The 57,671-nt window shown below is 64.3% G+C and carries 47 protein-coding genes, 2 pseudogenes and 1 riboswitch (1 of these 50 running past the window's edge); of the genes and pseudogenes, 28 read left to right on the top strand and 21 right to left on the bottom strand.

All coding sequences use genetic code 11. The features are described from left to right. From QMX78_RS01500 to prpB, 5 genes are all read right to left on the bottom strand, one after another. Positions 1-943, bottom strand: partial view of an alpha-2-macroglobulin gene (locus QMX78_RS01500; RefSeq protein WP_282265881.1) — the 5' end (the start) only. 3,965 nt of this gene lie to the left of the window's left edge; the window shows 943 of its 4,908 coding nt (coding positions 1-943); the start codon lies at positions 941-943; its stop codon lies beyond the left edge, outside the window. A 226-nt stretch (positions 944-1,169) separates the two neighbouring features. After that, positions 1,170-2,363, bottom strand: coding sequence for a 2-methylaconitate cis-trans isomerase PrpF (gene prpF / locus QMX78_RS01495; RefSeq protein WP_282265855.1), 1,194 nt, complete (start codon positions 2,361-2,363; stop codon positions 1,170-1,172). Positions 2,364-2,469: 106 nt separating this feature from the next. After that, positions 2,470-5,085, bottom strand: a complete 2,616-nt coding sequence (gene acnD / locus QMX78_RS01490; protein WP_282265853.1) for a Fe/S-dependent 2-methylisocitrate dehydratase AcnD — start codon at positions 5,083-5,085, stop codon at positions 2,470-2,472. Between the two features lie 311 nt (positions 5,086-5,396). Beyond that, entirely contained in the window at positions 5,397-6,554 is a 1,158-nt protein-coding gene (gene prpC, locus QMX78_RS01485) for a 2-methylcitrate synthase (protein WP_282265851.1), read from the bottom strand. A 149-nt stretch (positions 6,555-6,703) separates the two neighbouring features. Then, positions 6,704-7,588 (bottom strand): methylisocitrate lyase, encoded by an 885-nt coding sequence (gene prpB / locus QMX78_RS01480; protein WP_282265849.1) that lies wholly within the window; start codon positions 7,586-7,588, stop codon positions 6,704-6,706. Between the two features lie 122 nt (positions 7,589-7,710). Between prpB and QMX78_RS01475 the strand changes: the two genes are divergently transcribed. After that, entirely contained in the window at positions 7,711-8,934 is a 1,224-nt protein-coding gene (locus QMX78_RS01475; protein WP_282265847.1) for a citrate synthase family protein, read from the top strand. A 179-nt stretch (positions 8,935-9,113) separates the two neighbouring features. On the opposite strand, the gene QMX78_RS01470 is transcribed toward QMX78_RS01475, so the two are convergent. Genes QMX78_RS01470 through pdxH form a run of 3 tightly spaced genes read right to left on the bottom strand, consistent with a single transcriptional unit; the run spans position 9,114 to position 10,910 of the window. Next, on the bottom strand, positions 9,114-9,914 hold the full coding sequence (locus QMX78_RS01470; RefSeq protein ID WP_282265879.1) for a cobalamin-binding protein: 801 nt from the start codon (positions 9,912-9,914) through the stop codon (positions 9,114-9,116). Then, positions 9,914-10,258 (bottom strand): hypothetical protein, encoded by a 345-nt coding sequence (locus QMX78_RS01465; protein ID WP_282265846.1) that lies wholly within the window; start codon positions 10,256-10,258, stop codon positions 9,914-9,916. Before QMX78_RS01465 ends, QMX78_RS01470 begins: the two co-directional genes overlap by 1 nt. A gap of 19 nt (positions 10,259-10,277) precedes the next feature. Then, the gene (gene pdxH, locus QMX78_RS01460) at positions 10,278-10,910 is read right to left on the bottom strand and encodes a pyridoxamine 5'-phosphate oxidase (protein WP_282265877.1); all 633 of its coding nucleotides are present in this window, start codon (positions 10,908-10,910) and stop codon (positions 10,278-10,280) included. A gap of 9 nt (positions 10,911-10,919) precedes the next feature. On the opposite strand from pdxH, the gene QMX78_RS01455 reads away from it, so the two are divergent. Next, positions 10,920-11,747 carry a kinase gene (locus tag QMX78_RS01455; RefSeq protein WP_282265845.1) on the top strand — a complete coding sequence of 276 codons (828 nt, stop codon included), beginning with the start codon at positions 10,920-10,922 and terminating at the stop codon, positions 11,745-11,747. 134 nt (positions 11,748-11,881) lie between these two features. Here the strand turns inward: QMX78_RS01455 and QMX78_RS01450 are convergent, their stop codons facing one another. Further along, positions 11,882-12,085 (bottom strand): dodecin family protein, encoded by a 204-nt coding sequence (locus tag QMX78_RS01450; RefSeq protein WP_282265844.1) that lies wholly within the window; start codon positions 12,083-12,085, stop codon positions 11,882-11,884. A 99-nt stretch (positions 12,086-12,184) separates the two neighbouring features. Between QMX78_RS01450 and QMX78_RS01445 the strand changes: the two are divergent. The 6 genes and pseudogenes from QMX78_RS01445 to mdtD form a co-directional block, all read left to right on the top strand. Next, a pseudogene (locus tag QMX78_RS01445) lies at positions 12,185-12,709 on the top strand (shikimate kinase); the annotation flags it as partial. 15 nt (positions 12,710-12,724) lie between these two features. Further along, positions 12,725-13,834: a 3-dehydroquinate synthase gene (gene aroB / locus QMX78_RS01440; RefSeq protein ID WP_282265875.1), complete on the top strand. Its 1,110-nt coding sequence runs from the start codon at positions 12,725-12,727 to the stop codon at positions 13,832-13,834. Between the two features lie 198 nt (positions 13,835-14,032). Then, positions 14,033-14,284, top strand: coding sequence for a WGR domain-containing protein (locus QMX78_RS01435; protein ID WP_282265842.1), 252 nt, complete (start codon positions 14,033-14,035; stop codon positions 14,282-14,284). Positions 14,285-14,344: 60 nt separating this feature from the next. Further along, positions 14,345-15,418, top strand: coding sequence for a uroporphyrinogen decarboxylase (gene hemE / locus QMX78_RS01430; RefSeq protein WP_282265839.1), 1,074 nt, complete (start codon positions 14,345-14,347; stop codon positions 15,416-15,418). 75 nt (positions 15,419-15,493) lie between these two features. Next, positions 15,494-16,132 (top strand): hypothetical protein, encoded by a 639-nt coding sequence (locus QMX78_RS01425; RefSeq protein ID WP_282265836.1) that lies wholly within the window; start codon positions 15,494-15,496, stop codon positions 16,130-16,132. A 64-nt stretch (positions 16,133-16,196) separates the two neighbouring features. Next, positions 16,197-17,618 (top strand): multidrug transporter subunit MdtD, encoded by a 1,422-nt coding sequence (mdtD, locus tag QMX78_RS01420; protein ID WP_282265834.1) that lies wholly within the window; start codon positions 16,197-16,199, stop codon positions 17,616-17,618. A gap of 9 nt (positions 17,619-17,627) precedes the next feature. Here mdtD and QMX78_RS01415 read toward each other — a convergent pair whose 3' ends face one another. Both QMX78_RS01415 and QMX78_RS01410 read right to left on the bottom strand, forming a co-directional pair. Beyond that, a complete protein-coding gene (locus QMX78_RS01415) occupies positions 17,628-21,185 on the bottom strand; it encodes an ATP-binding protein (RefSeq protein WP_282265832.1) in 3,558 nt (1,185 codons plus the stop codon). 46 nt (positions 21,186-21,231) lie between these two features. Beyond that, entirely contained in the window at positions 21,232-24,762 is a 3,531-nt protein-coding gene (locus QMX78_RS01410) for an ATP-binding protein (protein WP_282265830.1), read from the bottom strand. A 182-nt stretch (positions 24,763-24,944) separates the two neighbouring features. Here QMX78_RS01410 and QMX78_RS01405 point away from each other — a divergent pair, with 182 nt between their 5' ends. Genes QMX78_RS01405 through QMX78_RS01395 form a run of 3 tightly spaced genes read left to right on the top strand, consistent with a single transcriptional unit; the run spans position 24,945 to position 26,775 of the window. Beyond that, positions 24,945-25,631 carry a YceI family protein gene (locus tag QMX78_RS01405; protein WP_343239144.1) on the top strand — a complete coding sequence of 229 codons (687 nt, stop codon included), beginning with the start codon at positions 24,945-24,947 and terminating at the stop codon, positions 25,629-25,631. After that, a complete protein-coding gene (locus QMX78_RS01400) occupies positions 25,628-26,206 on the top strand; it encodes a cytochrome b (RefSeq protein WP_282265828.1) in 579 nt (192 codons plus the stop codon). The genes QMX78_RS01405 and QMX78_RS01400 overlap by 4 nt, the downstream gene beginning before the upstream one ends. Then, entirely contained in the window at positions 26,203-26,775 is a 573-nt protein-coding gene (locus QMX78_RS01395; protein WP_282265826.1) for a YceI family protein, read from the top strand. The genes QMX78_RS01400 and QMX78_RS01395 overlap by 4 nt, the downstream gene beginning before the upstream one ends. A 157-nt stretch (positions 26,776-26,932) precedes the next feature. On the opposite strand, the gene QMX78_RS01390 is transcribed toward QMX78_RS01395, so the two are convergent. Beyond that, positions 26,933-27,163, bottom strand: coding sequence for a glutaredoxin family protein (locus QMX78_RS01390; RefSeq protein ID WP_282265824.1), 231 nt, complete (start codon positions 27,161-27,163; stop codon positions 26,933-26,935). Positions 27,164-27,258: 95 nt separating this feature from the next. On the opposite strand from QMX78_RS01390, the gene QMX78_RS01385 reads away from it, so the two are divergent. The 3 genes from QMX78_RS01385 to QMX78_RS01375 all read left to right on the top strand — a co-directional run bounded on the left by QMX78_RS01385 (position 27,259) and on the right by QMX78_RS01375 (position 30,277). Next, complete coding sequence (locus tag QMX78_RS01385) at positions 27,259-28,641, top strand: L-serine ammonia-lyase (RefSeq protein ID WP_282265822.1); 1,383 nt, start codon at positions 27,259-27,261, stop codon at positions 28,639-28,641. Between the two features lie 46 nt (positions 28,642-28,687). After that, positions 28,688-29,278, top strand: a complete 591-nt coding sequence (locus QMX78_RS01380; RefSeq protein ID WP_282265820.1) for a hypothetical protein — start codon at positions 28,688-28,690, stop codon at positions 29,276-29,278. A 204-nt stretch (positions 29,279-29,482) separates the two neighbouring features. Next, on the top strand, positions 29,483-30,277 hold the full coding sequence (locus QMX78_RS01375; RefSeq protein ID WP_282265818.1) for a hypothetical protein: 795 nt from the start codon (positions 29,483-29,485) through the stop codon (positions 30,275-30,277). Positions 30,278-30,281: 4 nt separating this feature from the next. Here QMX78_RS01375 and rarD read toward each other — a convergent pair whose 3' ends face one another. From rarD to QMX78_RS01355, 4 genes and pseudogenes are all read right to left on the bottom strand, one after another. Beyond that, positions 30,282-31,163 carry an EamA family transporter RarD gene (gene rarD / locus QMX78_RS01370; protein WP_282265817.1) on the bottom strand — a complete coding sequence of 294 codons (882 nt, stop codon included), beginning with the start codon at positions 31,161-31,163 and terminating at the stop codon, positions 30,282-30,284. A gap of 249 nt (positions 31,164-31,412) precedes the next feature. Next, positions 31,413-32,480 (bottom strand): homoserine dehydrogenase, encoded by a 1,068-nt coding sequence (locus tag QMX78_RS01365; RefSeq protein ID WP_282265815.1) that lies wholly within the window; start codon positions 32,478-32,480, stop codon positions 31,413-31,415. Continuing rightward, positions 32,477-33,727: an O-succinylhomoserine (thiol)-lyase gene (locus QMX78_RS01360; protein ID WP_282265814.1), complete on the bottom strand. Its 1,251-nt coding sequence runs from the start codon at positions 33,725-33,727 to the stop codon at positions 32,477-32,479. The genes QMX78_RS01365 and QMX78_RS01360 overlap by 4 nt, the downstream gene beginning before the upstream one ends. Continuing rightward, positions 33,724-34,813, bottom strand: a pseudogene (locus tag QMX78_RS01355) (homoserine O-succinyltransferase). Before QMX78_RS01355 ends, QMX78_RS01360 begins: the two are co-directional and overlap by 4 nt. 10 nt (positions 34,814-34,823) lie before the next feature. Then, positions 34,824-34,943, bottom strand: a riboswitch (SAM riboswitch). Positions 34,944-35,060: 117 nt separating this feature from the next. Here QMX78_RS01355 and QMX78_RS01350 point away from each other — a divergent pair. From QMX78_RS01350 to QMX78_RS01320, 7 genes are all read left to right on the top strand, one after another. Beyond that, on the top strand, positions 35,061-35,873 hold the full coding sequence (locus QMX78_RS01350) for a M23 family metallopeptidase (protein WP_282265810.1): 813 nt from the start codon (positions 35,061-35,063) through the stop codon (positions 35,871-35,873). Positions 35,874-35,948: 75 nt separating this feature from the next. Then, entirely contained in the window at positions 35,949-36,341 is a 393-nt protein-coding gene (locus tag QMX78_RS01345) for a GntR family transcriptional regulator (protein WP_282265808.1), read from the top strand. Further along, positions 36,338-37,240, top strand: coding sequence for an ABC transporter ATP-binding protein (locus tag QMX78_RS01340; protein ID WP_282265806.1), 903 nt, complete (start codon positions 36,338-36,340; stop codon positions 37,238-37,240). Before QMX78_RS01345 ends, QMX78_RS01340 begins: the two co-directional genes overlap by 4 nt. Continuing rightward, entirely contained in the window at positions 37,237-38,607 is a 1,371-nt protein-coding gene (locus QMX78_RS01335) for a hypothetical protein (RefSeq protein ID WP_282265804.1), read from the top strand. Before QMX78_RS01340 ends, QMX78_RS01335 begins: the two co-directional genes overlap by 4 nt. A gap of 95 nt (positions 38,608-38,702) precedes the next feature. Beyond that, complete coding sequence (locus tag QMX78_RS01330; RefSeq protein ID WP_282265802.1) at positions 38,703-40,307, top strand: peptide chain release factor 3; 1,605 nt, start codon at positions 38,703-38,705, stop codon at positions 40,305-40,307. A gap of 84 nt (positions 40,308-40,391) precedes the next feature. After that, positions 40,392-41,027, top strand: coding sequence for a hemolysin III family protein (locus QMX78_RS01325; protein ID WP_282265800.1), 636 nt, complete (start codon positions 40,392-40,394; stop codon positions 41,025-41,027). A 202-nt stretch (positions 41,028-41,229) separates the two neighbouring features. Next, the gene (locus QMX78_RS01320) at positions 41,230-43,116 is read left to right on the top strand and encodes an AsmA family protein (protein WP_282265871.1); all 1,887 of its coding nucleotides are present in this window, start codon (positions 41,230-41,232) and stop codon (positions 43,114-43,116) included. A gap of 11 nt (positions 43,117-43,127) precedes the next feature. Here QMX78_RS01320 and QMX78_RS01315 read toward each other — a convergent pair whose 3' ends face one another. From QMX78_RS01315 to mtgA, 3 genes are read right to left on the bottom strand one after another with little or no spacing between them, the layout of a single operon-like run. Continuing rightward, the gene (locus QMX78_RS01315) at positions 43,128-43,559 is read right to left on the bottom strand and encodes a CBS domain-containing protein (RefSeq protein ID WP_282265795.1); all 432 of its coding nucleotides are present in this window, start codon (positions 43,557-43,559) and stop codon (positions 43,128-43,130) included. After that, positions 43,519-44,541: a glycosyltransferase family 2 protein gene (locus tag QMX78_RS01310; protein ID WP_282265793.1), complete on the bottom strand. Its 1,023-nt coding sequence runs from the start codon at positions 44,539-44,541 to the stop codon at positions 43,519-43,521. Before QMX78_RS01310 ends, QMX78_RS01315 begins: the two co-directional genes overlap by 41 nt. 27 nt (positions 44,542-44,568) lie before the next feature. After that, positions 44,569-45,324: a monofunctional biosynthetic peptidoglycan transglycosylase gene (gene mtgA / locus QMX78_RS01305; RefSeq protein WP_282265791.1), complete on the bottom strand. Its 756-nt coding sequence runs from the start codon at positions 45,322-45,324 to the stop codon at positions 44,569-44,571. Between the two features lie 74 nt (positions 45,325-45,398). Between mtgA and QMX78_RS01300 the strand changes: the two genes are divergently transcribed. The 4 genes from QMX78_RS01300 to QMX78_RS01285 all read left to right on the top strand — a co-directional run bounded on the left by QMX78_RS01300 (position 45,399) and on the right by QMX78_RS01285 (position 50,852). Next, complete coding sequence (locus QMX78_RS01300; RefSeq protein WP_282265789.1) at positions 45,399-46,292, top strand: Hsp33 family molecular chaperone HslO; 894 nt, start codon at positions 45,399-45,401, stop codon at positions 46,290-46,292. 151 nt (positions 46,293-46,443) lie between these two features. Next, a complete protein-coding gene (locus QMX78_RS01295; protein WP_282265870.1) occupies positions 46,444-47,268 on the top strand; it encodes a hypothetical protein in 825 nt (274 codons plus the stop codon). A 251-nt stretch (positions 47,269-47,519) separates the two neighbouring features. Continuing rightward, a complete protein-coding gene (locus QMX78_RS01290; RefSeq protein ID WP_282265787.1) occupies positions 47,520-50,294 on the top strand; it encodes a TonB-dependent receptor in 2,775 nt (924 codons plus the stop codon). Between the two features lie 84 nt (positions 50,295-50,378). Next, positions 50,379-50,852: a hypothetical protein gene (locus QMX78_RS01285; RefSeq protein WP_282265785.1), complete on the top strand. Its 474-nt coding sequence runs from the start codon at positions 50,379-50,381 to the stop codon at positions 50,850-50,852. A 264-nt stretch (positions 50,853-51,116) separates the two neighbouring features. Here the strand turns inward: QMX78_RS01285 and QMX78_RS01280 are convergent, their stop codons facing one another. Beyond that, a complete protein-coding gene (locus QMX78_RS01280; protein ID WP_282265783.1) occupies positions 51,117-52,895 on the bottom strand; it encodes a tetratricopeptide repeat-containing sulfotransferase family protein in 1,779 nt (592 codons plus the stop codon). Positions 52,896-52,920: 25 nt separating this feature from the next. Next, positions 52,921-53,523 (bottom strand): TetR/AcrR family transcriptional regulator, encoded by a 603-nt coding sequence (locus QMX78_RS01275; protein WP_282265782.1) that lies wholly within the window; start codon positions 53,521-53,523, stop codon positions 52,921-52,923. A gap of 164 nt (positions 53,524-53,687) precedes the next feature. Here QMX78_RS01275 and QMX78_RS01270 point away from each other — a divergent pair, with 164 nt between their 5' ends. From QMX78_RS01270 to QMX78_RS01260, 3 genes are all read left to right on the top strand, one after another. Further along, the gene (locus QMX78_RS01270) at positions 53,688-54,593 is read left to right on the top strand and encodes an alpha/beta hydrolase (protein WP_282265780.1); all 906 of its coding nucleotides are present in this window, start codon (positions 53,688-53,690) and stop codon (positions 54,591-54,593) included. Continuing rightward, positions 54,590-57,070, top strand: coding sequence for an acyl-CoA dehydrogenase (locus QMX78_RS01265; protein ID WP_282265778.1), 2,481 nt, complete (start codon positions 54,590-54,592; stop codon positions 57,068-57,070). The genes QMX78_RS01270 and QMX78_RS01265 overlap by 4 nt, the downstream gene beginning before the upstream one ends. A gap of 66 nt (positions 57,071-57,136) precedes the next feature. Then, positions 57,137-57,607 (top strand): hotdog fold domain-containing protein, encoded by a 471-nt coding sequence (locus tag QMX78_RS01260; RefSeq protein WP_282265777.1) that lies wholly within the window; start codon positions 57,137-57,139, stop codon positions 57,605-57,607. Positions 57,608-57,671: the final 64 nt, after the last annotated feature.

Raw genomic sequence — 57,671 nt, 5'->3', positions numbered from 1 at the left:
CCTTGCCGTCGATGACCTTCAGCTCGACCTTCCTGGCCGGCGCGCCGTCGGCCAGCGAAGCGGTGTGGACGAACAGCTTGTCCTTGTAGGCGCGGGTATGCAGGCCGATGTCGCTGACAGTGAAGAACGAGGTATCGAACTCGCTGTCGAAACTGCCGGTGCGCTTCATCACCGCGAAGTACAGGCCGGGCTGCTGCAGCTCCTTGACGTCCTGGATAGGCAGATAGGTCAGCACCCGCTCGTTCTGTTTGCCACCGAGGATGAAGCGGTTGACGTAGACCGGTTCGGCCAGCTGGTTGAGCGGGGTCTTGTCACCGTATTCGCTGTCCAGCTCCCAGCTGCCACGGCGGCCGCCGCGCTGGTACTGGCTGAAGAAGGTTGGCAGGTCCTTCTCGCGCACGCGCAGGAACTCGACGTCCACCTCAGGCACGTTCACCGATACCACCGGCAAGCCGCGGCTCTCGCGGGCCGGCAGCACGCTGCCCTGCGAGGCAAAACCCACCGCAGGATCCAGCTCGCCGGTGAAGACCTTCTGCTTCACTTCCGTGCCCAACCGATTGCCATCAGCGGCCAGCAGGTCGGCAGAGATGATCAGCGTGTATTCCTTGGCCGCCTCCACATAGGGATAGCGCAGGGTCTTGCCGTCGTCCGACAGCGACCAGCTGCTGTCCTCGTTGCCGACCTTCTCCTCGAAGCGCAGCAACTTGTCGAAGTCCTGGGTGCCGACCAGCGGACGCGAGAACTCCACCGCCAACGCAAGGCCGTCACCACCCTTCTGGTCCGGGTAGGCGCGCAGCATGGCAAAACCCTTGACCTCTTCCTGCTTGGTCTGGATCGCCTCACCGCTGGCGCCGGGCAGCTGCCCGGTTTCGTTCCTGCTGCATCCTGCAACCAAGGCCAGCGCCACCAAGGCGGCCGCAGCCCAACGCATACCCTTCAACATCCTGTTACCCATGGCGTCCTCCCGCAGATCGCCGGAGTATAACCAGCCCACATGTAAGGGCTTGTGTAGCGATGCGCCCCCTGCTGGAGATGTGTCTGGAAACCCGCCCGGCGAACAACACGCGCTACAGGTGAGTCCTCGATACCCCAAAAAAGAGAAGGGCCACCGATTCCAGCAGCCCTTGCTCTTCTTTCGCCTCCCTCATTGCCATGGACGGAGCGCGATATCAGAACGCATCACCGGGCACGCGCACCCAACCTTCCATCAGGATGCGGGCGCTGCGGCTCATCACCGCCTTGGTGACCGTCCACTGGCCATCGACCAGCGCGACCGCGGCCCCGACGCGCAGCGTGCCGGATGGGTGGCCGAAGCGCACCGCATCACGCTGACCACCGCCGGCAGCGAGGTTGACCAGCGTGCCCGGCACTGCCGCTGCCGTGGCGATGGCGACCGAAGCGGTGCCCATCATCGCGTGGTGCAACTTGCCCATCGACATGGCGCGGGCATTGAGGTCGATGTCGGCGGCATGGATCTGCTTGTTGCCGCTGGACAGGTAATCCTGCGGGGGCGCCACGAAGGCGACCTTGGGCGTGTGCTGCCGCTTGAGCGCTTCTTCAGCGCTCTTGATGAGGCCCATGCGCAAGGCACCGGTAACGCGGATGGCTTCCAGCTTTGCCAGTGCCGCCTTGTCTTCATTGATGACCGGTTGCAGCTCGGCACCGGTGTAACCGATGTCCGCGGCATTGACGAAGACCGCGGGGATGCCGGCGGTGATCATGGTCACCTGCAGTTTGCCGACACCTGGCACATCGAGCTCGTCGACCAGGTTGCCGGTGGGAAACATCGCGCCGCCCCCCTCGCCTTCGCCCTCATCGGCCGGGTCGATGAACTCCAGCACGATCTCGGCGGCCGGGAAGGTTACGCCATCCAACTCGAAATCACCGGTTTCCTGGACCTGCCCGTTGCTGACTGGCACATGGGCGATGATGGTCTTGTTGATGTTGGCCTGCCAGATGCGTACCACGCAGGTGCCGTTCTCCGGCACGCGTGCGGGATCGACGTAGCCAGCGTGCAGCGCGAACGCGCTAGCACCGGTCGACAGGTTGCCGCAGTTGCCGGACCAGTCGACGAAGTCGGTATCGATCGACACCTGCCCGTACAGATAATCCACATCGTGATCAGGCTTGCTGCTGGGCGAGATGATCACGCATTTGCTGGTGCTGGAGGTGGCGCCGCCCATGCCATCGGTGTGCTTGGCATACGGATCTGGCGAGCCGATTACCCGCTGCAACAGATGGTCACGTGCCGGGCCCGGCTGCTGGGCGCTGGCCGGCAGGTCTTCCAGGCGGAAAAACACGCCCTTGGAGGTGCCGCCGCGCATGTAGGTTGCCGGAATCTTGATCTGGGGAATGTGGGACATGGTGCGGGTTTCCTTGCTTCGATCGTGATGTGGAAGGCCGGATGCGATGCTAGCCGCCTATGCCCTCACCCCAACCCCTCTCCCGCGCGCGGGAGAGGGGCTCAAGTCATGCGTTTGCCGATTCCAGGAAGTCCTGCGCGAAACGCTGCAGCACGCCGCCGGCCTCGTAGATCGCAACTTCTTCGTCCGAATCCAGGCGGCAGGTCATCGGCACCCTGACCACTTCACCGTTGCGGCGGGTGATGACCAGGGTCAGATCGGTACGCGGGGTGCGCAGGCCGATCACGTCATAGCTCTCAGTGCCATCGATGCCCAGCGTGTTGCGATTGGTGCCCGGTTTGAACTCCAGCGGCAGCACGCCCATGCCGATCAGGTTGGTGCGGTGAATACGCTCGAAGCCTTCGGCGGCAATCGCTTCAACACCGGCCAGACGCACACCCTTGGCGGCCCAGTCACGCGAGCTGCCCTGGCCGTAGTCGGCACCGGCGATGATGATCAGCGGCTGCTTGCGCTCCATGTAGGTCTCGATTGCCTCCCACATGCGCATGACCTTGCCTTCCGGCTCCACCCGCGCCAACGAGCCCTGCTTCACGCTGCCATCTTCGTTGCGCACCATCTCGTTGAACAGCTTGGGATTGGCGAAGGTGGCGCGCTGCGCGGTGAGGTGATCGCCGCGGTGGGTGGCGTAGGAATTGAAGTCCTCTTCCGGCAAACCCATCTTGGCCAGGTATTCACCGGCCGCGCTGGACAACAGGATCGCATTGGACGGCGACAGGTGGTCGGTGGTGATGTTGTCCGGCAGTACCGCCAGCGGCAGCATGCCGCGCAGCGTGCGCTCACCGGCCAATGCACCCTCCCAGTACGGCGGGCGGCGGATATAGGTGCTCTGCGGGCGCCAGTCGTAAAGCGGGCTGACCTTTTCGCCATGCTCGACGCGCACGTTGAACATCGGGTTGTAGACCTTGCGGAACTGCTCCGGCTTCACTGCCGCCTTCACTACCGCATCGATCTCGGCGTCGCTCGGCCAGATGTCCTTCAGGCGCACTTCCTTGCCATCAGCATCCACGCCCAGCACGTCCTTCTCGATGTCGAAGCGCACGGTGCCGGCGATGGCATAGGCGATCACCAGCGGCGGCGAGGCCAGGAAGGCCTGCTTGGCATACGGGTGGATGCGGCCGTCGAAGTTGCGGTTGCCCGACAGCACAGCGGTCGCATACAGGTCGCGATCGATGATTTCCTGCTGGATTTTCGGGTCCAGCGCACCGCTCATGCCGTTGCAGGTGGTGCAGGCGAAAGCGACGATGCCGAAGCCCAGTTGCTCCAGATCCGGCAGCAGGCCGGCTTCTTCCAGATACAGCTGCACCGCCTTGGAGCCCGGTGCCAGCGACGACTTCACCCACGGTTTGCGGGTCAAACCGCGCGCGTTGGCGTTGCGCGCCAGCAGCGCGGCGGCAATCACATTGCGCGGGTTGGAGGTATTGGTGCAGCTGGTGATGGCAGCGATGATCACCGCGCCATCGGGCATCAGGCCTTCGGCTTCCTCGCCCTTGCCGCTGAGCAGCTTGGCTTCATCGGCAATGCCGCGCTCGGCGAGGTCCGACACCGGCAGGCGCTTGTGCGGATTGCTGGGGCCGGCCATGTTGCGCACCACGCTGGACAGGTCGAACTCAACGACGCGCTCATACTGCGCGGTCTCCAGTGCGTCCGCCCACAGACCTGTGGTCCTGGCGTAGTTCTCGACCAGCGCGATCTGCGCCTCCTCGCGGCCGGTCAGTCGCAGATAGTCGATGGTCTGCTGGTCGATGTAGAACATCGCCGCGGTTGCGCCGTATTCGGGGCACATATTGGAGATGGTGGCGCGGTCACCAATGGTCAGTGCGGCGGCGCCTTCGCCGAAGAACTCCAGGTAAGCGCCAACCACGCGCTCCTTGCGCAGGAACTCGGTGATCGCCAGCACCACGTCGGTGGCGGTAATGTTCGGCTGCGGCTTGCCGGTCAGCTTGACGCCGATGATGTCGGGCAGGCGCATCCACGAGGCACGGCCCAGCATCACGTTCTCGGCTTCCAGGCCGCCAACACCAATGGCGATGACGCCCAACGCATCCACGTGCGGTGTATGGCTGTCGGTGCCGACGCAGGTATCCGGGAAGGCCACCCCGCCCTGCTGGTAGATCACCGGCGACATCTTCTCCAGATTGATCTGGTGCATGATGCCGTTGCCCGGCGGAATCACATCGACGTTCTCGAAGGCCAGCTTGGTCCAGTCGATGAAGTGGAAGCGGTCTTCGTTGCGGCGGTCTTCGATGGCGCGGTTCTTGGCGAACGCGTCCGGATCGTAGCCACCACATTCCACTGCCAGCGAGTGATCGACGATCAGCTGCACCGGCACCACCGGGTTGACCTTGGCAGGATCACCACCCTTGTCGGCGATGGCGTCACGCAGACCCGCAAGATCGACCAGTGCGGTCTGGCCGAGGATGTCATGGCAGACCACGCGCGCCGGGAACCAGGGGAAATCCAGGTCACGCTTGCGCTCGATCAGCTGCTTGAGCGAATCGCTGAGCGTTGCCGGATTGCAGCGACGCACCAGGTTCTCGGCCAGCACGCGCGAGGTATACGGCAGCGTGGCGTAGGCGCCGGGCTGGATGGCATCGACTGCGGCGCGTGCATCGAAGTAGTCGAGCGTGCTGCCTGCGAGGTGTTTGCGGTAATCGGTATTCATGGCTGGCCTGTGAGGGTCTGGGCTTGCTGGTGTGCTTTGGGTTACGCGCGAATGCTTGAGATTGCAGCAAACCCATAGCAGCACATGGAATCTGGCATTTCCCTTCTCCCGCTTGCGGGGGAAGGTGCCCGAAGGGCGGATGGGGGGAGCTCTTGCTCTTGCTCTTGCTCTCGCTTGAGCTCCAGCTTTGCTTCGCTTTTTTTACGGGCTTGAAGCGGGCTGTACGTGCTGGAAGCTTCCCCTCACCCCAACCCCTCTCCCGCAAGCGGGAGAGGGGCTTTTAGGCATCACGCATCATCTATGCTTCGGCATCAGCCGCGCTTGTCCAACGGCACGAAGGTCTGGTCTTCCGGTCCGGTGTAATTCGCGCTCGGGCGGATGATCTTGCCGTCGATGCGCTGCTCGATGATGTGCGCACTCCAACCTGCGGTACGTGCAATCACGAACAACGGGGTGAACATCGCGGTCGGCACCCCCATCATGTGGTAGCTGACGGCACTGAACCAATCCAGGTTCGGGAACATCTTCTTGATGTCCCACATCACCGACTCCAGACGCTCGGCGATGTCGTACATCTTCATGTTTTCCTGCTCGGCCGACAGCTCGCGCGAGACGTCCTTGATCACCTTGTTGCGCGGATCGGACACGGTGTAGACCGGGTGACCAAAACCGATCACCACTTCCTTGCGCTCGACGCGGGCCTTGATGTCAGCCTCGGCTTCGTCCGGGGTTTCGTAGCACTTCTGCACTTCGAAGGCGACTTCATTGGCGCCACCGTGCTTCGGGCCGCGCAGTGCGCCGATACCGCCGGTGATGGCGCTGTACATGTCGCTGCCGGTGCCGGCGATGACGCGGCAGGCGAAGGTCGAGGCGTTGAATTCATGCTCCGCGTACAGGATCAGGCTGGTGTGCATGGCCTTGACCCAGGACTCGCGCGGCTGCTCGCCGTGCAGCAGGTGCAGGAAGTGGCCGCCGATCGAGTCATCGTCGGTTTCCACGTCGATGACCTTGCCGTTGTGGCTCCAGTGGTACCAGTACAGCAGCATCGAACCCAGCGAGGCCATCAGCTTGTCGGCGATGTCGCGTGCGCCCGGGTGGTTGTGGTCGTCCTTCTCCGGCGACACGCAGCCCAGCACGGAAACGCCGGTACGCATCACGTCCATCGGGTGCGCCGACGGCGGCAGTTCTTCCAGCGCGGCCTTCACCGATGCCGGAATGCCACGCAGCGCCTTCAGCTTGGCCTTGTAGGCGCGCAGCTCGGCCTTGTTCGGCAGCTTGCCGTGCACCAGCAGGTGGGCGATTTCCTCGAACTCGCTGGTGTTGGCCAGGTCCAGGATGTCGTAGCCACGGTAGTGCAGGTCGTTGCCGCTGCGGCCAACGGTACACAGGGCGGTATTGCCGGCAGCGGTACCGGACAGGGCGACGGACTTCTTCGGCTTGAACGCGGGTGCGGTGGTGGATTCAGACATGGTGTGAACCTCGATCAGATGCGGGATTTTGATGCCCCTCTCCCGCCGGGAGAGGGGTTGGGGTGAGGGTGCAGTCAGCCACAAAGACTTCGTCGTACCCTCATCCGGCGCTACGCGCCACCTTCTCCCACAGGGAGAAGGAAGTGCTGTTACTTCTTCGCAGCAAACGTCTTGTCCAGGCTGCGCTCGAATTCGTGGTAGCCGATACGGTCGTACAGCTCCTCGCGGGTCTGCATGCTGTCCACCACATTACGCTGGTGGCCGTCACGACGGATGGCTTCGTACACGTTCTCGGCCGCCTTGTTGGCAGCACGGAACGCCGACAGCGGGAACAGCTGCATCGCCACGCCGGCCGAGGCCAGTTCATCACGGCTGAACAGCGGCGTGGCGCCGAATTCGGTGATGTTGGCCAGCAACGGCACCTTCACTGCGTCGGCGAAGCGCTTATAGGTCTCCAGGTCGTAGGCTGCCTCGGCGAAGATGCCGTCGGCGCCGGCTTCCACGCAGGCCAGCGCACGCTCGATGGCCGCGTCCACGCCTTCCATCTGGATGGCATCGGTACGCGCGATCAGGAAGAAATCGGGATCGGTCTTGGCATCGGCAGCCGCTTTCACGCGGTCGACCATTTCACCCTGCGAGACGATTTCCTTGCCCGGGCGGTGGCCACAACGCTTGGCCCCCACCTGGTCTTCGATATGGCAGGCAGCTGCACCGGCCTTGATCAGCGACTTCACCGTGCGCGCGATGTTGAACGCGCTTGGACCGAAACCGGTATCGATATCGACCATCAACGGCAGGTCGCAGACATCGCTGATGCGGCGCACGTCGATCAACACATCTTCCATGGTGTTGATACCCAGGTCCGGCAGGCCCAGCGAGCCGGCAGCAACGCCGCCGCCGGACAGGTAGATGGCACGGTACCCGGCGCGCTTGGCCAGCAGGGCGTGGTTGGCGTTGATCGCGCCCACCACCTGCAAGGGGGATTCGGCGGCCAGTGCGGCGCGGAATGCAGCGCCGGCGGAAGAACGACTCATGGGATGGCTCCTGGCTTGTGGCTGGGCGGTGGCGAGCATGCCATTCCGCTGTGACGGTTAATCTGTCACCATCAGATGCATTGATCAATCTTGATTCAATAAATCAACCTATTGAATACGCCATGCCCGACGCCCTCGACCCCGAACTGATACCCGCCAGTGAAGCCTGCGCCCTGCTCGGCATCAGCGCTGCCACGCTGTACGCCTATGTCAGCCGCGGTCAACTCAGCTCGCGCCCGGGCACATCCGCCCGCAGCCGGGTGTACCTGCGGGCGGAAGTCGAACGCCTGGCGCAGCGCAAGCAGGCCGGACGCGGCGCCGAACGCGGCGCGGCACAGAGCCTTGATCGCGGTCTGCCAGTGCTGGAAACCCGCATCTCGCTGATCCGCCCGGATGCGCCCTATTACCGAGGCCGTTCAGCCGTGGCTGCCGCGCAGGCCGGCGCCACCTTGGAAGACATCGCGCGGCTGCTGTGGGAATGCGAGGAGCAGGACCCGTTCGCCGCGGCTGCCCTGCCGGCATGGCCGCCGCGCATCGCCCCCCTGGCGCTTGATGGCAGCCTGCCGCCGGTGGAGCGCGCAATGGCCTGCATTCCGCTGCTGGCCCTGGAACAGCGCCAATCGCTCAATGCCGCCACATCGGTACGCCGCGAGGTCGCAGCAATGCTGCTGCGCCAGAACGCAGCGTTGCTGGTCGGCACCGAGCCCGATACGCGACCGGTACATCGCCTGCACGCCGATGCTTGGATGCCTGGCGATGCAGCTTTCGCCGAACTGGTGCGTTCAGCGTTGGTGCTGTGCGCCGACCATGAGTTGAATGTCTCGGCGTTTGCAGCGCGCGTGGTCGCCTCGACCGGCGCACACCTGCACGCGACGGTAAGCGCGGGATTGGCCGCCCTGTCCGGCCCGCGCCATGGCGGCGCTACCGCTCGTGCACATGCACTCCTGGTCGATGCCGAAACCAGCGGGTCACCCGCCACCTTCATCGCCGAACGCTGGCGGCGCGGTGATGAACTACCCGGTTTCAACCATCTGCTGTATCCCGATGGCGACCCGCGCGGCGCGGAGGTTCTGCGTCAATTGCGTGAACTGCGCGGCGATTCACCGCGCATGCACCATGTGGAAGCGGTTTTGGCTGCTACCGAAGAGGTCAGCGGACAGCGGCCGAATATTGACGGGATGCTGGGGGCTATCTGCTATGTCCATGAACTGCCGGGCGCGCATGCACTGGTGATGTTTGCTACCGCGCGCCTGACCGGCTGGCTGGCGCATGCATTGGAACAGCAGGCTTTGGGCACCTTGATACGGCCGCGTGCACGCTACAGCGGGTTGGCGCCGAGGGGATGAGCTCTTGCCCCCTCCCTTTGGCCAAAGGCCAAGGAGAGGGTTGGGGAGGGTTAAGCTCTTGCGGCCTTTCCAGCATCACCAGCTTCGCGGCTCATGCCGCTCCCACATCCGGCAGATGTGCCGTGATTGCAGATTGATCGGCGGCTGGGCTGTTGTGAGCTTCGCGGCTTACGCCGCTCCTACAAGGCCCCTGCCCGCTTCGACCACTGATTGATGATCTGCACGATCGCCTGCACGCCATCGGTCAAGGCCGCCGGCCCGGGCTGCAGGATCAGTGGCGACTTGATCTCGTGCAGCTCGCCATCACGCACGGCATTGATCGCCTCCCAGCCCGGACGTGCCGCCACCCGCTCCGGACGGAATTTCTTGCCGCACCATGAGCCGATGATGATGTCCGGGTTGCGCGCGATCACCGGGTCGCCAGTGGCAAGGATGCGCGCCTTGGCCAGCGGCTCACGCGACAACTCCGGGAACACATCGATGCCGCCGGCGATCTCCACCAGCTCAGCACCCCATTGGATGCCGGTGATGATGGGCTCATCCCATTCCTCGACATAGACGCGCGGGCGCTGCGGCAGCTTAGCCGCCTGCCCGGCAATTGCATCCAAGCCCCGCTGCAGTTCGTCCGCGTAGGCATTGGCACGCGCGGCCACGCCCACCAACCCACCCAACCGCCGGATGTAGTCGATGATGCCCGCCACGCTGCGGTGGTTGGCGATCCACACTTCCACACCGTTGCGTATCAACTCGGCAGCGATATCGGCCTGGATATCGGAGAAACCAATCGCCAGGTCGGGCTTCAGCTTCAGTATCTCGCCGACCTTGGCGCTGGTGAAGGCGCTGACCTTGGGCTTGTCGCGGCGTGCCTCGGGCGGCCGCACGGTGAAGCCACTGATGCCGACGATGCGGTCCTGCTCGCCGAGTGCATAAAGCGTTTCGGTCGGCTCTTCGGTCAGGCAGACAATGCGGCGCGGGCCAATCATGATGCGGCGAACTCCGTTGTATCGACGAATACGACAGGGCTGTTCCAGGGATGATGGGCGGCAATGCCATCATCCAGAATCCGTTGCAGCCGCTGCGGATCGCGCGCAATGCAGAATTCCAGCCGCACCGTGGGCGCGCGCACCAGCTCCCCGCCCAGGCCAAGGGCGCTGTGCGTGCCTTCGATCACGCGGAACTGCTCCACGCCCGGCGCGGATTCCCACATACCGTGCGCGTAGCCACCGGCGGCCAGGTCATCCACCGCCAGAATCCCCTGCTTAAGCGTTTCCAGCTGCGCAGGCGGCACGAACACGGTGATGCGGAAAACGGGAATCAACTGCATGCCGATGTTCCCCTCACCGTTACGGGAACAGCATCCGCTTGCTCCACTCGCCCGCCGCATCGGCCTCGTAGCACCAGCGCTCATGCAGACGGAAGTCGGCGCCGTACCAGAACTCGATGCGCCGCGGCACCACGCGCACCCCGCCCCAGCCGTCCGGGCGCGGCACATCGCGGCCTTCAAAGCGCGCCTCGAAGCTGGCCAGGCGCTGTTCGAACTCCTCGCGCGACGCCAATGGCTGCGACTGCACCGAGGCCCAGGCGCCAATCTGGCTCATGCGCGGGCGGCTGGCAAAGTAGGCATCGGATTCGGCAGCCGATACCAGCTGAGCATCACCTTCGATCCGCACCTGGATGCCAGCCTCGCGCAGGCTGCGCCACAGGAACAACAGCGCCGTTGCCCGGTTGTCGTGCAGTTCGCGGCCCTTGCGGCTGTCCAGATGGGTATAGAACACAAAGCCGCGCTCGTCGAAAGCCTTCAGCAACACCGTCCGTGCCGACGGGCGGCCATCGATGTCAGCGGTTGCAACCGTCATCGCGGTGGCATCGATCTCCTTGCCAGCCTTGGCCTCTTCAAACAATGCGGCGAAAGTCGAAAGCGCTTCTGCGTAAAGATTGGTCATGGTCCTGCTTCGTAGGGCACGTGTTTGGGCTATTGTGGCGGCATGTCCCCCGTTCCGCACAGTTTTTCCCAACGCCGCTTTGCGCCGGCACTGGTTGCACAGGCATTGGATGATGCACTGGCCAGTGCCGACCGCACGCCAGTACTGGCGATCAGTGGCGTGCAAGGCAGCGGCAAGTCCACGCTGGCCGCGCAGATCGTGGACCTTGCGCGCACGCGCGGCCTGTGCGCCGCTGCTGTTTCCATCGATGACACCTACCTGACCCGCGCCCAACGGCAGCGACTCGCCGATCGCGTGCACCCCCTGCTTGCCACGCGCGGGCCGCCCGGTACGCATGACCTTGCACTGGCGATGGCCACGCTGGATGCGGCCAAGGCCGGGCAAGGCTTCCCCTTGCCGCGCTTCGACAAACTTGCCGACGAGCGCGTTCCCGAATCACAGTGGAAGCGGATCGAACAACCACTGGACCTGCTGGTGTTCGAGGGCTGGTTCCTGGGCACGCCGGCAGAAGCCGACGATGCGCTGCAGGTGCCCTTGAACGCACTGGAACGCGAGGCCGATGCCGACGGCCGCTGGCGGCGCTGGTGCAACCAGTCACTGGCCGAGCATTACCCCGGCCTGTGGCAGCGTTTTGACCGGCTGTGGATGCTGCAACCGCCGAGTTTCGCCGTGGTCCCGCACTGGCGCTGGCAGCAGGAGCAGGCGCTGCAGCAGGCATCGCCTGGGCGCAGCAGCATGACAAGGCCGCAGCTGGAGCGCTTCGTGCAGTTCTACGAGCGCATCAGCCGGCAGGCGCTGCGCACCCTGCCCGGCATCGCTGACCGGGTCATTGCACTGGATGCACAACGGCAGCCGCTCACAGACCCATAGGACTGATGCCGTCCAGCAGGCTGCACGACAGCGGCTTGGCGTGAACGGCTCGACGGCGCTGGCGCCGCCGAGCCCTTGCAGATGCGTGCCCAGCCTGATCAGCGGGCACCCACCGCGCGATTACTGCACATGCATTACTGCACCAGGAACGTGATCCGCAGGTTGACCCGCCACTCGGTGACGTTGCCGTCGCCGTCGGTGACAACCTTGGTTTCGTTGATCCACGCACCCTGGATGCCCTTGACCGTCTCGGCCACCTTCTTGATGCCGCTGCGCACCGCATCCTCGATGCTGGTCTTGGAGGACGCGTTGACTTCAATGATTTTCGCCACTGACATGTCCAACTCCTTGGTTGCACCACGAACCATTCGTGGAACTACCGAGCTTGGCTGCTACCGTGTTAAGGCACTGACACGAGGTGCTAGCATCTTCCGGTAATGAATCCCGCCCCCAATCTCATCCTGGTCGGCCCCATGGGCGCCGGCAAAACCAGCATCGGCCGTCGCCTGGCCGAGCGTTTCGGGCTGGTGTTCGTGGATGCCGACCAAGCCATCGTCGACGACGTGGGCTCCAGCATTCCGGCCATTTTCGAGAACGTCGGCGAAGCCGGCTTCCGTGCCCATGAAAAACGGGTCCTGTCACGCCTGCTGGACAGCAGCGGCCAGCTGATCTCGACCGGCGGCGGCTGCGTGCTCGACCCGGAGAACCGTGAACGCATCCGCGCCCATGGTTTCGTGGTCTACCTGCGGGTCAGCGTGGCCTCGCAGCTGTCGCGGCTGCAGCGCGACAAGACCCGCCCGCTGCTGCAACGCCCCGACCGCGAGCAGGTGCTGCACGCCATGGCGGCCATCCGCGACCCGCTGTACAGCGAATTGGCCGACCTGATCATCGATACCGACCTCTACACCCCCGCCGACGCCACCGCGCACACCGTCACACGGCTTGCCGCGCAATGGCAGATTCTGGAACCGCCCCGCATGACCGCCCCCACCCGCACCGTCGCCGTCGGCGGCGAACACCCCTATCAGATCCATATCGGCCCTGGCCTGCTGTCGCAGGCACAGGCGCTGGTCGGTGCCATCCGTGGCCGCCACGTACTGCTGGTCAGCGACGACACCGTCGCTCCGCTCTACCTGGCCAAGGTACAGACCGCGCTGCTGGCAGCCCGGCCCGACCTGAAGATCGGCCAGCACATCATCCCCGCCGGCGAGGCCTCCAAGACGCTGGACAACTTCGGCGGCGCGATCAACGCGCTGGCAAGCCTCGGCGCCACCCGCGATGCCTGCGTACTGGCGCTCGGCGGTGGCGTGGTCGGTGACCTGGCTGGTTTTGCCGCGGCCTGCTGGATGCGCGGCGTGGACTGCGTGCAGTTGCCTACGACCTTGTTGTCGATGGTGGACTCCTCTGTCGGTGGCAAGACCGCGGTGGATATCCCGCAGGGCAAGAACCTGGTCGGCGCCTTCCATCCGCCGCGTGCGGTCGTCGCGGATACCGCTGCGCTGCGCACCCTGCCGGCACGTGAGCTGCGGGCCGGTCTGGCCGAGGTGATCAAGTACGGCGCCATCCGCGATCCGCTGTTCTTCCAATGGCTGCAGGCAGAACGCCAGGCCCTGCTGGCCGGCGACGACGGCGCGTTGGCCCAGGCCATCGCCCGCAGCTGCGAGCACAAGGCCGAGATCGTCGAACGCGACCCGCTGGAGAAGGGTGAACGCGCCCTGCTCAACCTCGGCCACACCTTCGGCCATGCGATCGAAACCGCACAGGGGTATGGCGCGCCGGGCAACGACAACCTCAACCATGGTGAGGCGGTCGCGGTCGGCATGGTGCTGGCGGCCAGGCTGTCGGCGGCGCTGAGCATGGCCGATGCGGCCGATACCGAGGTTCTGCGCGAGCTGCTGGAGGCTTATGGCCTGCCGACCGCGATCCCTGCCGGACTGGATGCAGAAGCCCTGCTGGGGCATATGCGTCTGGACAAGAAGAACATCGCCGGGCGCCTGCGACTGGTGCTGTGGCGCGGCATCGGCAAGGCCGAGGTGGTGCCGGATGTGGATGAAGCGGCGGTGTTGGACGTGCTGCGGCAGGGTTGAGCGGGAAGTCAAAGGCTTACCCCTCCCCAACCCTCCCCTGCTAAGCAAGGGAGGGGGAAGAGCGGGCATGGTCGTTATCTGACAGATCGCAGAGGACGGCCCCCTCCCCTGCGCAGCAGGGGAGGGCTGGGGAGGGGTAGCTCTTCGCAACACCCCAAAAACCAGCCCAAAACCCGCACACCGGCTACAATCGCCGCCATGCGCGTCCTACTGCAACAGCCGCCCAGCGGCAAAGAAGCCCCCCGCTACGTTCAACTGTCCCTGGTGCCGGATCTGCTCGGCGGCTGGGAGTTGCTGCGTGAGAGCGGCCAGACCGGTGGCCGCATCCAGTTGCGCCGCGAGCTTTTCCTGCAGCACGACGACGCCATCCACGCCTTCGAAAAGGCCCGCGATGGCCAGATCAAGAAAGGCTTCCAGGTGATGTTCACCGCCGGCCAGCCCGCGCCCTGAATCCCGCATTCCCTGCAGGTGCGCCGCAGCGCGCCTGCGGTTCTTACCCAGGAGTTCCATGTGACCAGCCCACTTCGCAATGACCGCTTCCTGCGCGCCCTGCGCCGCGAGCCCGTGGACTACACCCCCGTCTGGCTGATGCGCCAGGCCGGCCGCTACCTGCCCGAATACCGCGCCACCCGCGCCCGCGCAGGCAGCTTCCTGGGCATGGCCAAGAACCCGGAAGTCGCCTGCGAAGTGACCCTGCAGCCGCTGGAACGCTTCGACCTGGATGCCGCCATCCTGTTCTCGGACATCCTCACCGTGCCGGACGCGATGGGCCTTGGCCTGTATTTCGTCGACGGCGAAGGCCCCAAGTTCAAGCACCCGGTGCGCGATGTCGCCGCGGTCGCCAAGCTGGCAGTGCCGGGCATGGAAACCGAGCTGCGCTACGTGATGGACGCAGTGCGCCTGATCCGCCGCGAGCTCGACGGCAAGGTGCCGCTGATCGGCTTCTCCGGCAGCCCGTGGACCTTGGCCTGCTACATGATCGAAGGCGGCGGCAGCAAGGATTTCGCCCGCACCAAGGCAATGGCGCTGAACGAGCCCAAGGCCCTGCACCAGCTGCTGGAAGTGGTGACCGACGCGGTCATCGCCTACCTGTCGGCACAGCGCGCGGCCGGTGCGCAGGCCTTGCAGGTCTTCGACACCTGGGGCGGCGTACTGGGTCCGGCGATGTACCGCGAGTTCTCGCTGCGTTACCTCAACCGCATCGCCAGCGAGCTCAAGCGCGGCGACGGTGCCGAGCGCACCCCGCTGATCCTGTTCGGCAAGGGCACCGGCCAGTACGTCGCCGAGTTGGCCGCCAGCGGCGCTGAAGGCGTCGGCGTGGACTGGACCATCTCGCTGGAAGACGCTGCACGCGCAGCCGGCGGCAAGGTCGCACTGCAGGGCAACCTGGACCCGACCACGTTGTACGGCTCGCCCGATGCGATCAGCCGCGAAGTCGGCAAGGTGCTGGAAAGCTACGCCGCCGGCAACGGCGGCTCGCGCGAGGGCCATGTGTTCAACCTTGGCCACGGCATGTCGCCGGACATGAACCCCGAGCACGTCGCCGTGCTGGTGGATGCAGTACATCGCCTCAGCCGCCGCTGAGGTCCGAAGGCCCGGAAGCTTGACTTCAATCTTCCGGGCCCGGACGCTGGGCGCCCCTCATCAGGCCCACGTCCCATGTCCAAACGTTGCAAGTCACTGCTGCTGGCATTGGCAATCGCTGCGCCGGTTGCAGCAAGTGCTGCACCGCCGCCACTGCAGTTGGGCGAGGACGACTTCCCGACGCTGGCCGCGTTTCCTGAAGTCGCACAGCTGACCATCTTCAGCACCGGACCGATGGACTTCCCGACCAGCTGCAAACAGATCCGCATTGCGCGAGCAGAAGAAATCGCACCTCGCTGGCGGCCGTACATCACCCGCCTTTCGCTCGACCGCTGCAGCACCGAATCCGTCGGCACCGATGCCATGCAGGACACCTCGTACGATGCCAGCGCCCGGATCAGGCCCGGCTTGGTGACCCTGTACGGATTGCCGGTGACCGAGACGCGCGAAACGCTGGCCGAAATGTACGGCAACCGCACGCTGGTGCTTGCGGTTCCGCTGCAGGAGGCGTTGGAGAAAATACGTCCGATCAGCGAGCGCGACTGTGCACCGGTGGCGCGCAACAACCCCGGCATCCCAACCAACTGCAAGATGGAACGCATCGACGAGGACAGCTGGAGCATCACCATCGGTGAACTCAATTCCACCATCATGCTGAGCCGGAACCCCGATGATTCCGGATCAACCCTGTACACCATTGGCGGCGGCGACTGATCTACGCAACATCTGCACACGCATCGGAGGACAATAAACGCCTGCTCCAGTGCGAGTCGTCTTGATGCCCCCAGCTCCCCCCATCCCGCAGGCCGCCAGTTCCGCCCAGAAGCCGCTGCTATGGCTGGTGTCGCTGGCCATCTTCATGCAGATGCTGGACTCGACCATCGTCAACACGGCCTTGCCGGCGATGGCGCGCAGCCTCGGCGAGAGCCCGCTGCAGATGCAGTCGGTGGTGTTCAGCTACGCGCTGGCGGTGGCCACCTTCATCCCCGCCTCAGGCTGGATCGCCGACCGCTTCGGCACGCGTCACACCTTCCTCGCCGCGATCGTGCTGTTCACCCTGGGCTCGCTGGCCTGCGCGCTGTCACCCACGCTGCAGTGGCTGGTGGCCTCACGCGTGCTGCAGGGCATCGGCGGCGCGATGTTGCTGCCGGTCGGCCGTCTGGCGGTGATGCGTTCGGTACCGCGCGAACAGTTCCTGTCGGCGATGAGCTTCATCGCCATTCCTGCGCTGATCGGTCCGCTGCTGGGCCCGACCCTCGGCGGCTGGCTGGTGGAAGTCGCCTCCTGGCATTGGATCTTCCTGATCAATCTGCCGATCGGCATCATCGGCTTCGTCGCCGCGCTGAAGATCATGCCCGACCACTACGGCCAGCGGAATCAACGCTTCGACCTGGCCGGCTATGTGATGCTGGCGTTCGGCATGATTGCCTTGTCACTGGCATTGGATGGTGTGTCAGCGCTCAACTCGGCGCATGCACTGGTGCTGCTGCTGGCAGTGGTTGGCATCGCCGCATTGGCCGGCTACTGGCTGCATGCGGCCAACGCCGCCAATGCGCTGTTTCCGCTGAGCCTGTTCAAGGTGATCAGCTTCCGCATCGGCATCCTCGGCAACCTGTTTTCGCGCATCGGCAGCGGAGCGATGCCGCTGTTGATACCGCTGCTGTTGCAGGTCGGCATGGGCCTGAGCCCGATGACCGCAGGCATGATGATGATTCCGGTCGCCCTGTCCGGCATGGCCGCCAAGCGCGCAGCGGTGAGTCTGGTGGAACGCTTTGGCTACCGGCGCATCCTGATGATCAACACCGTCTGCGTCGGCCTGGCGATGGCCAGTTTCGCGCTGATCACCGCCGAGCAGCCGCTGTGGTTGCGACTGACTCAACTGGCGATCTTCGGCGCGGTCAATTCGATGCAGTTCACCGTGATGAACACCGTCACCCTGCGCGACCTGGACACGCACCAGGCCAGCAGCGGCAACAGCTTGTTGTCGATGGTGATGATGCTCGCCACCGGCTTTGGCGCGGCCACCGCCGGCAGCCTGCTGGCGGCCTTTGGCACTCACTTGAGCGGCCACGGCGCGACCGCAGCACTGCATGCCACCTTCCTCTGCGTCGGGGCGATCACCCTCAGCTCGACCTTGGTGTTCTGGCAGCTGCCCGACAACCGCCCGCACCCGCGGGCGGTGGAAGAAGTTGCCGAGTAAACCCACCCTTCAGTCGGGCGCGGCCTGTGCCTGTTGCCGGCGCTGCGCCTCCAATACGCCAGCGATTGCCTCCAGCAACATCTGTGCGGTCACCGGCTTGCGCAGGAAATCGGCAAAGCCGGCATCGCGCGCCAGTGGTTCGGCCTCGGCATCGGAGCGCGCGGTTACCGCGATCAACGGCATTTCGTAGCCCATTGCCTTCAATTGCCGTGCGAGCCCGAAGCCATCGATGCCGGGCAGATCCAGATCCAGCAAGGCCACATCGAACTCCTGGCTGGACAGTTCAGCCAATGCTGCCAGGCCATGCGCGGCATGCACCGCGCTATGCCCGTGCACTTCCAGCAAGCCACGGATCACCGCAGCAATCGTCGGGTCGTCCTCCACCAGCAGCACCCGCTGCGCCGGCAGGTTCATCCACGCGCCGCTGGTGGCATCATCGTCCATCGAGGTCGGCGGCACTTCCCAGGCCAGCGGCAGGTCGACGATGAAGCAGGTGCCATCACCCAGACTGCTCTCCACATCGATGCTGCCGCCCATCGCCACGCTCAACTCGTTGCAGATGGCCAGGCCCAGACCGCTGCCACCATAGCGCGCGGCGGTGCGAGCCCCATCGGCCTGTTCAAAGCGACGGAACAGGCGCTGCTGCTGCTCGGCGCTGATACCCGGACCGGTGTCACTGACCTCGAAACGGACACCCTTGCCACCGTCCTGCAGGCGCACGCGCAGGCTCACCGAACCATGGCTGGTGAACTTGATGGCATTACCAAGCAGGTTGAGCAGTATCTGCCGCAAGCGCATCACATCGCCGATCAGGCGCGTGCGTGGCGCAGCGGCGCTGTCGAACTCGAATGCCAGCCCGCGCCGCTGCGCCAGCGGCTCCATCAGGCCGCGCACGTCTTCCAGCAACTGCCGCAGCTCCAGGGGCTGATTCTGCAGCTCCAGTCGCCCGGCTTCGATACGGGCAAGATCCAGCGCATCGTTGACCAGTCGCAGCAGGTGTTCACCCGCCCGGCGGATCGACTGCGTATAGCCACGCTGGCGCTCGTCCAGCGGTGTCGCCAGCAACAGTTCGCTCATGCCCAGCACCCCGGTCATCGGCGTGCGCACTTCATGGCCGAGCGTGGCAAGGAAGCGGGTCTTGGCCAGGGACGCCTGCTCGGCCAGCTCCTGCTTGTGTCGCGCCAGCTGCCATTCATTGCGTCGGCGCAGACGCCGCTGGTACAGCCAGGCACCACTCAATATCAGCGCAACAGCAATCACGAGGAAAGTCATCACCCCGGCCGGGCTGCGCGCCCATGGCGGCTGCACGCGGAAGGCCAGGGTCTGCACCGGCGACCACACATTGTCCGAAGTGGCGGCCTGTATCTCCAGCTGATAGCGCCCCGGCGGCAGCCGCGAGAACACGCGATCGCCGGACGCGCCCACGTCCACCCAGTCCGGGTCATAGCCGGCCAGGCGGAAGCGGTAGGTATTGGTCGCCGAGTCAGCGAAGGACAGCAGGCGCGCGGCAATGCGCAGGTCGCGGTCGCCATCGAGGATCTGCAAGGGCGATTCCAGGGTGATGTCGCGTTCCTTGTCACCGCGACGCACGCTGACCCGCTCGATGATCAGCGGCGGTCGGCGGGTTGAAGGCTTCACCTGGCTGGGGTCGAACAACACCACACCATCGGGCGTGCCACCGGCCAGTTGGCCGGTGCGCGCCTGCACCAGCGAGCGACGGCGGAACTCCTGCCCAGGCAGGCCATCGTGCACGCCATACATGCGCACCGAGCGATTGGCCGGGTCAATGCGGATCAGGCCGCGCGCACTGATCGCCCACGCCACGCCCTCGGCGTCCACCAGCAGGCCGGTGGCAGCCAGCATCGGGAAGCCCTGCTCAACGCCGACGCGATCAAGCAAGGTCATGCGCTGCCCATCCCACAGATAGCGGTCCATGCGCCCAAGGCCGGCAATCCAGGCCACCCCGGTATCGGTGACGTGGAAAGTGGAGACGCGCCCTGTCGGCCCACCCGGCACCGGCGCGAAGCGCCCCTGCTGCGACTGCCAGGCATGCAGGCCGGTACCGGTCGCCAACCACAGCTGATCCGCAGGGCCGCACTGCATGTCTTCGATCAGTGCTTCCGGCACCCCGGCCTGGCCTGGTTTCAACTGCAGCAGCACGTGGCCATCGGCATCGCGCTGCTGCATGCCGCCGTCTTCGGAATAGATCCAGATCCGGCCACCATTGCAGCTGCGCACGATGTCGGCATCACCGATCATCGCCGCGTCCTTGCCGTCATTGCCATGCCAGCGCTGTACGCTGCCGTCACTCGGGTCGTAGCGCACCAGCGCATCCAGACTGCCTATCCAGACCTTGCCGTGTGCATCCTCAACCAACGACTGCGGCCAGTTCTTGCCATCAATCGCCTGCAGGTGGTGTTGCACCTCACCGGTACCGGGGTCGAGTCGATCCAGGGCGCCGCGCGTACCCACCACCCAGATACCGCCGGAGGCGGATGGCGCCAAGGCCAATGCATAGGGGTTGCGCAACGAGGATGGATCGTCCAGATGCCGCGACAACACCGAGAACTGCCGCCAGCTCGGTGGCAGATGCCACAACCCGGCATTGGTACTGGCGAACCACAGCCCGCCTTCGCGGTCCTCGTAGGCGCTGGACCAGTTGGGCTTGACGATCCCGCGCTCCTGCGCACTGTACAAGGGCACGTTGCGCACCACGTTGCTGCGGATCCGGCCCAGCCCGGAACGGGTATCCAGCCAGTAACTGCCATCGGCTGAATACTGCAGCATGTTGAACACATCGCCAGGCGCGGCACCTGCCCAGGTTGCCGCCTCGAAGCGGCCGTCGGCATGGCGCTGGACCACACCTTCGTTGGTGGCCACCCACAGCCGGCCTTGCTTATCAACCTTCAAACCATTGATACGCGGCGAAGGCAGCAGTGCATTGCTGACCCGGTCGAAGCCTGCACCATTCCAACGCGCCAAGCCGCCCTTGGTGCCAACCCAGAGGCTGCCATCCGGGGTGACTGTCATGTAGGTCACCGACGCCGCCGGCAAGCTGTGCTCATCGCCGGCTATCGGCATGAAGCGACGGATATTGCCGTCCGGATCGAGCCGGTGCAGGCCACCGGTAGCGGTACCGAACCAGACGCTGCCATCGGGCGTGGAGGCGATGGCCCAGATCGTATTGCTGCCTATCTGCGGATAGGTCTGCTGGTCGAAGAAGGTGAACTTGAGCCGGTCCGGCGACAGCATCACCAGCCCGGCGTTCTGCGTGCCAATCCACAACCGGTTGCTTTTATCCGCGTGCAAACTCCACACCACGTTGTCGCGCAGCCCGTTCTCCGCGCGCCAGATGCGGTAATTGCGGCCGTCGTAGCGGGCAAGCCCGTCACGGCTGGCCAGCCACAGGTAACCGGTGAGGTCTTCGGCAAAGGCATTGATGTTGCTGGAAGGCAGGCCATCGGCCACGGTCAACTGCCGTGGCTGCGGTGTTGCAGGCACTTCGGCCAGTGCCACAGATGGCACCAGCAACAGTCCGCCCAGCAACAACCCTGCGAGCCATTTCATCAAACCCAACCTCCTGCCACGCCGCCCGGCGCGCCTGTGATGGCGACTATTGTGCCTGTCCCGGCGCCAACGCATCAGCGATCGCATCGACCAGCATCTGCCCGGTCACCGGCTTGCGCAGGAAACCCTTCATACCTGCAGCGCGCGCCAGCTGTTCGGCCTGTGCGTCAGCGCGCGCGGTGACCGCGATCAACGGGAAACGGTGGCCGGACCCACGCAGCTGGTCAGCCAGCGCGATGCCATCCAACGCCGGCAAATCCAGGTCCAGCAGACCCACATCGAATGCCTGCTCGCCGACCTCGGCCAACGCGGCCAGGCCGTGTGCGGCATGTATCACCCGGTGGCCACGCGCGGTCAGTAGACCGGTGATCACCTGGGCCACGGTCGGATCGTCTTCCACCAGCAGTATGGTCAGTGGCCGCAGCGCGACCGCTGGCTCGGCAGCAACAGCCCCGGCGCTGGTCGAATGCTGCCATGGCAACGGCACTTCAAGCACGAAGCACGCGCCTTCACCCAGGCGGCTCTCGACGCGGATGTTGCCGCCCATCGCCATGGCAAGCTCCTGGCAGATCGCCAGGCCCAGACCACTGCCGCCGTAGCGCGATGCTGTGCGGTTGCCGTCGGCCTGCTCAAAACGTTGGAACAGACGACTCTGCTGCTCGGCACTGATGCCCGGCCCGGTATCACTGACGCTCAGGCAGATGCCGCCGTGCCCTGGCAGCAGCTGCGCGCCCACCGCGACCTTGCCACGCTCGGTGAACTTGATTGCATTGCCCAGCAGGTTCATCAGGATCTGTCGCAGGCGCATGGCATCACCCACCACCATCACCTGGTTTGCAAATGGCGCGGCAGCCTCGAACACCAGCCCGCGACGCTCCGCCATCGGTGCCATCAGAGCGCTCACTTCCTGCAGCAGGCGGCCGAGGTCGAAGGGACGATTGTCGAGCTCCAGCTTGCCGGCTTCGATGCGCGCCAGGTCCAGCGCGTCATTGACCAACGCCAGCAGGTGCGTGCCGGCCTGCTGGATCGCACCGGCAAAGCGCTGCTGGCGTTCGTCCAGGTCGGTGCTCAGCAACAACTCGCTCATGCCCAGGACACCGGTCAACGGCGTGCGCACCTCATGGCCCAAGGTTGCCAGGAAACGGGTTTTCGCCTGCGAGGCCTGTTCGGCCAACTCCTGCTTGTGCAGCGCCAACTGCCATTCGTTGCGCCGACGCTCACGCCGCCGGTACCCGAGTACCGCTGCCACCGCCAACACTCCGAGCAGCAGCGCCCATGCCACCAGTGCCCAGTTGCTGCGCCACCACGGTGGCGCAACTTCGATCTGCAATGTCTGCGGTGGCGTCCACGGACCATCAGCGGCTGCACCCTGCACCTGCATCCGGTAGCTGCCGGCAGGCAGGCGCGATACCAGGCGCTCACCATCACTGCCCAGATCCACCCAGTTCTGGTCGTAGCCTTCGATCTGGACACGGAAACGATGCCGCGCAGGATCGACATAGGACAGCAGTCGTCCGGTCACCCGTAGATCGCGATCCTCCGGCCCAAGGTGAATCGACGTCCCCTTCAGCCGCTGCTCGCGTGCCGCATCGTCGCGACGCACACCGATCGACTCGATCACCAGTTGCGAGCCCACTGGCGCGGTGACCTTGGCATCGGGATTGAAGCTGAGCAGGCCTGTCGCAGACACCGCCAATGCCCGTCCGCAACCTGCATGCGCCGGTGGCCGCGCGGTGAACTCGGTATCGGTCAGGCCATCGCCTTCTTCCAGCACCCGCACCCGCGCCGCGCCCGGCTGCCACCACAGTAGTCCGCGCGTCGTTGTCGCCCACAACTGGCCACTGCAACCTACCACCAGCCCACCCATCGCCACGGCCGGCACACCTTCATCGGCACCCAGCCGCTGCAGCAGGGAGAATCCATCCGCGCCATGACCATAGCGTTCCAGTGCGCCATCACGCGCCAACCAGGCGCTGCCATCGGCGAGGAACACCAGGTCATAGACCATTCCTTCCGAAACGCCTGGCACGACGACAAAACGCTTGCCATCAAAGCGCTGTACGCCGCCGCCGCCAACCAGCCACAGACTGCCATCGGCGCCCTGTCGCAGCTGCTCAACCAGCTTTTCCGGCAGGCCGGAGGCCGTTCCCTGCGGATAGTCCGCCAACAAGCGGCCATCGGCCGCTCGGTGCTGCAGGCCATGATTGATGATGGACAGCCACATGCTGCCGTCAGCCGCCAGCCGCATCAGATCCGCGCGTTGGGTCGGATCATCGCCCACGCCCAGATCGATCCGCCGCACCTGTCCATCCGAAGGCCGGTACAGGGTGATCCCACCGGCACGGCCCAGCCAGATCACCCCATCACTGCCGCGCTGCACCGACCAGATACTGCCAGGGCCGAGTTGCGCATCACCAGCCAGCTGGGACAGCTTGCCGGCTGCATCCAACTGGTACAGGCCATGGCCGCCGACCACAAGGAAGCCCTGGCCATCGGCGGCCGAATTGATCAGGTACAGGCTCTCCAGCGACTTGCCGTCGAGCTGGTAGTGACTGGAAAACCTGGACCAGTCCGGGCGCAGATAGGCCATGCCCTGGGTCAACATGGCGGTCCAGATGCCGCCTTCGTGATCCTGCAACAGGTCCAGCACACCACTGTTGGCAGTCAGGAAGCCGCTGCCGCCATCGCCGTCCAGCAACTGCAGGTTATGCGCATCGCCGCGATACAGGCCGGAGGAGCTGCCCATCCAGTAGCGCCCGTCGCGATCATGCAGGACCATGGCCGCACGCGCCTGCGCCGCCTGCGGCCATGGCGCAGCCGACACCGTACCGTCGTCGAGTACCCGGTACAGGCCGGCATCGGTGCCTACCCAGATGCCGCCATCGCGGTCGCCGCTCAGGCGGATCACATCCTTGCCTTCGAGCAGTGGCGAACGCACAGCCGCAAAGCCGTCCCCCCGCCGCCAGCGCACCAGGCCACTGGTGGTACCGATCCACATGCTGCTGTCCTTGCCGGGCAGCAAGGCGTAGATGGTGTCGTCCGGCAGGCTGCGCGGATCATCCGGCTGGTGCTGGTAGCGGCTGATCCGGCCATCGGCATGCCGCAGGCAGATACCGCTGCCGCTGGTACCCACCCACAGGTCGCTGCCCTGCATGGCCAACGCCCAGACCTGCTGTTTGCAGATGGCCTCCAGCTCGGCGAAGCGGGTGAAGCGCTGTCGGTTGGCATCCAGCATCGCCAGGCCGGCACCGTTGGCACCGACCCAGACCCGGTCCTGTGCATCGATCAGCAGGGTTTCCAGGGTGTTGCCCGGCAGCGAGCCCGACACCTGCGGGTCGTGCCGCCATACCCGCAACTGGGTCCCGTCATAGCGCGCAAGCCCGTCATCGGTAGCCGCCCAGACGTAGCCGTGACGATCCTGGCCCAGCGCAAGCACGGTCCGCGACGGCAGGCCTTCCGCCACACCCAGACGCCGCATGCGCGGTGTTTCAGCCAGATCCAGCGCCACGGCACAGCACGGCCACAACAGCAGCAACGCCAGCACCGTCAGCCATGCACCCCGAAAAATCCCTTTCATCAACGCCCGACACTCCCCATCGCGGCCCCACATGCATCACCCCAATCGCTGCGACTTTAGCGCCGGCCCCGGCCCCGGGCAAAGTCACCTGAACCGACTGCGTAACAAACCGTTGCGCAATATGCGCACAAACCATCACCTGCATCCGCCTAGAATCCACTATCCCGACCCGGAGCCGGACCTTGCTGCCACGCCTGCTACTGCTGACCTGCGGCCTGCTCTCCTTTGCCGCCACTGCTGCCAATGAGCGCTACCGGCTTGATCCCGTGCATACCCGGGTGCTGTTCTCCATCGAGCATGCCGGCTTCTCGCATGCGCTTGGCACGGTCTCAGGCAGCGAGGGCGTACTCGACTTCGACCCGCAGGACTGGGCCAACGCCAGGCTCGACGTCGCCGTGCCGATCACCCGGCTGGACCTGGGCGATGACAAATGGAACCAGGCCACGCTGGCACGCAACCTGCTCGATGGCGAGCGCTTCCCGCAGGCACGCTTTGTTTCCAGCCGGGTCAAACCGATTGATGCCAGCCACGCCCGTGTGTTCGGCCAATTGACATTGCGCGGGGTCAGCCGTGAAGTCGCGCTGGAGGTCACCCTCAATGCGCTCAAGCGCCATCCGTTGCCACCGTTCCGGCGCACTGCCGGGTTCTCGGCGACCACCACGCTCAGTCGCGCCGACTTTGGCATCAGCGCCTGGCCTTCGGTGATCGGCGACAAGGTCGAACTGCGCATCGAGGCCGAGGCCGTACGCGATGCCGGTGCCGAAGCACCGCCCGCTACCTCCGAACCGACACCCGCGCCGGACAGCAGCCTCGAAGACGCCGCCGACGCGGCCCTGAAATCAGCAACAGAAACGGGAAAACACCCATGAGCCTTGAAAACAACGCGCAACGCTGGGGCAGCCTCAGCAAAAGCCTGCACTGGCTGATCGCCGTGCTGATCCTGGCCCTCGGCATCGTCGGCCTGACCATGGGCGAGTTCCCGAAGACACCGAAGTACTTCTGGATCTACACCATGCACAAATCCATCGGCATCACCGTACTGGTGCTGGTGATTGTTCGCCTGGGGTGGCGCCTGTATGCCGGCGCGCCGGAACCGGTGCCTGGCACCCCGAGCTGGCAGGAGCGCATTGCCTCGGCCACGCATTGGCTGCTGTACGTGCTGATGTTCGCCATCCCGTTGTCGGGTTGGTTGTACGACTCGGCCAGTGGCCTGCGTCCGTTCAAGCTGTTCGGGCTGGTCGAAATGCCCAAGCTGGTTGCCCCCAGCGAGCAGGCCAGCCAGTTCTCCCATGCCATCCACGAATGGGGCTTCTGGGCGCTGATCCTGCTGGTGCTGGCACATGCCGGTGCCGCGTTCTATCACCACATTCATCTACGCGATGCCACGCTGGCACGCATGCTGCCGCAAGGCTGGCTCAACCTTCCGCAAAAGGATTCCGCATGAACATCAAGCTCACCTCCCCCGCCGCTGTTGCCGCCGCCCTTGCCGGCATGCTCGCCGTCGCCCCGGCCATGGCCGCCGACTACCAGCAGGCCCCGGGCGCCGGCTCCATCCTCGTGTTTGCCACCAAATATGACGGCGAAGTGTTCACCGGCAGCTTCCCCGGCTTCCAGACCCAGGTCAGCTTTGACCCGGCCAATCCGACTGCCGGCAAACTGGACGTGACCATCCCGCTGGTTGGTGCCAAGAGCGGCAATACCGATCGCGACTCCACCCTGCAGGGCGCGGATTTCTTCAACGTCGCACAGTTCGCCCAGGCCCGTTACACCGCCAACGGCTTCCGCGCGCTGGGCAACAACCAGTACGCCGCCGACGGCACGCTGGAGCTGCGCGGCGTCAGCAAGCCGGTGACGCTGACCTTCACCTGGGCAGCGGGCGCGCAGCCCGTGCTGACCGGCAAGGCCACGGTCAAGCGACTGGACTTCGGCGTGGGTGGTGGCGACTGGGCCGACACCAAGACCATCCCCAACGAAACCGCGATCAGCACCATCGTCAAGCTGAACGCCAAGTAAGAAGTTGCCCCCACCCCCTCTACCGCACGCGGGAGAGGGGAATGTAGTGCCGAGCCATGCTCGGCAAGGGCTTTCCCGGTAAACCCCAAGCATGTAATGCCGAGCCATGCCCGGCAGAGGCTTTCCCGGTAACGCCCCAGCCGAACATGGCTCGGCACTACAGGTGTAGCGGCAACCACGCGGCCAACACCGCCGCATCAAACGGCCAATCCAGCTCCCTGCCGCCTGCATCCCGCAACACCGGCACGCGTGCGCCATACATCGCCTCCAGCGCCGCATCGTCATCGATGAACACACTGTCGAATTCCGGCGCGCGCGCCTGCGCCAGCGCCGCCAGCGCCAGGTCGCACAGATGGCAATCATCACGTTGGTAGAGGGTCAATCCCATTCGGCGCCTGCGCAAGGAATGCTGCGCTGCAGACATGGCCTGCAGCAATGAACCCGTAGAATAGCGGCCATCTCAACGCAGTACGCAGAATCAGCATGTCCGTCAGTACGTTCGACCTGTTCAAGATCGGCATCGGCCCGAGTTCGTCACACACTGTTGGTCCGATGCGCGCGGCCGAGCGCTTCGTCCACCGCTGGCTGCTGGATCCGGGCCAGTTGGACAACACCGTGCGCATCCGCGCCGAAGTGTTCGGTTCGCTGGCCCTGACCGGGCGCGGCCATGGCACCGACAAGGCAGTACTGCTGGGCCTGGAAGGCAATCGCCCCAACGAGATCGACCCGGACATCATCCCGGCCACGCTGGAACGCATCCGCAGCAGCAAGCGCATCAAGTTGATGGGCCAGCGCGAGATCGCCTTCGACGAGAAGCGCGACCTGGCCCTGAACAAGCGCCAGAAGCTGCCGTACCACACCAACGGCATGCGCTTCACCGCCTACGATGCCGACGACCAGATCATCGCCACCCGCGATTACTACTCGGTCGGTGGCGGCTTCGTGGTGAATGAAGATGATGCCGCCGATGACCGCATCGTGCCGGACCAGACGCCGATCCCCTACCCGTTCAAAAGCGGCGACGAGCTGCTGGCGCAGGCCGCGCGCAGCGGCCTGAGCATCGCCCAGATGATGTACGAGAACGAGAAGTGCTGGCGCAGCGAGGATGAGATCCGCGCCGGCCTGCGCGAGATCTGGGACGCGATGCAGTCCTGCGTTACCCGCGGCATCCGTTCCGAAGGCACCCTGCCCGGCGGCCTGCATGTCAGCCGCCGCGCGCCCACGCTGTACCGCGAACTGTCCTCGCGCCCCGAGGCAGCCATGCGCGACCCGCTGACCACGCTGGACTGGGTCAATCTGTACGCATTGGCGGTCAACGAGGAAAACGCCGCCGGTGGCCGCGTGGTCACCGCGCCCACCAACGGCGCAGCCGGCATCATTCCGTCGGTACTGCATTACTACGACCGTTTCTGCCCAGGCAGCAACGAGCAGGGCGTGTTCAACTTCCTGTTGACCGCTGCCGCCATCGGCATCCTGTACAAGGAAAACGCCTCGATCAGCGGTGCTGAAGTCGGTTGCCAGGGCGAAGTCGGCGTGGCCTGCTCGATGGCGGCCGGTGGCCTGATGGCAGCACTGGGCGGCAACCCCGGCCAGATCGAGAACGCTGCCGAGATCGGCATGGAGCACAACCTCGGCCTGACCTGCGACCCGATCGGCGGGCTGGTGCAGATCCCCTGCATCGAACGCAACGCGATGGGCTCGGTGAAGGCGATCAACGCCAGCCGCATGGCCATGCGCGGCGACGGCAAGCACAAGGTCTCACTGGACAAGGTGATCAAGACCATGCGCGACACCGGCCGCGACATGCAGGACAAGTACAAGGAAACCAGCCGTGGCGGCCTTGCCGTCAACGTCATCGAGTGCTGATCTGCGGGTAAACCGGCGCTGGCCCCGTTGGGGCTGGCGCCTGCTGTTGTTTCTGCTGCTTTGGCTGGGCGCCAGCTGGCTGTGGAGCAGCTATTGGACCGCCGCACCCGGCCAAGGCGCCATCGCCACCGATGGCAGCTTTGACATTCCCATCAGCATCCGTGTACACGAACACTGGGCATTGAATCTCGACTTCCATCCAGGCAGCTTGGGCGACGAGGAGTTCAAGCGCCGCATCGCTCCATGGAAGCAAGCAACGCCAGACACCGGTGCAGTCACGCTGCAGTGGCGATTACTGGCGAACGACGGGCAACAGCTTGCCGCCGGCACCAGTCTTTTCCATCGCGTCGACAGCTGGTCGAGCCACACCGTCAGCTGCACTCAGCCCCTGCTCTCAATCCCACCCGGACGCTACCGGCTCGCAGGCCAAGTGATCGCACCGCCGCCTGTAGTCACCGGCATGGACATGGCCGTGGTAATCAGAGTCACCAATGGCAAGGCATGGAACAGCTGGCAGCTTGATCTGGCCTGGTGGAGCGGGCTGCTCAACCTGTTGCTGGTCCTGCCCTTGGCCATCCTGCTACTGCTGGCGATGTTGGCCCATACGCTGTGGCGCCGACGCGGCCGCCCTCACTAGCCGCAAGCACACGGAGACAAGTTCGAAACGAGCGCTTCCGATCCGCAGCACGAGCGTATTGCAATGCCTCCTTCCGTTACACCAGAATCGCGCATCACAATGCAGCTTCAGGGGAAGCAGATGCACGGCGGAAAGGAATCTGGCGAGCAGGCACCGCTACGACGCCCACGTACGGCAGCACGTACCTCCGCGCCCGGCAATGGCATGGCAACCCTGATCAAGCTGGTGCTTGCTGCGGTGGCCCTGCTGTTGCTGGCGTACTACGTTGGCAATCGCAAGCCGGCTCCTCCAGCAACGGATACAGCCACAGCAGCACCCGATGTCGCAGCACCTGCCACCGCATCGCCGCACGCAGGCCCTGCAGCGCTGGTGATCCAGGGCGAAAAGTCCACGACGATAGCCAACATCGACGAGGCGCGGATGTCGGTACAGGAAGGCGGCAATGTATTGCGCATCGAAGGTAGTGTCGGCAGGAACTTTGCCACCCAGATGAAGACGCTACTGGACGCCAATCCAAGTGTGCGTCGCATCGATATCACCAGCGGTGGCGGCTATGCCAACCCGGGGCTGGAAGCAGCACGCCTGATCAACCGCAACAACCTCACGGTGCGGGTCCGCTCGCACTGCGCCAGCATGTGCGTGGCACTTTGGGCTGCCGCCAACCAACGGCAGCTGGAGGCCGATGCAGTGATCGGCCTGCACCAATGGAATCCGCAGTGTGATGCCCGCCCCGAGGAGGCGGAGCGCAAGGAGTGCCATTACCAGGTCCAGTTCGCTACCGAGCACAACTCCAGCTACAACGCGTGGCTGCGCGCTGCCGGCTTCAACCAGCGCTTGTTGAACCTGCAGACGCAGACTGCCTCCGAAGACATCGCGGTGCTGTTCGCCCCGCAGCTTTGGGAAAACGGGGTCGACTTCACCGCCGTCGACAGCGATGGTGCACGCATGAGTCGTGAGGCAGTCCTGCAGCACCTTGCCGCCAGGGCCAAGCGCGGCTGAGCACTCAGGCACCGCGTCTGCCCAGCTTCAGCATGCCCTCCAGGGCCAACAGCGCCACCGCCAGCCAGATCGCCACATAGGTCGGCCACTGCCCGTGGCCTACGCTCTCGCCGAGCAGCAAGGCCGCCAGCATCAGCAACACCGGCTCCACATAGGTAAGCAGGCCAAACAGGCTGAATGACAGCATCTTCGAGGCCAGCATGTAGCACATCAACGCCACCGCGCTGATCGCCCCGAGCAGCGGGATCAAGGCGTACAGGGCTGGCTTCTGCGCCAGCGCTGCCAGCAGTTGCTGGCCGTCACCAATCGCCGCCCAGAAAGCCACCGGCAGCAACAGCACCAATTCCACCCAGAAGCCACCCAGATGGCCAATGCGCAGATGCCGACGCAGCAGGAAATAGGCCGGATAACCCAGCGCCACCAGCAGCATTTCCCAGGACAACCCGTGGTTGCGCAGCAAAGCCCATCCCACGCCCAGCGCGGCACTGGCCACCGCCAGTTTCTGCAGGACGGACAGACGCTCGCCATAGACCACGCGCCCGAGCAGCACCATCACCAGGGGCAGCAGGAAGTAACCCATCGATACCTGCAGCGCGCGGCCGTGCAACGGCGCCCACAGGAACAACCACAGCTGCACCCCGACCATGCCCGCGCACAGCGGCAACGCCCACCACAGCCGACGCTCAACCCGCAGGCGTCGCAGGGTATCGATGATCAATGTCTTCTCGTCGCTCACATGCAGCATCAGTGCCACCAACGGCACCGCGAACAACACGCGCCAGCCAAAAATGTCGCCACCCTGCAGCGGTGCCAGCTGCGGGCTGGCGTAGTACATCAGACCGAACAGCAGGGACGCTGCCAGCGAAACCAGAACACCTTTGGACACAGCACACCTGTCAGAGCAAGAAACCGGCAGCCTGCGGGCTGCACGAAATGGCAACGTTGACGCCATGACGCCAACACCCCGGCATCATAAAGCCAGAACGTTGCAGCGCCAGCTTCGAAGGGAGTGCTTGCCACCGATCCGGAGTCTGCGCGAGTGCGAGCCGATACCGGGCATCACCCACTCCGCAGCAGCCGGCCTGGATCGGCAACGAATCGACGTTGCAGCACGCAAAGGGTGCTGCAGCGACACTCAGCGATTGACGATGCTCAGCACATCGTCCAACAAGGCTGCAGCTGTCACTTCGGCACCTGCGCCCGGTCCCTGGATCAGCAGCGGCTGGTTGTTGTAACGGTCACTATGAATCGCCACACGATTGTCAGTGCCGCTGCCGCCAGCCAGTGCATGGGACTGCGGCAGTGCACGCAGACCGACGCTTGCCCCCTGCGCATCCAGGCGGCCCACGAAGCACAGTTTCAGGCCCTGCGCGCGTGCCTGCTGCAGGCGTTCGGCCAAGGGTGCGTCCAGCAGCGGCAACGCGCCATCCACCTCGTCGGCGGACAGCACCGCCAATGCCGCCGGCACCAGCGAGTCGACCTTGATCTGATCGGCTTCCAGCGGCACACCCGCTGCACGTGCAAGGATCAGCAGCTTGCGGCGTACATCTTCACCGGACAGGTCAATGCGCGGGTCCGGCTCCGTATAACCGGCAGCGGCCGCTTCGCGCACGCAGGCCGAGAACGGCTGGCTGCCGTCATAACGGTCGAACAACCACGCCAGCGAGCCGGACAGCACGCCTTCGATGGCATGCACGTGGTCGCCACCGGCAACCAGGGCGCGGATGCTGCGCAACAGCGGCAGACCCGCACCGACCGTTGCCGCGTCGCCGTAACGGGAGTTTCCGGTCGCAACCAAGGCGCCAATCTGCTGCGCGCGCGCCAAGGCCGTGCCATTGCCCAGCTTGTTGGCCGTCACCACATGAATGCCCTGTGCCAACCACAGCGCATGGTCGGCAGCGACGGATTCGCTGGCGGTGGCATCCACCACGATGTCGCCAACGCGCAGGCGCCCCACTTCCTCGCGATGCACCTGCTCATCGCCCTGCCGCTGCGCGTCACGCGCACGCGACAGCGCCGCATGCGGTGCATCCTCACAGGCGAGCGCGATGCGCGAGTTGGCCACCACATGCAGTGAAGGCAGGCTCAACTGCCGCTGTTGCAATGCCTGGTAGCGCGCAACAAACGCCGAGCCGACCGTACCGGTTCCCAGCAACACCAGCCGCGCCTGCGGCTGTTCCAGCGGACGCAGTACCGCGCTCATGCATCCACCGTTTTTTTACAGTTGCCAGAGGCCAGCTGCGCATCGGCAATCACCTTGGCAGCGCGCGCAAGACCTGCCTGCAGGTCGGCGACCAGATCCTCGCTGGACTCGATGCCGACCGACAGGCGCAGCAGGCACTCGCTGATGCCGGCCGCCGCGCGCGCATCGGCGCTCATCGCGGCATGGGTCATGGTCGCCGGATGCGCGACCAGGCTTTCCACGCCACCCAGCGATTCGGCCAGGGTGAAGTAATTCAGGCCATCCAGGAAGGCACGCACCGCTGCATACGGATCGTCGCCCTGGCAGGCGGCCAACTCGAACGAGAGCATCGCGCCGAAACCCTTCTGCTGGCGTGCCGCCACAGCATGGCCCGGATGCGACTCAAGGCCCGGGTAGTACACATTGGAAACGGCATCGCTGGCCGCCAGCAGTTCAACCACGGCACTGGTGTTTTCCTGGTGCACGCGCAGGCGCGCATCGAGGGTGCGCAGGCCGCGCAACGTCAGGAAGGCATCGAACGGCGAACCGGTCAGGCCCAGCGCATTGGCCCACCACACCAGTTGCTGGTGCACCTCGGCATCGCGTGCGATCACCGCTCCGCCAACCACGTCGCTGTGGCCATTGACGTACTTGGTGGTCGAATGCAGCACCACGTCGGCACCGAAGGCGATCGGCGTCTGCAAGGCCGGCGACAGGAAAGTGTTGTCCACCACCACCTTGGCACCGGCCTTGTGTGCGGCCTCGATGACGAAGCGCAGATCGGTGATGCGCAACAGCGGGTTGGACGGGGTTTCGATCAGCACCAGCTTGGGCGACTGCGCCAGCGCATCGGCCAGCGAGCGCGGATCGGTCAGGTCGGCGGTGATCAGCTCGAAGTGCCCCTTTTTGGCCAGCGCATTGAACAGGCGCCAGCTGCCGCCGTAGGCATCGTGCGGCACCACTAGGCGTTCGCCCGGCTCCAGCAGGGCGTTCAACACCAGGTTGATTGCGCCCATGCCGGTGGCGGTGATCACCCCGCCGGCGCCACCTTCCAGCTCGGCCAGTGCTTCGCCCAGCAGGTCGCGGGTCGGGTTGCCACTGCGGGTGTAGTCGTACTGGCGCTTGTTGCCGAAGCCATCGAAGCTGAAGTTGGACGACAGCACGATCGGCGGCGTCACCGCACCATAGGCGGTATCGCGGTCGATGCCCGCACGCACTGCCGACGTGGCACGGCTACAGGAGATATCGGAAGTGTGGGACAGGCTCATGCGGTTTCTCCGGGCAGGCGTAGGGCAGTGGCGAGGATCGCGTCGATGCGATCGGTTTCTTTGAGGAAGGCGTCGTGGCCATAAGGCGAGCGCAGCACGCGCAGGCTGCCGCGCTGGCCCAGGCCTTCGACCAGCGCGACCAGGTCCGACAGCGGCACCAGCCGGTCACCTTCAACCGCGACCACCAGGGTCGGCACGCTGACGGCAGCCGGATCAACCCGGTGCAGATCGATGGATTCGGACAGACGCAGGTAGGCGTTGACCCGGGTACGGGCGACGTACTGCGCGCCCGCTGCGTCGAGGTAATCCTCGGCGGCGACACGCACACGGCCATTGACGACTTCCGGTGGCGCATCGAAGCGCTCACCAAATTCTTCCGGGGTGCGGTAGCTGAGCATGGCGAACTGGCGCGCCAGCGCCAGGCCATGGCTCTCCGCACATTGCAGTTGGCCGAGGGCGACTGCGCGCCGCTGCAGCGCGCGCCACGCGGATGCATATGGATGCGGACGATGCGCACCGCTGACCGCGATCAGCTTGTGCAGGCGGCGCGGATGGCGAATCGCCAGTTGCAGGCCAACCAAGGCGCCGTAGGAATAGCCGACGAAGCCGTGCAACTGTTCGATGCGCAGTGCGTCCAGCAAGGCGGCGATGGCATCGGCCTGATCAGCGGTATCGATGGGAGCATCCAGCTCGCCGTCGGCACCGAGGAAATCAAAACCAAGCAAGCGACGATACGCCGGATCCAGTGCGCGACCAGCGCCGACCAGGCCCTCTGCCCAGCCTTTTTCGGCATAGCCTGCATTCGCAGCGAGATGACGGTGTGCGGAAATACCGCCCGCCACCAATACCACCGGTGCGTTGGCAGCGCCCACCAGCTCATAGCGCAGGCGCAGCGCACGCTGGCCTGCGTGACACATGCGCAGCTGCAGCTCGATCTCACCGCGCACGGCAGACACGCCGTCATCAATACGGTCGAGGGAAGCAACAGGAAAAAGCGGAGCTGCGGTAGCGGTGGCGAAACTCATGGCGGTATCCGATAAGGAGCGGCCATCGAGCTTTCGCGGAGCTCGTGTTCGCCGTACGCAAGGTACGGAACGAACCATCTTTCGGCGGACACGGAGGTCACCGCAGGATTTGGCACCAAACGCAGCCGCTTGCGCGTCCGCTGGTTGCCCCGGCTTCAAAGGGCCTGTCCCTCTGCCGGTCTCGATGGTGACGCTACATTGCCAGCCCCTCTTCCGCCTGTCAATCGCTTTATTCGCATAAAGAGATGAATAAGTTTCCAGGGCAACCAAACAGGCACAATCAGGCACTGCCCCAAGGACACCACACTGTGCCCCGCACCATTCCTGTACTGCTGTCGCTGGCACTGCTATGCGCCAGCGGCGCCGAAGCAAGTCCAAGCAGTCGCTGGCGTGAAGCCTGGGGACTCCCCACTGCATCGGCACCTGCCGTAGCGGCGTCCAGCTCGGACGCCTTCGCCAGCCTGCAGTTGCAGGCACGTGCAGGCGGACGCAGCGCCGTGGTCAGCAACCTGACCGCTGGACCTGTGCAGGTCCGCCTGCAGGGCGATAGCCGGGCACCTGCCGCCACCGTGCTGGCCGCAGGAGAGAAACGCAGCCTGTTGTGGCTGGCAGAAGATGATGGCAATCCACTGCGCTTGGCCCTGGACGCGTTTCCTGGCGACCCGGCAGCACAGCCGCAGGATCATCTCTATCTATTGCCGCTGCAGAGCGCCAGCATTCGGGTCAGCCAGGCGTTCGCCGGCCACTACAGCCATACCGATGCACAGAATCTGTATGCCGTGGATTTCCCGCTACCTGAGGGCACACCGGTATTGGCCGCCCGCGCCGGCCAGGTGATGCAGGTCGTCGATAGCCGCGAGCAAGGCAGCCTGCTGCGCATCCTGCACAGCGACGGCAGCATGGCGCTGTATGCGCACCTGCAGGCAGGCAGCGCCAGCGTCCGCCCAGGCCAAGCCGTGGCCGCCGGACAAGGCATCGCGTTGTCCGGAAACACCGGTCACAGCAGCGGCCCGCACCTGCATTTCGTGGTGCAGGTTAATACCGGGCTGGCGCTACGCTCAATCCCGTTCCGAATGGGCAGCGCCCGCGGCGAGCTGAAATTTCCCCGTCAAATTCCCTGAACTATTGAGCCCCTGGGTGGCACGGCAGACAGGAAAGGCTTGACAAATACCTAGTGTATTGATGTATTGATACACATGGACGCAAAAGCACTGCACATAGCCCCGCAAGCGGCCGAGCCGATCTACCGGCAGATCGCCGAACAGCTGCGACGAATGATCAGCGCCGGGCAACTGCCGGCAGGAACCCTGCTGCCTTCCGTACGTGAAGTGGCATCTGCGCATGCAATCAACCCCATGACGGTGTCCCGCGCCTACAGCCAATTGGAAACCGAAGGATTGCTGGAACGACTGCGCGGCAAGGGTATGGCGGTCGCCAGTCGGCGTTCTGGTGGCGACAGCCTCGACCAGCGCCTGCTGCAGGCCGACCCCCTGCTGCAGGAACTGGCCCGCCACTGCATGCAACTGGAACTCCCCACCGACCGCGTCCTGGCGCGGCTGCAGCAACTGCTCGAAAAGGAATCGACATGAACGCAATGACCCTACCCGCCGCCGCACTTGATCTGAGCATGCCGCTGCAAGCACACGCGCTGCAGCTGCGCTATGGCAAGCATGCGGTATTACGCGATGTCAGCCTGCAATTGCCCCGCGGACAGGTACTGGGCCTGATCGGCCGCAACGGCGCTGGTAAAAGCAGCCTGATCGGCTGCATGCTCGGTTTGCTGCAACCGCAATCGGGCCAGGCAATGGTGATGGGTGCCCCGGCACTCGACATGGACGATGCACGAAAAATGCGCGTTGCCTATGTCCCGCAGCAGCCGCAATCGTTCGCGTGGATGAAGATTGGGCAACTGTTCGCGTACCTGGGCCAGTTGTATCCCAGTTGGGACCGCAGTTACGCCAATACGCTGCTCAAGCGATGGGAACTGGATCCCGACCGCAGCATCGCGAAATTGTCGCCGGGCCAGGCCCAGCGCCTGGCGCTGATCCGGGCACTAGCTCCGCGCCCTGCATTGCTGGTGCTCGATGAACCCGCATCCGCGCTGGACCCCATCGCACGCCGGGAGTTGATGCGCGACATCATCGAGCAGGCCATCGACAACGAAGCCACGGTGCTGTTTTCCAGCCACATCATCAGCGACCTGGAACGCGTCGCCTCCCATGTCGCGCTGCTTCACCGTGGCGGGATCATGCTCAACCAGCCATTGGACGAATTGAAGGAGCGGATCGTCCGCCTGCTGTTGCCGGCCGTCGTGGCTGAGAGCCTGCCGCAGTGCCTGCCGGGCGAACTGCTGCGCCGCCAGCTCAACGACGGCACACTCAGCCTGCTGATCGACAAGCAGAACCTGCCAGGTGAGCTTCTGCTGATAGACGGACTGCGCGTGGACCGCATGGGGCTTGAAGATCTGTTCATCGAGATCGCCGAATGAACGCCACCCTGCAGACCACTCCGGCGGCACGGCCGTGGACGACGCTCCGCACGGTGCTGGCCTCCGCCAGCTGGACCAACCTGCTGCTCGGCCTTGGCTGGCTGCTGGCACTGGCGCTACCGCTGCTTGGCAGCGGCTTGTCCAAGGCATTTCCGCTGCACCTGGCGCTGTGCGCATGCACAGTACTGTTCTGGGCAATGCTGGGCGGTGGTCGCCTGATCGGCACGACCCTGCTGGCATCCCGGCTGCGATTGCCCAATATTGCGCAACAGGCATTTCGACAGGTTGCGATGGCCCTGTTGCTGGGTGTACTGGTCCCGACGGGACTGATGGCCGCGGTTGGCGACACGCATGTAGCGCTCAACCTGCTTGTACTGCTCAACGCTCTGCTGCTGGGCCTGGCCTGGGTGTCCATGCCGCCCTGGATCGTCTGGGTATTGCTGCCGCTGGGCTACGCCCTGGATTGGCTGTTGGAGCATACCGATAACGCGTGGAGCACGATCAGCAACACCCCGCTGTTAAGCCTCACTGCTACCGCTACCTTGCTGCTGCTGGCTGTCGCCGCTTTCTGCTGGGGGATGCGAAAGCAACCCGCAAGCACGCAATGGACTACCTCGATCGCACAGTTGTTGAGCCAGGACCGCCTGAGCCGCAGCGACGACACCTCGGCACAGGCTCTGTTCGGCGAAGGCACGCCGGTCGGCCATGAGCTGCGCCGCCACACCGACCAGGCGCTTTCGATCGCGCTTGGCCCTGGCTTCGGCCGCCCCACCGCCCGAAGCTGGCTGCGCGGCCAACTGCCCATCCTCGGTGTCGCAATACTGTGGCTGCTGATGAACAAACAGGATGTCGCCAGCACGGCACTGCTGTTCATTCCGCTTCTGGTGGTGGTCGTCGCGTTTCCGCCGATGATGCGACTGCATACGCTGGTGCGCCGCCCCGCACAGGGCCTGCACGAGCCGGCCCTGCTGCCAGGCCTTCCACGACGCCCGGCCAAGGCCTTGGCCAACCAGTTGGGCCGACAGATGCTGCTGCGTGCAGCCCCGGCGATCTTGGTGCTGGCAGCTACCGCTGCATTGCTTGGAGCCGGCAGGAACTATGCACTGGTACTGCTCTGGAGTTGCACCAGCGCGTTGCTCTGGCTGCATGCGACCAGCTTGTTCGCCCTGCAGGGTCGCCTCGGTCGCGCCCTGCAGATCGCCCTGATGGTGGTGCTTCCGGTCGCACTGGTGGCGACCGCTCTGCCACGACCGGCGCCAGCCTGGCTGCTGTCTGCATGGTCAATCGCAATGCTGGGAGGAGCACTGGCCTCCGCCCTCGCCATCCGTTGGCTGAGTAGCCGCCCCCACCCCTGGCTGCAGAACTGAACCGATCCGCCCACGGCGTCCCGCAGCCGTGGGCGGCGGACAGGTATAATCGCCGGTTCATTCGTATCTGATGCGCCCGGGCGGGCGCCCCTGCCATGTCCGAAGTCGCCACCGAAGCCGCGCGCCGCCGCACCTTCGCCATCATTTCCCATCCTGACGCCGGCAAGACCACGCTGACCGAAAAGCTGTTGCTGTTCGGGGGCGCGATCCAGATGGCCGGCTCGGTCAAGGGCCGCAAGGCCGCGCGCCACGCCACCTCGGACTGGATGGCGCTGGAAAAGGAACGCGGCATCTCGGTCACCTCGTCGGTGATGCAGTTCCCGTACGAAGGCAAGATCGTCAACCTGCTCGACACCCCCGGCCACGCCGACTTCGGCGAGGACACCTACCGCGTGCTCACCGCGGTGGACTCGGCGCTGATGGTGATCGACGTGGCCAAGGGCGTGGAAGAACGCACCATCAAGCTGATGGAAGTCTGCCGCCTGCGCGACACCCCGATCATGACCTTCATCAACAAGCTCGACCGCGAGGGCAAGGACCCGATCGAGCTGCTGGACGAAGTGGAAACCGTGCTCGGCATCCAATGCGCGCCGGTGACCTGGCCGATCGGCATGGGCCAGCGCCTGAAGGGCGTGGTGCACCTGCTGACCGGCGAGGTGCATCTGTACGAACAGGGCCGCAACTTCACCCGCCAGGACTCGACCATCTTCCCCTCGCTGGACTCCCCCGGCCTGGCCGAGAAGATCGGCGAGAAGATGCTGGCCGACCTGCGCGACGAACTGGAACTGGTGCAGGGCGCCAGCCACCCGTTCGACGTCGAAGCCTACCTGGCCGGCAAGCAGACGCCGGTCTTCTTCGGCTCGGGCGTCAACAACTTCGGCGTGCAGCCGTTGCTGGACTTCTTCGTCGAGCACGCACCGGCACCGCAGACCCGCGCCACCACCGGCCGCGACATCGCCCCGCAGGAAGACAAGCTGACCGGCTTCGTGTTCAAGATCCAGGCCAACATGGACCCGCAGCACCGCGACCGCGTGGCCTTCATGCGCGTGTGCTCGGGCAAGTTCACCGCCGGCATGAAGACCTTCCATGTGCGCACCGGCAAGGAGATGAAGCTGGCCAACGCGCTGACCTTCATGGCCAGCGACCGCGAGATCGCCGCCGAAGCTTGGCCGGGCGATGTGATCGGCATCCACAACCACGGCACCATCTCCATCGGTGACACCTTCACCGAAGGCGAAGCGGTGACCTTCACCGGCATCCCCAACTTCGCCCCGGAACTGTTCCGCCGCGCACGCTTGAAGGATCCGCTCAAGCTCAAGCAGCTGCAGAAGGGCCTGGCCCAGCTGTCCGAGGAAGGTGCCACCCAGTTCTTCCGCCCACTGATGAGCAACGACCTCATCCTCGGCGCGGTCGGTGTACTGCAGTTCGACGTGGCCGCTTACCGGCTGAAGGACGAGTACGGCGTGGAAGCGGTGTTCGAGCCGGTCTCGGTCAATACCGCACGCTGGATCAGCTGCAGCAATGCGAAGAAGCTGGAAGAGTTCCGCGAGAAGAACGCCAGCAACCTCAGCATCGATGCGGCCGGGCACCTGGTCTATCTGGCACCGACCCGTGTCAACCTGCAATTGGCCCAGGAACGCGCACCTGACGTGCGTTTCTCCGCCACTCGTGAGGCCGCGCACACGGTTTCGGTCGCCTAAGTCCGATGGCGGCGTGCACACGCCGCCGTTCGGGGTGATGATAGCGGGCACCGGGCCTCCCCCCAGCCCACGCCCTCATTGCCCATGACCGCAACCGTTGCATCGATCCGCGAAGAAGTCGCCAGCGCCCTCACCCACGGTCTGGGCGCAGTCAGCGCATTGGCTGGCGGCGCTGTACTCATCACCCTCGCCGCGATCTATGGCGATGGCTGGCAGCTGGCCAGCGCGATTGTCTTTGGCGTCGCACTGTTGCTGCTGTACACCGCCTCCACCCTGTACCACGCCATCCAGCACCCGGTGGCCAAGGGTCGGCTGAAGATCTTCGACCACTGCGCGATCTACATCCTGATCGCCGGCACCTATACGCCATTCACCCTGATCGGCCTGCGCGGCCCCTGGGGCTGGGGACTGTTCTCCGCGATCTGGGCGCTGGCCGTCTTCGGCGTCATCTTCAAGCTGTTCTACACCGGCCGCTTCAAGAAGCTCTCCACCGCGATCTATATCGCGATGGGCTGGCTGGTCATCGTCGCGATCAAGCCCATGTGGGCCTCGCTGGATGGCTGGACCTTGAGCTGGCTGTTCGGCGGCGGCGTGTTCTACACCCTGGGCACCGTGTTCTATCACCGCGAGCAATTACCCTATTCGCATGCGATCTGGCACCTGTTCGTCATCGCTGGCAGCGTCTGCCACTTCGTCTCGGTGACCGCGCAGATCCTGTAACCGCAACAGATCCGCCGTACCCGCCGGAATTCCCGGCAACATCCTGCCAACACGGTGTTCACATCGCGCCAATGCCCGGTTCGCGCGATGTGAACACGGACCACGCCACGATGGCGACGTGACTACTTCCCCGCCCCCGGCCACGCCAGCAGCGTCGCGCTGGCGACTGCAACGCCCCGGCAAGCCCGGCCAACGCTGGCTCATTGCCGTTGCTGCGGTGCTGATCGCAATCCTCGCACTGATCCTGCTGTGGGACTGGAACTGGTTCAAAGGCCCGCTCGAACGTGCCGTACAGGCCCGCACCGGCCGCGTCCTGCAGATCGGCAACCTGGATGTGGACCTGGGCCCCACCACCACCGTTCGTGGCGACGACATCCGTTTTGCCAATGCCAGCTGGGCAAAACAACCGCAGATGGCCAGCGCTGATCGCGTCGAACTGGATATCCGCATCTGGCCCCTGTTGCGTGGCAGCGTGCAGATCCCCGAAATCCGCTTGAGCCGCCCCGAGGTGCTGCTGCAGACCGCGCCGCGCAAGGGCGAGCCCGGCAACTGGGACTTCCTCGGCGATGGCGGCGGCGAACCTCCGCAACTCAAACGCCTGCACATCACCGACGGCAAGCTGCAGTTCCTCGACGAACCCGGCCGCACCAAGGTTGATGTGACGGTCCACAGCGGCCCCCCGAAACAGGCCGGTGCCGCACCTCCCGTGCTGATCGAAGGCAAAGGCCGCTGGCAGGGGGCGGCTTTCACCCTGGAAGGCGGTACCGAATCGCCACTGGAACTGAGCAACAGCGAGCACCCGTTCCGTATCCATCTCGATGCCCGCGCTGGCGCTACCCACGCCATCGCCAGCGGCACGCTGACCAATCCCTTCCAGTTCCAGGTGTTCGACCTGCAGTTCCAGCTCAGCGGGCAGGATCTGGAGGACCTCTATCCGCTGATCGGCATCGCCATTCCTTCGTCGCCGCCGTACCGGCTGGACGGGCGACTCAAGCGCGAATACCAACGCTGGCGCTACGAGAAGTTCAGTGGGCGCGTTGGTGACAGCGACCTGGCTGGCGATGTGGAAATCGATGTGGCCGGCGAGCGCCCGCGACTGACCGCCAACCTGCTATCCAAGCGGCTGGATTTCGACGACCTCGCCGGCTTCATCGGCGCACCTCCGAAGACCAGCGGCGATGAATCCGCCAACGCCGAGCAGAAGGCCGAAGCCGCGCAACTCGTCGCAAAGCCCACGGTATTGCCGGACACCCCCTACAACCTAGGCAAGCTGCGTGCGATGGACGCCGATGTGCGCTGGAAGGCACAACACATCAACGCGCCCAAACTGCCATTGGACGACATGGACGCACGTCTGTTGCTGGACGACGGGCTACTGCGGCTGGAGCCGCTCAACTTCGGCGTGGCCGGTGGCGACATCCGCAGCACCGTCCGCATGGATGCGCGCCGCCCGCAGATCAGCACCACGCTCACTGCCAGCCTGCGCGGAGTCCAGCTCGGTCAATTGTTCCCCGATGCAAAACTGGCCGAGCAGGCATCCGGCGGCATCGGTGGCGACATCCGCCTGAGCGGCAACGGCAACTCGATCGCCGCGATGCTGGGCAGCAGCAATGGCGATATCGCGCTGGGCATGGGCCGTGGCCACATCGGCAACCTGCTGATGGAGCTGGCCGGGCTGGATGTAGCCGAGTCGCTGAAGTTCCTCTTCACCGGCGACAAGCAGATTCCATTGCGCTGCGCCTTCGGCGACTTCGGCGTGCGCAACGGCCTGATGCAGTCGCGTGCGCTGGCTTTCGACACCACCGACACCCTGGTTGTCGGCGAAGGCACGATCAACCTCAAGCAGGAGCAATTGGATCTATTGCTGCGCCCACGCCCCAAGGACGTGAGCATCCTCGCCCTGCGCTCGCCGCTGCGCATCGGCGGCAGCTTCAAGGATCCGTCCTTCCGCCCGGACTTCAAGGCATTGGGCCTGCGCGGCGCGATCGCCCTGACCCTGGCCAGCATTGCCCCGCCCGCAGCCCTGCTGGCCACGATTGAAACCGGACCTGGCAAGGATGCGCAGTGTGGCGGGCGCTACGCCAGGTAGCGCCGACAGGTTCAGGTGCCAGTGATGTATTGCTGCAGCTGGCCCAGCTCAAGGCGCTGGGCCTCGATCACCGACTTGACCAGGTCGCCGATCGAGATCACGCCTAACACCTTATCGCCATCCACTACCGGCAGATGGCGGATGCGTCGATTCGTCACCAGTTCCAGGCACTGTTCGACCGTCACCGACGGTGCCACCGTGACCAGCTCGGCGGTCATGATCTCGCGCACAGGTGTGGTAGCCGAAGAACGGTCCATCAACACGATCTTGCGTGCGTAGTCACGCTCGGAAAGTATGCCGACCAGCGTGCGTCCATCCATCACCAGCACGGCGCCGATGCCTTTCTCGGCCATCAGGCGGATCGCCTGCACCACCGCCACATCCGGCGGTACGGCGTGGATCTCAGGGGACTTGGCCCCTAGCAACTGTCGAACGGTCTGCATGGCGTTCTCCTGCGCTGGCGGATGGGGCAGATACTGCCACGTTCGCCGGCTGCCAGGTATCAACCAGGTACAAGGGCCGCTGCTTGGCCTCCATGTACATCCTTCCCAGATATTCGCCGATCAAGCCCAGTGCGATCAGCTGCACCCCGCCCAGGAACAGGATCACCGCCATCATCGTCGGCCAGCCAGCAACCCGGTCGCCGTACAGGGCGGCCTTGCCGATCACCCATATCGCAAAGCCGAATGCACCCGCAGCGGTGAACAGCCCCAGATAGGTCGCCACACGCAATGGCGCAGTGGAGAAGCTGGTGATGCCTTCCAACGCGAAGTTCCACAACTTCCAGAAGCCGAACTTGCTGTTGCCGGCCAAACGCGGCTCACGCCGATAAGGCAGCGCGACCCGGTTGTAGCCGACCCAGCCGAACAGGCCTTTCATGAAACGGTGGCGCTCGCGCAGCTGCCGCAAGCCGGCCAGCGCGCGCGGCGAAAGCAGGCGGAAGTCACCGGTATCGGCCGGAATCGGTGTTTTCGACAGACGCCCCATCACACGGTAGAAAGCCGCTGCAGTAAACCGCTTCAGCCAGCCGTCACCGCCACGCTCCAGGCGCGTGCCATAGACATCGTCATGACCTTGCTGCCACAGCGCGACAAACTGCGGAATCAATTCCGGCGGGTCCTGGCCGTCAGCATCAAGCAGGATCACCGCACCGTCCTCAACGAAGTCCAGCCCTGCGGTCAATGCGGCCTCCTTGCCGAAGTTCCGCGACAAGCGCAGCACCGAGACCCGCGGCTCCTGCGCCGCCAGTTGCTGCATCACTGCCCAGGTCGCATCACTGCTGCCATCATCGACATACAGAATGCGGCCATCGACATTCCCATCCAGCGCCTGCAGCTGCGCACACAAACGCGGATGCAGCTGCGGCAACGCCTCCTGCTCGTTGAAAGCGGTGATCAGCAGGGTCAGGCGTTCTGGCGTATTCATCGGCGAAGTCTAGCAACAGCGATGGGATCAATTGCCGTCGTCGACATAATCCGCCCCACCCAGCTGGCGCGCCTGCCGTTGGATCCAGGCAGCTCGGCGCTGCACGTACGGCCCAGGCTTGGCCGCGTTGTAACGCCGCGGTGACGGCAACACCGCCGCCAACCTCGCGCTTTCCGCCGGACTCAGGCGCGCAGCATCCTTGCCCCAATAAGCGCGCGATGCCGCCTGCACCCCATAGATGCCGTCACCGAACTCGGCCACGTTGGCGTACATCTCGATGATCCGCTGCTTCGGCCATAGCGCTTCGATCAGCACCGTGTACCAGACCTCCAGGCCTTTACGCAGCCAGCTGCGACCCTGCCACAGGAACACATTTTTTGCCGTCTGCTGGCTGATCGTACTGGCGCCGCGCAGGCGTCCGCCGCGCTCATTGTGCTTACGTGCCTTTTCAATGGCCTGCAGGTCGAAACCGTTGTGCTCCGGGAAACGCTGGTCCTCGGCCGCAACCAGCGATATCGGCACGCTGCGCGCCATCTGGTCCAGGTCACGCCATTGGTAGCGGATGCGGAACTTCCAGTCCCCCTGCCCCAGCGCTTCCATCTGCCGGAACACCATCACCGTTGAAAACGGCGGATCGACGAAGCGCAGCACCACCACCTGCACTACGCTGAACACGGCAAACACCACCGGCGCCCACAGCAAGCGCCGCAACCAGCGCTTCCGGCGCCCTGCCTTTGTCCCTGATTCCTGCTCCACCTTGAGCTCGGCCTGCTCCGCCCCCATTGATATCCACCTTGCAAGACCTTTTGTCCGGTGCATTATCCGGCACCGGCCCCACCTCGCGTAGATCCAGCCCCATGACCGACACTTCCGACCTGCTTGTCCGCTTCCTCCTGCCCGCCGCCGGTGTGCGCGGCGTCCATGTCCGGCTGGGCCAGAGCTGGCGCGAAATCCTGTCCCATGGCGACTACCCGGCCGCCGCCACGCGGCTGCTCGGTGAGGCCAGCGTGGCCTCTGCGCTGTTCACCGGGCACACCAAGGTGGATGGGCGGCTGTCCATTCAGCTTCGCAGCAGCACCGCGCTGCGCGCGTTGTTCAGCGAATGCACTTCGGCCGGCACCCTGCGTGGCATCGCCCAGCTGAACGACGGCGAAGACGCACCGTCCAGCCTGAGCGCCCTTGGCGAAGATGCCCTGCTCGCCATCACCATCGAGAACCCCGGCCTGGACCCGCGCGAACCGCAGCGCTACCAGAGTCTGGTCGCACTGACCGGCGACAGCCTGGACGAGGCATTCGAGGATTACTTCCGCCACTCCGAACAGCTGCCGACGCGCCTGTTGCTTGCCAGCGACGGCGAGCACGCCGCCGGCCTGCTGCTGCAGAAACTGCCGGGTGACGAGGGTGACGAGGATGGCTGGGTCCGCGCAGGCGCCTTGTTTGACACCCTCGGCCGCGACGAGCTGCTGGCCCTGCCGGGCAGCGAACTGCTGCACCGCCTGTTCCATGAAGAGAACCCGCAACTGGTAGGCGACAAGGCCCTGAGCTTTGGCTGCTCCTGCTCCCGCGAACGGGTCAGCGCCATGCTGCAGTCGCTTGGCGAGGAGGAAGCCCGGGCCGCCGCCGAGCCCACCGGGCAGGTCGAGGTACGCTGCGAGTTCTGCGGTCAGGAATATCACTTCCCATTAGCAGAATTCGGCGTATTGTTCAGTTCCACACCGGCCAACCAGCCAGCTCCCGAGCGGCTGCAATAAGGGTCCAACGAGTTACGTTCTGGGGAGGGCGAAGACTTGTTAAGAAACCATAAACCGCATAGGATCAAGAACTCACGCGCCGGGAACTTCCTGGCGCACACGGGGTCTTACTGAGTCCATGAACGCCTTACTGCGCCTACCGCTTGCCCTGATGATCGCCCTTGGCGTGGTCACGGGCGTGCATGCACAGAGCAAGCCGCGGGCCGTGGACAGCACCGTGTTGCCGGTTTGGAACCGCGGTAGCGGCAAGGTTGAAGCCCTGCTCTATCTGGAACCCACTGGCACCCAGAACGTCGGCGCGCGCTGGAATTTCGGCCGTAGCTCGCTGGATGCGGCCTTTGGCCTGTCCTCCGGCGACTCGCTCGGCCTGCTCTGCAACGGCAGCGGCGGCAGCAGCATTGGTGGCCTTGCCAGCCATTGCATGCTCGCCAGCCTGGGCGATGACGACGATGACAATGATCGCCATATCTCTGCCACCACCGCATTCAACCGCCCCGGCGGCCGCGTTGGCATTACCGCCGGCACGGGCCGCGACACGCTTCCGGCATGGTTGTCGAACGGCGGCAAAGCTGGCGCAGCGCGCGTCGAACAGAACGACCTGACCGTATTTGGCCAGAAGAACATCGGCCGCGAAGGCTTCGTCTCCATCGGCGGCACCTACGCCAAGGCACGTCTGGTCCCGTTGACCGACGCCGCCCCGGCAGTCGCCGACCAGTGGGACAGCAAGAGCCTGAGCGTCGGAGGCGGCTACGGCGCTTTCAGCGCCAATGTGATCGGCCGCGTGGTCGACGCACCCGGCCAAAGTGGCAAGTGGGAAGGCCTGGGCTTGGGCATCACCTGGCGCACCCCGTGGAGCGGCCAGCTCACGGTCGGCGCTGAAAACGTGATCACCCGCGGCAAAAACCCGTTCTCGCCGCGTAACGAGAGCAATGACGACGGGGCAATCCCGTACGTCCGCTACGAACAGGACCTGTAGTCCCTCATCGCTTGATCTGGAAAGCGCCCCGCCTGTCGGGGCGTTTTGCGTTGCAGCAAATGCACTGCCCCCTCCATGATCGACTTTGCTGAATTCGAGTAAATTCCATAACTTCATTAACCAATCTTTAATTTGTTTGCAGTCGCAAGTACTATCGGACCCAAGCCCATGGTTTTGGATCCGCTTTTCGGATCCGCCAGCGGCCATCCCAGCTATACCAAGTCCACTTGGCAGAGAGAGAGAGAGAACCCATGATTTGCAAGACCAACAAGCTGCGTGATGCAGTTGTACTTGCGCTTGTCGCAAGCGCTGGCACGGCCGGTACGGCCTATGCCCAGGAAGCAGAAAAGGGCGCAACCAACCTGGATCGCATCGAGGTCACCGGTTCGCGTATCCGTTCCGTCGACGTCGAGACCTCACAGCCGATCCTGATCCTGACTCGTGAAGACATTCAGAAGCAGGGCGTAACCTCCGTAGCTGATGTGCTGACCCGCGTTTCCTCCAACGGCGCCGGCTCGAACACCACCTTCAACAACGGTGGTGACGGTTCCGCTACGGTCAGCCTGCGTAACCTCGGTGCTTCCCGCACGCTGGTGCTCGTCAATGGTCGTCGCTGGGTCTCTGGCCTGACCGGCTCGGTCGACCTGAATACGATTCCGTCGGCAATCGTCGAGCGCATCGAAGTACTGAAAGACGGCGCATCGTCCCTGTACGGCTCGGACGCCATCGCCGGTGTTGTAAACATCATCACCCGCAGCGATTTTGAAGGCGCTGAATTCAACCTTTACGCCGGCCAGTACGGCCAGGGTGATGGTCAGCGAACCTCCTTCGATGCCACTGTCGGCACCAGCGGTGAGCGCGGCAACCTGGTCATCGGCCTGTCCCGCGTGAAGGAAGACGAGGTGATGGCCGGCAATCGCGCCATCTCCTCGGTCCCTTACTACGGCTACGGCTCTTCCACCTTCAGCAGCTACTCCGCCAGCGGCCGCATCAACGGCGGCGACGGCTGGATGGTATTGCCGGGCAGCGCCAAGGGCAGCGGCCAGGCAGACAACCCGTACTACGCGCTGGACCAGTACGTCCCGTTTACCGACGACTATCGCTACAACTTCGCCAAGGACAACTACCTGATCACCCCGCAGAAGCGCAGCGCGCTGTATGCACAGGGTAGCTATGACCTGACCGAAAATGTCCGCTTCAAGTTCGATGCGCTGTATAACGAACGCCGCTCGGCCCAGCAGCTGGCGGGCTACCCGCTGTCGAACATCGGTGCCATGCTGATGAGCGGCAAGAGCTACTACAACCCGTACAACACCGCGTACGGCGGCGACGGCCGTGATGTCCAGTGGAGCCACCGCCTCACCGAAATGCCGCGCCTGTACAAGCAGGATGACAAGACCCAGCACGTATATGCCGGTCTGGAAGGCAGCTTCGAGTGGGCTTCCCGTCAGTTCAACTGGGATGCCGGTTACTCCTTCAACAAGACTGATCAGACCGAGACCCAGTTCGGCGATGCCAACCTGATCAACCTTGGCAATGCAATGGGCGCTTCGGGCGTGGTCGATGGCGTTGTTCGCTGCCTGGACACCGCCGGCGCGGTAATCGACGGTTGCGTACCGTTCAACCCGCTGTCGCCGGCAGGGGCTGTTCCCAAGGACCAGCTTGACTACATCCTGTTCACCGCGCACAACACCTACCAGTACCGCAACGAGAGCGTGACCGCCAACATCACCGGCGACCTGTTCGAACTGCCCGGCGGCATGGCCGGCTTTGCTGCTGGTTATGAACACCGCAAGGAATCGGGCTTCTCCTCGCCGGACGCACTGATCGCCAGCGGCAATACCTCCGGCAATTCCTTCACCCCGACTTCGGGTGGCTACTCGCTGGACGATTACTACCTCGAGCTGCTGGCCCCCTTGCTCAAGGATCTGCCGGGCGCAAACCTGCTGGAGCTGTCGGCCGCCGTCCGCTTCTCGGATTACTCGACCTTCGGCAGCACCGTCAACACCAAGTTTGGCCTGAAGTGGAAGCCGATCGAGGACCTGCTGGTCCGCGCCAGCTACGCCTCAGGTTTCCGCGCTCCGTCCATCAACAACCTGTACCTGGGCTCGGCTGACGACTTCGCGACCTATTCCGACCCCTGCTCGACGAACGCTACCAACTACGCAGCCGTCAGGGCCGCGTGCTTGGCCGCTGGCGTACCGGCCGACTTCGTTGCCGAGTACAACAGCGCCACTGGCAATACCGGACAGACGATCTATCCGTTCACCAACACCGCAAACAGCGGCCTGAAGCCGGAAACGGCGAAGAACCTGACCGTTGGTCTGGTGTATAGCCCGTCATGGGTCCAGGGTCTGGACATGTCGCTGGACTGGTGGAAGATCAAGCTGGAAGACTCCATCAGCACCCCGAGCGCCAACTACATCCTGGAACAGTGCTATGAGCATGGTGTCAGCTCGTACTGCGACCTGTTCACCCGTAACGCCGCCGGTGCAATCACCGCGATGACCCTGCAGCCGTTGAACTTCGGTCAGCAGCGTCTGGAAGGCTACGACTTCACCGTCCACTACCGCCTGCCGGAAACCAAGTTCGGCAAGTTCTCGGTTTCGTGGGACAGCACCTACGTGTCCGTCCGCGAGACCAAGGTCGACGCCAACACTCCGTGGGAATCGAGCAACGGCATCTACTGGCAGTGGGATCCGAACTGGCGTGTGCGTAGCTCCGCTTCGCTCGACTGGAACTATGGTGATTTCTCGGCCAGCTGGACCACGCGCTACTACTCCAGCCTGAAGGACTACGAGTGGGGCCAGCAAGCCGATGGCAGCTACAACCATGTAGCCGCGACCGCCTTCCACGATCTGCAGGTGTCGTACAACCTGCCGTGGAACGCAACCATCCGCGTGGGTGCCAACAACCTGTTCGATAAGGATCCGCCGGTCGTCATGGGCGCGTTTGCCAACTCGTTCGACCCGCAGTACGTCATCCCGGGCCGTTACAGCTACCTGCAGTACACCCAGCGTTTCTGATGAACCGCTGAGTTCTCTCAGTTAAGTAAAGCCTCGAAAGATGGCCCGGATACCGGGCCATCTTTTTACCCAATGGAGCTGGATATGACCCACCTGAAGAAACCTTTGGCAATTGCTGCCAGCCTGCTTTTTTTCGTGTGCACTGAGGCCGCAGCCCAACGCGATACCGCGATTGACGTCCATCAACCGTTTGCCGAACAACGCCAGAAAATCCTCGACGATCTGCGCGGCGAAAAGTACTCGGAAATATCCTCTCAGAACAAGGATTCGGTGCTGAATGCACTGGAGCGTATCGGACACAACGCAGGGAACAATGGAGAAAAGCTCTCCGAGCTCCCGGAAAGCAGCCGCGTAGCGGTGTTCAACGATCAAAGCCTGATCAACAGCATATTGTCTGATGCAGGCGAAGATAGCCGCCTGATCTGCCGTCGCGAGAAAGCCGTTGGCAGCAGATTGGCCGACAATCATTGCATGACAGTGGCCGAGCGGCGGCGCCAACGCAACACCGCGCAGGATGACATGACCCGCGCCCGTAGAACGATGAAAACTACCAATTGACCCGGCTTCTGGTGGACGCAGCCGGTGCTGCGTCGCGCCAGCAAACAACGTCTCCTCACCCGGGAAGACCGCCAGCTGATCCTGCGTGGCAGCCAACCCATGCGAAACAAAGCACTTGATATCCACGGGGCATATTCAAGACCACGCCCATCGAACAACGTCAGCAAAACCGATCCACGTGGCACTTTCAGCCAAGTGTCTCCGATCCGGGTCCAGCATTTGATCACTCACGCGGATCAGCGCCAACACTTGCAGCGACGGCGCTTACTGCACGCCATCCAGTTGCAGCGACCGCGCCCGCGCGATGAAGGCCGTCATGGCGTCGGCGTGCACTTGCCAGCGGCCAACCGAACGCCGATTGACGGGTTGGCGAACCTGCCATCGACTGGGAGTCTGCACCACTGCGCCGGAAGAATGAAACTCCAGACAGGCAGCATCCCACCGCAACCCCAGGAACTCGATCAAACGTTGCGACTGCGAGACCGGCTGATTAACCATGGCCTGATAATCAAGCTCCAGAACAGGCAACGGCAGAGTGCGACGCCAGAGCTCCATCAACCTCGTTTCCGCCACCATGTAATCAGCGATCCCTTCCCAACTGGTCGCAAATGGCGCATCAAGCGAAAAATTTTCACCAAATATCGAAACCGCGACATCGCAGGGATTGCGCCTGCACCAGATCACCCTCGCATCGGGAAACAGCTGCGCCGCAAGCCCCAGGAAAAAGAAGTTCAACGGCGCTTTGTCTACGAACAACCGTGCGTGCTCATCGGCACGAGCCCGCAGTGACTGCAAGTACTGATCACGGAGCTTAGCGCGCCGACCTTCAGCCAACTGCAAACGTCCAGCTTCCGGCCAGTGAGATCCTTCCAGATCCAGGCCATTGGCCATCAATGTCAGATCTAGCAGCTCTCCGGCGCCATGCGCCAGTGGATGCGCATTGATGATCTGCTCCACCAATGTGGTTCCACTACGCGGCATACCCACGATCAGCACCACACCAGACGGGGGCACCGACGAGGACACTTTCGGCCAGTCGACGCCTTGCGCGAATGCAGCCTCTGTTGCGGACACAAGGCTTTCCAACGCCTGCGGATCAAACGCACCTATTTGTCGCTGGCGGGAGGCATTTGCCATCTCCCACATGGCCATCGCCTCCGCCGACTGCGCATTTGAATCCAACGACTTTCCAAGCTCATACCCCAGGATGGCCCGATCACCATCGCTCAATGCGTCGCCTGCGAGCAGATTGCGAGCATCTTGCCAGAGCCCTGCATCGGCCTTGCGACGGCTCAAACCCAACAATCCAGCCACAGGCAGGGCCCAATTCGGGCGCAGCATCCTTGCGTGGTTATAAGCGGACGCGCTCTCGTCGGAACGCCCGAGATACTCGAAGGACTGACCCAGCGCCATCCAGAGGTCGGGCGCATCCGGGATTCGCGAGATAGCTCGCTGATAATGTTCGGCTGCCAACGCATGGCGCGACAGCCGCCCCAATATCACCCCCAGCTTAAGCTGAGCATCGACCTGCAGCGGTCTCAACTCGGCCCACCGCTGCAGGGCAGCAAGTGACTGCCTCGGCGCTCCATGGTCAAGCTCCAGATCCACCAGCTTCTCAAGCAGATCCGCATTGTCCGGATCAAGCGCATGCGCTTTACGCATGGTGCCCAGTGCCATGCCCCACTGCTTGCGGCCCGCATGGACATAAGCCAACAGCCACCAGCCCATGGCACTCTCAGGCTTCTCGTTTACGGCGCGCTCAAGCAACTGCTGGGCAATGAACAACTCACCAGCACCATGAGCAACTCTCGCCAGATCGCACAACAAATCTGCATCCACGTCGGGCGCGCCGAGCGTCGCCCCCAGGTGCTCCATCGCCACCGCACGATCACCTGTCTTCAGGTAATGCACAGCTGCCAACTCATGGACCCGCGGGTCTGCAGGCGCCGCCGTCAGCAGTTGCTGAAGCAAAGCATGTACGCACTGTCGATCATTGCGCGACAAGGCTGCACGCACCTGTCTCAAGAGCTTTTCGATATACAAACCCTCCCTATCCGCCGACAACACCTCAGCCGTTCGGAATCAACGTCTCGATCACGTGCTCGACATAGGCCTCGAAATCCTCTCGGGCCTGCTTGGGCTGCTGCAGCTGCAGCGACAGCTGCAGGAAGCCGACATAGGCCGCATAGGCCAGGCGTGCACGATGGCGCGCATCAGTGGAACTCAGACCGGCCTGGCGGAACGAGGCGATCAGGTATTCCATGCGTCGCTGCGAGACGCGATCAATGACCGGACGCACCATCGGGTTGTCCAGGGCCTTCAGTAGTTCGCTGTAGATGACGTGCGGAGTGACTTCATGCGCGACCAGCTGGAACAGCGCGCGCAGACGGGTGCGCGGATCGGGCACCTCTTCCAGGCTGCCGAAAACCTGCTGCTGCTCGACGACTTCCCAGCGCTCCAGGGCCGCCTGCAACAGCGCGTCGCGCGAGGGGAAATGCCAATAGAAGCTGCCCTTGGTCACGCCAAGGCGACGCGCCAGCGGCTCGACCGCGACCGCACCCACACCCTGTTCAGCGATCAGGTCCAAGGCCGCTTGCGCCCAGTCATCCGCGCTCAGGCGGCTGTTCCGCGTGCTGCGGGACTCGGTGCTGGAATCTGAAGAATCGTTCATGGGCAGATTTAACCATACGGCGGGGACTGGTTGCAGTATGTGGGCAATAAAATACGGACAATCTGGCAAATAAATGATCAGGTCCGACGCCCTCATCCTCCCCACTCAGCATTTCCATACCCATAGGTATTGACAGTCATTCGAGCCATTCCATACCATCAGGTATGGTTACGCCAACTCCAATCTCTCTATCCCCTGAAGACATCCGTCTGGAAGGCGCACATGGCGCTGGCCTTGGCGCGTCCAGAACCAGCGGAAAACAGCCCTGCATCCTGTTCGCACATGGCTTCGGCCAGACCCGCGGCGCATGGACCGTAACCGCAGAAACGCTCAATGCCGAAGGCCACGCCACGCTCAGCTATGACGCCCGCGGCCATGGCGATTCGGATTGGAATGCCAGCGATCTGCCCTACCACGGCGATCAGTTCACCGATGACCTGATCGTGGTAGCCGGCGAACTGCCGCAGCCGCCGGTATTGGTCGCAGCTTCCATGGGCGGCCTGTTTGGCCTGATGGCCGAAGCGCGCTGGCCGGGCCTGTTCTCGGCGATGGTGCTGGTGGACATCACCCCGCGCTGGGAAACCAGCGGCGTGGAGCGCATCCTTGCCTTCATGAGCGCGCACCCGGACGGTTTCGCCTCGTTGCAGGCCGCTGCCGACACCATCTCCGCCTATATGCCGCACCGCCCACGCAAGAGCGAAGACGCGCTGCGTGCGTTGCTGCGACCGGGCAAGGATGGTCGCTGGAACTGGCATTGGGACCCGCGCCTGGTCAACGAGCTGGCGCGCGACAGCGAACAACATCAAGGCGTGATTGCCGACGCCGCACGCCAGGTGCAATGCCCACTGCTGCTGGTCAGCGGTGGCCGCAGTGACCTGGTCTCGCCGCAGACCGTTGAAGAATTCATGGCGCTGGTGCCACACGCACAGCATGTCCATCTGCCGCACGCCACCCACATGGTGGCCGGCGATGACAACAATGCGTTTACCGCCGCTGTGTTGAACTATCTGGACGCACTGCCTTCCGCAGCGTCCGCCCGAACCGAGCACGTTACCGGAGCACGTCCATGAGCATCGTCGTACCTTTCCTGGCCCTGCTGCTTGCAGGTGCCTTTGTTGCCTACCACCGCATGCGACTCGTCGTATGGACGGTCATCAGCGTGGTGGCCCTGGCCATCTGCTGGTTTGCCGGGGTCAACCAGACCGCGATCATCGTCGCCGCCGCCATCGTTGCGCTGATCTGCGTGCCGGTGCTGCTGCCGTTCCTGCGCAAGCCGCTGATCACCGCACCGTTCATGGGTGTGTTCCGCAAGGTGCTGCCGCCGCTGTCCAAGACCGAGCGCATCGCCCTGGAAACCGGCTCGGTCGGTTTTGAAGGCGAGCTGTTCACCGGCGACCCGGACTGGAACATCCTGCTCAACTACCCCAAGCCGCAGCTCACCGCCGAAGAACAGGCCTTCATGGATGGCCCGGTGGAAGAGCTCTGCAAGATGGTCAACGACTTCGAGATCACCCACGTCCACGCCGACCTGCCGCCGGAGCTGTGGGAGTTCATCAAGAAGAACAAGTTCTTCGGCATGATCATCCCGAAGGAATACGGCGGCCTGGGCTTCAGTGCGCTGGCCCACCACAAGGTGATCCAGAAGCTGGCATCGGTATCGAGCGTGGTCAGCTCCACCGTTGGCGTGCCCAACTCCCTGGGCCCGGGTGAACTGCTCAACCATTACGGCACCCAGGAGCAGAAGGATTACTACCTGCCGCGCCTGGCCATCGGCCAGGAAGTGCCGTGCTTCGGCCTGACCGGCCCGTTCGCAGGCTCCGACGCCACCTCGATTCCCGACTTCGGCATCGTCTGCAAGGGCATGTGGAAGGGCGAGGAAGTGCTGGGCCTGAAGCTGACCTTCGACAAGCGTTACATCACCCTGGCGCCGGTCGCGACCCTGATCGGCATGGCCTTCCGCATGTACGACCCGGACGGCCTGCTCGGCGATACCAAGGACATCGGCATCACCTTGGCACTGCTGCCGCGTGACACCGATGGCGTGGAGATCGGCCGCCGCCACTTCCCGCTGAACTCCACCTTCCAGAACGGCCCGATCCGCGGCAAGGACGTGTTCATCCCGATGAGCCAGCTGATCGGCGGCGCCGAGAAGCGCGGCCTGGGCTGGAACATGCTCAACGAGTGCCTGGCCGTTGGTCGCTCCATCACCCTGCCCTCCACCGCGTCCGGCGGTGCCAAGGCCGGCGCGGTGGTGACCGGTGCCTATGCACGCATCCGCAAGCAGTTCGGCCTTTCGGTCGGTCGCTTCGAAGGCGTGGAAGAAGCGCTGGCCCGCATCGGCGGCAAGGCGTACAAGATCAGCGCGCTGTCACAGGCCACCGCTGCCGCGGTTGACCGTGGCGACGTGCCGTCGGTGCCGTCGGCGATCGCCAAGTACCACTGCACCAACATGAGCCGCGAAGTCATTTCCGATGTGATGGACGTGATTGGCGGCAAGGGCATCATCCTCGGGCCGCGCAACTTTGCCGGCCGCAGCTGGCAGGCCGCGCCGATCGCCATCACGGTGGAAGGTGCCAACATCATGACCCGCTCGCTGCTGATCTTCGGCCAGGGCGCCATCCTCTGCCACCCGTGGGTACTGAAGGAAATGAAGGCTGCGCAGGATGAAGACCGCAAGGCCGGCCTGCGTGAGTTCGACCAGGCGCTGTTCGGCCACGTTCGCTTCGGTATCTCCAACGCCGTGCGTTCGCTGTGGTTCGGCCTGACCGGTGCGCGCTTCGGTGCCGCCCCAGGTGACGCTTACACCCGCCGCTACTTCCGCAAGCTCGACCGTTACTCGGCCAACCTGGCGCTGATGGCCGATATCTCGATGATGACCCTGGGCGGCAAGCTCAAGTTCAAGGAATCGCTGTCCGGTCGCCTGGGCGATGTGCTCAGCCACATCTACATGACCAGCGCCATGCTCAAGCGTTACCACGATGAAGGCGCACCGAGCGCTGACCAGCCGCTGCTGGCCTGGGCCTTCCACGACAGCGTGCACAAGATCGAGGAATCGCTGTCGGCTGCGCTGCGCAACTTCCCGATCCGTCCGATCGGCTGGCTGATGTGGGCACTGATCTTCCCGTTCGGCCGTCGCGCCGAGGCCCCGGGCGATCGCCTGAGCCGCCGCGTTGCCGCTACCTTGATGGCCCCGGGTGAAGCGCGTGACCGTCTGGCCCAGGGCGTGTTCCTGACCCCGTGCGAGAACAACCCGGGTGGCCGCATCAACAGCTACCTGTCCAAGGCGATCATGGCCGAGCCGGTGGAACGCAAGTTCATCAAGGCGCTGAAGACCAAGGGCATCGAAGCACTGACCTTCGCCACTCAGCTGGACGAAGCCGTGGCCGAGGGCGTGATCACCCAGGACGAGCGCAAGCTGCTGGAAGAACTGCGCGAGATCACCATGGACACCATCACCGTGGACGACTTCGAGCCGCACGAACTGCGTTCGGCCGGCTACTACGACCTGCCGGGCAAGCAGCGCCCGCAGCCGCAGCAGGCCGCATAAGCCAATCCACATGCAATACCGACGGCGGGCCTTGTGCCCGCCGTTTTCATATCAGGACACCATGCCATGACTGCGCCCTTGCTTTCGCTATACCGTCGCTTCACCCGTTGGCCAGCAGGAAACTGGCTGTTCTCGCGTGCGGTCTGCTTCAAGGCACCCTACTTCGCCAGCATCTCGCCAACCATCACTGCACTGGAACCTGGTCGTTGCGAAGGCGTGATCCGCCAGCGCCGCCGTATCAGCAACCATATCGGTACGGTGCATGCGATCGCGATGTGCAATCTTGCCGAGCTGGTCGGAGGCGTGATGGTGGATGCCAGCCTGCCGGCTGACATGCGCTGGATCCCCAAGGGCATGGAAGTGAAGTACCAGGCCAAGGCGCTGGGTGTGCTGACAGCGGTAGCGATGCCGGAATCACCCATCGTCAGCGCGAAAGAGAGCTATGACCTGCCAGTAATCGTGCGCGTGACCGACAGCAAGGGTATCGAGGTCTTCCAGGCCCGCATCGCGATGTGGGTATCGCCGAAGAAAACCTGACCTGTAGTGCCGAGCCATGCTCGGCAGAGGCCTTACCCGTGTACAGCCCCTGCCGAGCATGGCT

Source organism: Stenotrophomonas sp. PS02298 (assembly GCF_029959445.1).
Lineage (GTDB): Bacteria > Pseudomonadota > Gammaproteobacteria > Xanthomonadales > Xanthomonadaceae > Stenotrophomonas.
This window is presented reverse-complemented; position numbering and strand designations above follow the sequence as displayed.

Coding starts and splice junctions, on each gene's coding strand:
- prpB (WP_282265849.1), bottom strand. CDS start 7,588: ATGAGTCGTTCTTCCGCCGGCGCTGCATTCCGCGCCGCACTGGCCGCC.
- mtgA (WP_282265791.1), bottom strand. CDS start 45,324: ATGGGGGCGGAGCAGGCCGAGCTCAAGGTGGAGCAGGAATCAGGGACA.
- QMX78_RS01475 (WP_282265847.1), top strand. CDS start 7,711: ATGCCCGACGCCCTCGACCCCGAACTGATACCCGCCAGTGAAGCCTGC.
- QMX78_RS01455 (WP_282265845.1), top strand. CDS start 10,920: ATGTCCCCCGTTCCGCACAGTTTTTCCCAACGCCGCTTTGCGCCGGCA.
- QMX78_RS01360 (WP_282265814.1), bottom strand. CDS start 33,727: ATGAGCCTGTCCCACACTTCCGATATCTCCTGTAGCCGTGCCACGTCG.
- QMX78_RS01325 (WP_282265800.1), top strand. CDS start 40,392: ATGACCGCAACCGTTGCATCGATCCGCGAAGAAGTCGCCAGCGCCCTC.
- QMX78_RS01330 (WP_282265802.1), top strand. CDS start 38,703: ATGTCCGAAGTCGCCACCGAAGCCGCGCGCCGCCGCACCTTCGCCATC.
- QMX78_RS01270 (WP_282265780.1), top strand. CDS start 53,688: ATGGTTACGCCAACTCCAATCTCTCTATCCCCTGAAGACATCCGTCTG.
- QMX78_RS01465 (WP_282265846.1), bottom strand. CDS start 10,258: ATGCAGTTGATTCCCGTTTTCCGCATCACCGTGTTCGTGCCGCCTGCG.
- acnD (WP_282265853.1), bottom strand. CDS start 5,085: ATGAATACCGATTACCGCAAACACCTCGCAGGCAGCACGCTCGACTAC.
- QMX78_RS01340 (WP_282265806.1), top strand. CDS start 36,338: ATGAACGCAATGACCCTACCCGCCGCCGCACTTGATCTGAGCATGCCG.
- mdtD (WP_282265834.1), top strand. CDS start 16,197: ATGCCCCCAGCTCCCCCCATCCCGCAGGCCGCCAGTTCCGCCCAGAAG.
- prpF (WP_282265855.1), bottom strand. CDS start 2,363: ATGTCCCACATTCCCCAGATCAAGATTCCGGCAACCTACATGCGCGGC.
- QMX78_RS01435 (WP_282265842.1), top strand. CDS start 14,033: ATGCGCGTCCTACTGCAACAGCCGCCCAGCGGCAAAGAAGCCCCCCGC.
- QMX78_RS01395 (WP_282265826.1), top strand. CDS start 26,203: ATGAACATCAAGCTCACCTCCCCCGCCGCTGTTGCCGCCGCCCTTGCC.
- QMX78_RS01425 (WP_282265836.1), top strand. CDS start 15,494: ATGTCCAAACGTTGCAAGTCACTGCTGCTGGCATTGGCAATCGCTGCG.
- QMX78_RS01410 (WP_282265830.1), bottom strand. CDS start 24,762: ATGAAAGGGATTTTTCGGGGTGCATGGCTGACGGTGCTGGCGTTGCTG.
- QMX78_RS01390 (WP_282265824.1), bottom strand. CDS start 27,163: ATGGGATTGACCCTCTACCAACGTGATGATTGCCATCTGTGCGACCTG.
- QMX78_RS01365 (WP_282265815.1), bottom strand. CDS start 32,480: ATGAGCGCGGTACTGCGTCCGCTGGAACAGCCGCAGGCGCGGCTGGTG.
- QMX78_RS01300 (WP_282265789.1), top strand. CDS start 45,399: ATGACCGACACTTCCGACCTGCTTGTCCGCTTCCTCCTGCCCGCCGCC.
- QMX78_RS01450 (WP_282265844.1), bottom strand. CDS start 12,085: ATGTCAGTGGCGAAAATCATTGAAGTCAACGCGTCCTCCAAGACCAGC.
- aroB (WP_282265875.1), top strand. CDS start 12,725: ATGACCGCCCCCACCCGCACCGTCGCCGTCGGCGGCGAACACCCCTAT.
- QMX78_RS01415 (WP_282265832.1), bottom strand. CDS start 21,185: ATGAAATGGCTCGCAGGGTTGTTGCTGGGCGGACTGTTGCTGGTGCCA.
- prpC (WP_282265851.1), bottom strand. CDS start 6,554: ATGTCTGAATCCACCACCGCACCCGCGTTCAAGCCGAAGAAGTCCGTC.
- QMX78_RS01285 (WP_282265785.1), top strand. CDS start 50,379: ATGACCCACCTGAAGAAACCTTTGGCAATTGCTGCCAGCCTGCTTTTT.
- QMX78_RS01400 (WP_282265828.1), top strand. CDS start 25,628: ATGAGCCTTGAAAACAACGCGCAACGCTGGGGCAGCCTCAGCAAAAGC.
- QMX78_RS01310 (WP_282265793.1), bottom strand. CDS start 44,541: ATGAATACGCCAGAACGCCTGACCCTGCTGATCACCGCTTTCAACGAG.
- QMX78_RS01315 (WP_282265795.1), bottom strand. CDS start 43,559: ATGCAGACCGTTCGACAGTTGCTAGGGGCCAAGTCCCCTGAGATCCAC.
- QMX78_RS01385 (WP_282265822.1), top strand. CDS start 27,259: ATGTCCGTCAGTACGTTCGACCTGTTCAAGATCGGCATCGGCCCGAGT.
- QMX78_RS01295 (WP_282265870.1), top strand. CDS start 46,444: ATGATCGCCCTTGGCGTGGTCACGGGCGTGCATGCACAGAGCAAGCCG.
- QMX78_RS01275 (WP_282265782.1), bottom strand. CDS start 53,523: ATGAACGATTCTTCAGATTCCAGCACCGAGTCCCGCAGCACGCGGAAC.
- QMX78_RS01335 (WP_282265804.1), top strand. CDS start 37,237: ATGAACGCCACCCTGCAGACCACTCCGGCGGCACGGCCGTGGACGACG.
- QMX78_RS01265 (WP_282265778.1), top strand. CDS start 54,590: ATGAGCATCGTCGTACCTTTCCTGGCCCTGCTGCTTGCAGGTGCCTTT.
- QMX78_RS01375 (WP_282265818.1), top strand. CDS start 29,483: ATGGCAACCCTGATCAAGCTGGTGCTTGCTGCGGTGGCCCTGCTGTTG.
- QMX78_RS01345 (WP_282265808.1), top strand. CDS start 35,949: ATGGACGCAAAAGCACTGCACATAGCCCCGCAAGCGGCCGAGCCGATC.
- QMX78_RS01290 (WP_282265787.1), top strand. CDS start 47,520: ATGATTTGCAAGACCAACAAGCTGCGTGATGCAGTTGTACTTGCGCTT.
- QMX78_RS01260 (WP_282265777.1), top strand. CDS start 57,137: ATGACTGCGCCCTTGCTTTCGCTATACCGTCGCTTCACCCGTTGGCCA.